The organism is Halomonas sp. MES3-P3E (assembly GCF_002836035.1).
GTDB lineage: Bacteria > Pseudomonadota > Gammaproteobacteria > Pseudomonadales > Halomonadaceae > Vreelandella > Vreelandella arctica.
In genome coordinates this window covers 1-55,107 of the sequence record NZ_PJBT01000006.1, presented here as the reverse complement: position 1 = coordinate 55,107, position 55,107 = coordinate 1, and the positions used below count along the sequence as shown (strand labels likewise).

The window sequence follows — 55,107 nt, the reverse complement described above, 5'->3', positions numbered from 1 at the left end:
TCTCCACACGAAGACTACACATACAGTATTTTATACAGTATATTTAAAGCACATCAACAGAAGATGACAACATAGCCTAATTTATCCAGTATGACAAAGCGTGCCTACAAAGAACGACTTTATCCCACCGCCGAGCAGGCTGTGCTGTTGGCACAGTCGTTCGGCTGTGCCCGTTTTGTCTGGAATAACACATTGGCGTTTCGCACTGAGGCGTATCAGCAGCATGGGGAAAGTGTTTCTCACTCCGCAGCGGAAAAGCGCCTGGTTGACTTGAAGGTAGAATATCCATGGTTAAAAGAGGTATCGAGCGTCATCCTGCAACAAACCCTCCGCGATCAAAAAGCCGCGTTCGACAACTTCTTTAATCCCAAGCTCAGGGCACGCTACCCACGTTTTAAGAAAAAAGAGGGTCGACAATCGATCCGGTTAACCAAAGCCGCCTTTCGCTATCGCGATGGAGAGATCACGATCGCCAAGTCGACGGTGGCGTTACCGATCCGATGGAGCCGCCCGCTACCGAGTGCGCCGTCGAGCATCACGATTTCCCGCGATCGTGCAGGCCGATATTTCATTAGCTGCTTGTGTGAGGTCACGCCAGAGGCTTTGTCAATCACGCCCAACATGGTGGGTATTGATCTTGGGTTGACCGATCTCTTTATCACCAGCGAAGGCGAAAAGTCGGGGAACCCACGACATTTTAAACGCTACGAGGCCAAGCTGGCGTTCTTGCAACGCCGGTTAGCCAAGAAACGGAAAGGCTCGAATAACCGTCAAAAATACCGCCAGAAAGTGGCGCGGCTGCATGCCAAGATCGCGGACTGCCGCCGTGATGCAATCCACAAAGCGACCCGAACACTGATTAACGACAACCAAGTGCTGTGTGTCGAGTCGTTGAACATCACCGGCATGGTCAAAAACCGTCATCTAGCCAAGGCCATCAGCGATGCGGGGTGGGGCGAATTTGTCCGCCAACTTGAGTACAAAGCCGCCTGGGCGGGACGCCAGGTAGTGAAGGTCAGCCAGTGGCTCCCCAGCAGCAAGGTGTGCCACGGCTGCGGCCATCAGGTCGAAAAGCTACCGTTGTCACAGCGTCACTGGCATTGCGAAGGCTGTGGCCAACCGATAGATCGCGATATTAACGCCGCGAAGAATATTCAAACTGCCGGACTGGCAGGGTTAGCCTGTGGAGCGACCGGAGCGGGGATAGCGGCCTAGCCGCTATCTAGTGAAGGCGTGTTGAAGCAGGAAGGTTCTGGGGCGACCCAAGAACCCTCGCCGATAGCGCGGAGCGCGGCAGGCGGGGAGTGTCAGATTTGTTCACTTTGTTATAACCCAACAATAGCCATAATGGCGCATAATAGCGGCTGATTTAGTAAAATTAAGAACATCTAATTTTCGGAGCATTAATGCGCAACAACCAGCCTGTGTCCCACCGTGAATACGTCCTGAGCGAAGAAACGGTGCTCATTTCCCGTTCGGATTTAAAAGGGAATGTCACCTACGCGAACCCTACGTTTGTTGAGGTCAGTGGCTATAGCCGTGAAGAGTTAATCGGCGCTCCGCATAATCTCCTTCGTCACCCTGATATGCCAGAAGCGGCTTATGCGGATTTCTGGAAAACGATTCAAGCCGGAGAAACCTGGCAAGGCGTGGTCAAAAACCGCCGTAAAAATGGCGATCACTATTGGGTGCATGCCACCGTTGCACCACTACGGGACGGTGAACGCATCGCAGGCTATACCTCCGTTCGCCGCAAAGCCTCTGCCAGTGCAGTGGCCAGGGCGGAAAAGGTTTACGCTGAAATTCGTGAAAAGGGCAAGTCCCGCCACTATAAGCTCACCCAGGGCGCGCTACGTCGCAAAGGCTTAACCGGCATACTGACCCAGTTCCAGCTCACCAGCCTGAAAGCCAAGCTCACCAGTATGGTAGTAGCTTCGCTACTGCTAATAAGTCTTGCAGGAGGCATGGGGGTTTACGCCCTGGTGGTGTCCGGTGAGCGTCTTGAAACACTCAATCGCTCTGGGCTGGGTGAAGTGGCCACCCTACAGCACATCGAACGCTATATTGGGCAAACGGTCGAGACGCTGGAGCCGGTCGTACGTAATCCACGCCAAGCGGATCTTGACGCCATTAACGCTGAAATTGGCGAATATACCCGCTCATTGAATACGCTATGGCTTGATTACAATATCGATGAGGTGGCTGAGATTGAAGCAAACCAAGCATTCGATAGTGCGCTGACCACATGGGACGCCAGTGTGGAAAACACCCTGGTAGCTATTCAAGAAGGCAATGGGTTTGCGGCCTTTGAATCTTTTAACGACATCGTGGTGCCGACGACGGAATCGCTGCGTGAGCTAAACAGCACCTTGGTCGAGCTAGTGCGCGCCGATGCTGAAGCGTTAGTCTCTCAGGCGCAAAGCGGACGCCAACAGATGCTGGTAGTCCAGCTAACATTACTGGCCATTGGTTTTCTGGTCATGATTGGCCTGAGCGCGATGATACTGAAATCCGTGTTGCGCAGTTTATCGGGCGCGCGCTATATCACTTTTCAAATCGCCGCCGGCAATCTGGCTGCTCAAGGACATCATCAAACCAACGACGAGTTGGGCGAGTTACTTTATTCGTTGGATACCATGCGCTTTAGCTTATCCAGTATTGTGGGAGATGTGGAAAGTCGCGTCTCGGTCGTCACCCCGGCAATCCAACAGATCGCCGCTGAAAATGAAGAACTCTCGTCGCGTACGGAGCAACAGGCATCGTCACTGCAGCAAACCGCTTCGAGTATGGAAGAGATGACCTCGACGGTTCAGCAGAATACCGAGAATGCCCGCCAAGCAACCGAACTGGCGGTACAGAACGCTGCTAGCACCAAAGATACCGGCCAGCAAATGCAGCAACTGGTGGAGCGCATGCAGCGTATTGCCCAGAGCGCTGAAAAAATGACCGAAATGATTAGCGTCATCGATGGCATTGCCTTCCAAACCAATATTCTGGCACTCAATGCCTCGGTTGAGGCCGCTCGTGCCGGTGAGCATGGCCGCGGCTTTGCCGTAGTCGCCAGCGAAGTACGCAACCTGGCTGGGCGGAGCGCGGATGCTGCCCAGGAAATCCGCAAGATGATTGATAGCACGACGCAAGAAGTGAGCGGAGGCCGCAGTGCCGTCGAGCAGGCGGAGCGGGCGATTGAAGAGGTGTCTCAGCAGGTGAGTCGGGTCAGTGAACTGATGGCTGCGATCAGTACCGCCTCCACTGAACAGAGCAGTGGGATTGGCCAAATTAACACGGCGATTGCTGAAATGGACCACGTCACTCAGCAGAATGCCTCAAAAGTTCAGACGATTGCGGCATCAGCCGACAATCTCTCCCTTGAGGCTCATGAGCTTGCCAACGTGGTGGACGCATTCCGTTTGGAAGGTGCCCAGGATGAGAACATCAACGAGGCGCGGGCGAAGTTGCAGCGTGCAACCCATGCCTTAAATAAAGCAACCCGCGGTTTGCCGGCCCCTTCTCAGCGACGTCCCCAGTCCCTCTCAACACAACCCCATGCCGATCAGTGGGAAGCTTTTTAGTAGGCGGTATAAAGAATGTTAGGTAGCTGATTTTCATCATTTCGTTTAATGCCATGCCACCCTAAGCGGTGGCATGGTGTCTAAATGAAAAGCTTTAGCGCTAGGGAGCTACTCAGGCTAAAGATGGCGCTTTTCTCTCTACTTCGAGCCTCTACATTTGGCCTCTGTATCTAATCGCTGCATCTAGTCTCTGCGTGGCGCTCATGCCACAATCGAAGGCCGTTGATTATTCAGACATCCTTGCCCGCGGCCTTTCATGCTGTGGGCGAATAAAAATAGAGCATTGTCTTTAAGCTTTTATCCAAGAAAGCTTTTGAGATAGTTATTAAAAGATAGATATTAAGAGAGTAGAGGACGCCATGCCAGAGTATCGCTCACGTACCACCACCGCTGGTCGTAATATGGCCGGTGCACGCGCCCTGTGGCGCGCCACCGGTATGCAGGACGGTGATTTTCAAAAGCCGATTATTGCCGTCGCCAACTCCTTCACCCAGTTTGTGCCGGGCCATGTTCACCTAAAGGACATGGGCCAGCTAGTGGCGAGGGAGATTGAGAAAGCGGGTGGCGTAGCGAAAGAGTTCAATACCATTGCGGTGGATGACGGCATCGCCATGGGACACGACGGCATGCTCTACTCGTTGCCCAGCCGTGACCTGATTGCCGACAGCGTTGAGTACATGTGCAACGCTCACTGTGCTGATGCGCTGGTATGTATCTCCAACTGCGACAAAATTACCCCCGGGATGCTGATGGCCGCGCTGCGCCTGAATATTCCGGTGATATTCGTCTCTGGTGGCCCCATGGAGGCGGGCAAAACCAAGCTGCTGAATCATGGCCTTGATCTGGTCGACGCTATGGTAATGGCCGCCGATGACAGCGTAGACGATGAAACCCTCGCCGAAGTCGAGCGTAGCGCTTGCCCCACCTGCGGCAGCTGTTCAGGCATGTTCACCGCCAACTCGATGAACTGTTTAATGGAGGCGCTGGGCTTGGCGCTGCCGGGTAACGGCACCGTGCTGGCAACCCACTCAGATCGTCGTCGCCTGTTTGAAACTGCCGGTCATCGTATTGTCGAGCTGGCCAAACGCTATTACGAAGGCGATGAAGCGCACCTACTACCCCGTGCCATTGCTTCCAAGGCGGCGTTTAAAAATGCCATGACCCTGGATATCGCCATGGGCGGCTCCACCAATACCATCCTGCACTTCCTGGCTGCTGCCCAGGAAGCCGAGGTGGACTTCACCATGGCGGATATCGACCGCCTTTCTCGTGAAGTGCCCCAGCTCTGCAAAGTAGCGCCCAACACCCAGAAATATCACATCGAAGATGTCCACCGTGCGGGCGGCATCATGGCGATCCTCGGCGAGCTGGATCGTGCACACGTACTGGATACCTCGGTGCCTACCGTGTATGGCGACAGCCTCAAGGCCGCGCTGGATGAGTGGGACATCATGCGTTCGCCCAGCGCCGAGGTGGTTGAGTTCTTTAAAGCGGGGCCGGGCGGTATTCCTACCCAGACCGCCTTTTCCCAAAGTGCCCGCTGGCCGAGCCTGGACGGCGACCGCGCTACCGGCTGTATCCGCGACCTGGAGCACGCCTTCTCCGAGCAGGGTGGCTTGGCCGTGCTGTATGGCAATATCGCGCTGGATGGCTGCGTGGTGAAAACCGCCGGGGTCGACGAATCGATTCTGGTATTCGAAGGCCCCGCCCATGTGGTCGAGTCTCAGGATCAGGCGGTTGCCGATGTATTGGCGGATAAGGTGAAAGCGGGCGATGTCGTCGTAATCCGCTACGAGGGACCTAAAGGTGGCCCAGGCATGCAGGAGATGCTTTATCCCACTTCGTATCTTAAGTCTAAAGGGTTAGGCAAAGCCTGCGCACTGCTCACCGATGGTCGCTTCTCAGGCGGCACCTCTGGGCTTTCGATTGGTCATGTGTCGCCGGAAGCCGCAGCTGGGGGCGCCATTGGCTTAATCGAGCAGGGCGATATCATCCGTATTGATATTCCTAACCGGACGATCAACGTCAACCTGAGCGATGCGGAGCTGGCGGCTCGCCGCGAGGCGATGGAGGCAAAAGGCACTACGGCCTGGAAACCTGCCGAACAACGTCCCCGTAAGATAACGCCGGCGTTGAAAGCCTATGCACTGCTGGCGACCTCTGCCGATAAAGGGGCCGTTCGAGATCTCAGCAAACTTGACTGATACACCTAGCTGAAACGCGAAGTTGAAACACACAATCAGCCCGAATAAGGAATCAAATGAAGGCGATTATAAACGTTGGATTAGTCGGCTATGGATTCGCTAGCCAAACCTTCCATGCACCGCTTATTCAGGCCACGGAGGGCCTGGATTTGGTGGCGGTCTCCTCAAGCGATGCTGCTAAGGTGCAGGCGTCACTTTCTAACGTAGAGGTGGAGTTCCAGGCGTTGGCGCTTTGCAAGCGCAGCGATATTGATCTGATTGTTATTCCGACACCCAACGACACACATTTTTCCCTTGCCAAGGCGGCGCTGTCGGCGGGCAAGCACGTGGTGGTCGATAAGCCGTTCACGGTCACGCTGTCTGAAGGAAAGTTGCTCAAAAAGTTGGCGGATGAAAAAGAGTGTCTATTGTCGGTATTTCACAACCGCCGTTGGGATAGCGATTTCTTAACCGTTAAAGCGTTGCTTGAAGCGGGAAAGCTAGGGCGTTTGGTGAATTTTGAATCACATTTTGACCGCTTCCGCCCGGAAGTGCGTGATCGCTGGCGCGAGAAAGCGACGCCAGGTGGCGGCATTTGGTACGACCTGGGGCCGCATTTGCTGGATCAAGCCTGCGAGCTGTTTGGCATGCCTCAGGCCATTCTGCTTGAGTTGGGCACCTTGCGTGATGGCGCCAAGGCCGACGATGACTTCCTGGCCTTGCTCGATTATGAGGATTTCCGCGTTACGCTAGCCGCGGGCACGCTGGTCGCCGACCCCACTCCGCGCTTTCGGGCTCATGGTACCCAAGGCAGTTTCGTTAAATATGGCCTGGATCCTCAGGAAGACCGCTTAAAAGCAGGTGAAGTGCCTACCCCGCAGTGGGGCATCGATAGTCAGCCTGGCATCCTAACGTTGCGTGAAGGGGAAGGGGAAAACGCACCGCTCACTCGGAGCGAGTACCCAACGCTGCCGGGCGACTACCTAGCTTATTACCAGGGCATCGCCGCCGCTATCCGCGATAAAGCGCCGCTACCGGTAAGTGTCGACGACGCCCTGCGTTCGATGGCTCTGCTGGAAGCGGGGTTGGACAGCCATCGCCAGCGGCGCTGGATTACTTTGAAAAATCATCTTTAAATAAGTAAGAGATAACGATCGCGAGCTAAAGCTGCCACCATTAGTGCTACTGAGTCGTCTGGTAGCTTGTTATGGGATGTTGGCCGCTTCCGCAGTAGTTCAGGAATTCGGTGAAATGTGTACTTTTTGCTTTGACAGGCTGATGCTGAGAGCACTGCGAGAGTTGGTTTTGGGCTTATTGAGGAAGGGGATGACGTGCCGATAGAACCTGGTGAATATCCAATAATCGAGCCCAAAACAGCGTTAGGACGTGCACTCGTTGAGTTTTTCGATGTGCTTGAGTCTGTGTATGCAAGTGGCGAAAAAGGCATTTTTCAAGTGATTGTATTTGGAGGCTGCGCGGTTCACATTCATTCTCGAGCACGGGGTAGCGCGGATATAGACGCCGAAGTCGCATCTCATGGCTTGGCCAGAAAATCCGATATTGTTGCGCTTCTGGACGAAGACACCTATGTGTTCACTGATGAAGATGGCGTAGTACAAATACTAGAGCTAGATGCTAGTTTCAATGCGACGCTGGCCCCTTTACACGAAGATTACGAAGATCGCATCATTCGGTTAGTGACACAAAGCAATATCCCCAACGTAGAAGTCTACGTTGCGAGTGCGCTTGATGTAGCAATTACCAAGCTTGGTCGCTTTGGTGACCGTGATCAAAGCGATATCCAAACGTTGCTACAGCTTCCTTATATAGACATCGAAGAATTTGAACGGTTAGCCCGAGAAGCAATCAGCTACTATGTGGGGGACGAAACTCGCATTTTGGGAAACCTAAAAGTGATGCTAGATGATTATTATCGTAACGAGGACTAGTTATGGAAGCTTCTGTTAAACGCAAGCTGCTATATCGAGTGGGGGCTCATTCTCTTGAAATCGCAGTCGATGACGTCAAGCAACTTGCAGATTCCATCTGGTATAAAGGTTATCGGCCAACGTGGGCTGAGCTCGAAATACTTCGTTTAGAAATGCCTTGTGAGGCATTTCAGCGTTCGCTTTGTGTGCTTGAATTGCTAAGCCAGTACCCTGTCTGCCGTCGAGATACCGCACAGCATCTACAACGATTGACCCGTCAATATCATCATCAGTTGATTGGGCACGACAATGTCCTTCCCCAAGGCAGATATTCTCCTAGCAAGCGATGGGGGCTGACTGATACCACCATTTCACTTCGCAAGGCACTGTTACCTCTACAAACACGGATCTACGCTGATTCTAAAAAGCATCGGCATGGTCTAAGCGCTTGACGGGGGTAGAGCCAATGAGTGCCTCAAAGCAAATCCGTCGCATTATTGCGCTTCTCTTCGCGCAGCCTGTCTCGCGCAATGTAAAGCGCGGCAATCGCACGGGCTTCGTGAAAATCCTCGCGCAATAGCAGTGAAGGGAGCTCCTCAATGGCGTGGGTTTCCACAATCAATGGCTCGGGCTCATCCCCTGGCAATCGCTTGGGATACAGTTCCGTGGCAAGCAGCACCTGCATGCGGTGGCGCATATAGTTCGGCGCCAGGGAAAGCTCAACCAACGGCTCGATGCGGTGCGCACCCACGCCACACTCCTCCATCAGCTCGCGATTGGCCGCGGTGATGATATCTTCACCGGGGTCGACCAGCCCTTTTGGCAAGGTGAGCACATAATCTTCAAACCCGGCGGCGTATTCGCGAATCAGCAGCACGTGCTCCGGATCAGGCATTGCCACCATCATCACCGCGCCCCGGTCGGCGCCGGTTAAACGTTCAAATTGGCGCTCTTCGCCATTGGAAAAACGCAGATCCAGTGACTCAATCTGGAATAAACGGCTTTGGGTAATCTGCTTACGAGCAAGAATCTGTGGCTTTTGCTGGTGACCCGAGCGGTTAACGCTGCCATCTTCAGGGTGATTAAAGGTTGGGCGAGTAGGGGGGGACGTAGACATAAACATGTGCCTCCATGGCTGGTAAAAGGCGGTTAAGCTACAATAGCACGCTTACTCCTAACGTGACTGGAGCGGCAATGATTGATTGGCGCGAGATAGACACTGTCCTCCTTGATATGGATGGCACGCTGCTGGATTTACACTTCGACAGCCATTTTTGGCTTGAGCATTTACCGCGGCGCTACCGCGAATTGCACCAACTGGATGAAGCCTCCCAGGAAGCGCTGCGCGCGCGTATTATCGGCGAGCAGGGCACTTTAAACTGGTACAGCCTAGCGTACTGGAGCCGCGAGCTGGGCGTGGATATTGTTGCCCTGAAACGAGAAATCCAACACCTGATAGGCCTGCGCAGTGACGCACTGGATTTTCTCAAATGGCTTAAGCTAGCACATCCACGGGTGGTGCTTGCCACCAACGCTGATCGCGCCAGCCTTGCCCTGAAACTGCCCCTCACCGGCCTGGAAAGCTACTTGGACGCCATCGTCTCTTCCGAAGACGTGGGCGCCGCCAAAGAGGAGCAGGCGTTCTGGTTTGCGTTGCAGGAAATCGAGCCTTTCGACCCGGCGCGCACGCTGTTTATCGATGACAATACCCGCGTGCTTGAAAGCGCTCGTGAGTTTGGTATCAAGTATTTGCTGGGCATTAAGCAACCTGACAGCCAGCGGCCCGAAAAAGAGCTACAGGAATTTATAGCCCTTGATCGGTTCGCTCATCTGTTACCCGAACAACTGCCGGAACAGCAGTCTGAAACGCAAGGAGTGCCTAAATGAGCGAGAGCGTACGCTTAGATAAATGGCTCTGGGCAGCACGTTTCTTTAAGACCCGCGCACTGGCTAAAAAAGCCATTGAAGGTGGCAAGGTTCACTACGATGGTGGCCGCGCTAAAACCAGCAAACAGGTGGAAATCGGTGCGCTTATTCGTGTACCACAGGGCTGGGAGATATTAGAGGTAGAGGTGGTATCGCTTTCGGATCAACGACGCGGTGCACCAGAAGCGCGCACACTCTATGCAGAAACCGACGCAAGTGTGCAGCGTCGTGCCAAGGAAGCTGAAGCAAGGCGCCTCACTAACGAGGCGATGCAGCATCCGCTCAAACGCCCTGATAAAAAGCAGCGCCGCGATATTCAGCGTTTCCAACGTAATCAGGGTGAGTAGCCCTCGCGGCTATTTACTTAGTGCAGCAGCATCAATAGCCCAGTTAACGATTAGTCGCAGCTAAACACCCGCCGTCCTTTATAGTAGGTTGCCAAATTATGTCCGATCAAATTCAACGCTTTATGTTCGATCACACCAATGTCCGCGGCGAGATCGTCACCCTGGCGGCCGCCTATCACGAAGTGTTGGATCGCCACGCTTACCCTCCCGCGGTCAATGAGCTATTGGGTGAGCTGTTAGCTGCCGTGGCGCTACTCACCGATACCGTTAAGCTGGATGGCACGCTAAGCATCGAAGTGCGCGGCCGCGGCGTTCTGTCATTACTGATGGCCGAATCCAATCCCGGTGGTGAATTGCGGGCGATTGCCCGCATCGCGGAAGACGCCGACCTGCCTAGCGAGCATGCCTCTTTCCGTGAGCTGGTCGGCGAGGGCCAAATCGTCATCACCCTCGACCCCCGTGAAGGCCATCGCTATCAAGGCATTGTCGCGCTGGATCAGGAGACGCTAGGTGGCTGTCTGGAAGCCTACTTTACGCAATCCGAGCAATTGCCAACCCGCCTATGGTTAGCGGCTGATGAGAAGCGCGCAGGTGGGTTGCTGCTCCAACGCCTTCCTGAAGAGTCACAAAACCAGGATGTCGATGCCTGGGACCGTAGCGTGCAGTTAGCCGATACGATTAAAACAGAAGAGCTGCTCGGCCTTGAACAGCGCGAAGTGCTGCACCGCCTTTACCATGAAGAAACCGTGCGCGTTTTTGAGCCTAAAACCCTGCGCTTTGGCTGTACCTGCTCCCGCGAACGAATGAGCCATGCACTGCACACGCTAGGCAAGGAAGAACTGCGAGATATTCTTCACGAACAGGGCGCTATCGACACCCAATGCCACTTTTGCCATACGAAATATCACTACACGGCGGCGGATATTGAAACTTTGTTAGACGACCCTGAAGCCCCATCGCCCACAATTCACTAGGTATGTAGTCGCGGCTAGGCAGGCGGACGTTTTTTAGTGTCGCTAGGCGGACCAGTGGAACCAATGATTTTGGCCATTGTTGCAAACGACCGTTTTAATTTTTACTGCGCTGCAACACAAAATGTAGTGTCTTTGTAGTAGTTTAACTACAAGATATTTGATCTTCGCCCCCGTTTCCTGGGGGCTTTCTTTTTGCCATAATGCGCCGGACTTCAGCGTGCCCAGCCGATTTAGCAGGCTGGGATGACATTTAAGGCGTCGGTGACGCCCGGTAACGAGATATAACGGCCTCAAGGCCCAGGAATCGACATGACCACGACTCAAGCTCCCCAAGCCCACGTCAATCTCAGCAGCGCCGAACTTATCGAGCGCGCCGTGGCACGTGGCGAAGGCCGTCTCTCGGCTAACGGTGCCCTGGTAGTTAATACCGGCCTGCGTACCGGCCGTTCACCGAAAGACCGCTTTATTGTTGATGAGCCCTCTACGCGTAGCCAAATTGATTGGGGCAGCGTCAACCGTCCCTTTGATGCTGAGAAATTCAACGCCTTGTGGGATCGGGTCGATGAATACCTGAACAGCCAAGATCACTTTGTCTCTGAGCTTCATGTGGGTAGTGATTCTACCCATTATCTGCCGGTTCGTGTTACCACCGAAACCGCTTGGCAAAACCTGTTTGGCCGTACCATGTTTGTGCGCCCTTTGGCCTACAATCAAGCTGCTAAAGACGAGTGGGCCATTCTTAACGTGGCGGGCTTTGAGTGTGATCCCTCTCGCGATGGCACTAACTCTGATGGTTGCGTGATCATCAACTTCGCCGAGAAAAAAGTGCTTATCGCGGGCATGCGCTATGCCGGTGAAATGAAAAAAGCCATGTTCTCCGTGCAGAACTTCCTGCTACCCGCCGCCGACGTGCTGCCGATGCACTGCTCCGCGAACGTGGGTGAAGATGGCGAAACCTGCCTCTTCTTCGGTCTTTCGGGCACCGGTAAAACTACGCTTTCCGCTGACCAGGCCCGCTTCCTGATTGGTGATGACGAGCACGCTTGGGGGGACGGCATCGTCTTCAACATGGAAGGCGGCTGCTACGCTAAGTGCATCGATCTTTCCGAGAAGAACGAGCCGGTCATCTGGAACGCTATTAAGTTTGGTACCGTGCTGGAAAACGTGGTGTTGGATGACCGTCGTGAGCCCGACTACGCCGACGATAGCCTAACCCAGAACTCCCGCGCCGCTTACCCGCTGGAGCACGTTGAAAAGCGCGTAGCGGAAAATCTGGCGGGCGAGCCGAATGCGATTGTATTTCTGACTTGCGATATGTCCGGCGTACTGCCCCCGGTGTCGATTCTTTCCAAAGAAGCCGCGGCGTATCACTTCCTGTCTGGCTATACTGCTAAAGTGGGCTCCACTGAAATGGGTTCTTCTGAAGGTCTGGCCGCCACGTTCTCTACCTGCTTTGGTGCACCGTTCTTCCCGCGTCCTGCACGTGAGTACGCTGACCTGCTGATCAAGCGCGTCGATAAGCAGGATGCTCAGGTTTACTTGGTCAACACCGGCTGGACCGGCGGAGCTTACGGCGAAGGTGGTTCGCGCTTCTCTATCCCGACCACCCGTGCCATCATTAGCGCGATTCAGTCGGGTGTACTGCGCGATATCGACACCAAACATATCGATGGGCTCAACCTGCAAGTGCCTGTCGCCGTGCCGGGCGTTGATTCCAGCCTGCTCGACCCGCGTGAAACTTGGCAGGACCGCGATGCCTACGACCGTCACCTTAAAGAGCTGGCGACCAAATTCGTTGATAACTTCAAGAAGTTCGAAGGCGTTAACGAAGCGATCATCCAAGCGGGCCCCCAGTTAACCTAATGGTTAGCGGCTGGTAGATGATTGAACCGGTGCGTTTGCTCGGTAAAGAGGCAAGTAGAAAAGCAATCGGCGGGTGTAATTAATCGACGGTTAGAACGGCTAAGTGCTTAGAAGTGATCGCCATTAGAAACGATTGACGCCAAAATGGGACAGCGCTTCGGCACTGTCCCATTTTTATTGGCTACTTTCTTCCCAGAACAACACGGGAGCGATACCCATGAAAAGACGTCAATTCTTAGGCTTAGCGGGACTCACCGGCATAGTAGGTGCCATACCAAGCCTGTCGTTTGGTTTTCCACGGCTAGATCTTGAACCTGCGCCAGACTTGGAAACGCTAGAGCTTAGCGAAGCCGAGTGGCGTGAGCGACTCTCCGATGAAGCTTACAATGTGCTTCGCGATCATGGCACTGAACCCGCCTTTTCGAGCCCTTTAGATAAAGAGTGGAGAGAGGGCGAGTATCGCTGTGCAGGGTGCGATCTTTTACTGTTTACCAGTGAAATGAAATATGATTCCGGTACCGGCTGGCCAAGCTTTTTTGAACATGTAGAAGGACATATGCTCACCGAGCTTGATTTCAAACTGATTTGGCCCCGCACTGAATACCACTGTGCCCGCTGCGGTGGCCATCAGGGCCATGTCTTTGAAGACGGCCCCGACCCTACCGGCCTGCGCTGGTGCAACAATGGAGTGGCGCTGCGTTTTGTGCCAGCGTGAGCAAGTGGATAGATGGGCGAGTAATCTAAAACAATCAGTAGGAGGGTGGTGTGAAAGGTTGGCTCCAACAACGATGGACTCGAAAAAAACTTGCCCGTATCCATAACTTGCACGACGTAGAACGGCTCGCCAAAAGAGCGCTACCACGACCTATTTTTGGCTATATCGATCATGTCGCAGAGGATGGGCGAACCCAGCGCGCTAACCTCACTGCTTTTGATGATTATCGCTTTATGCCCAAGGCGTTTGTCAATGTGTCGCAAATTGATCTGCACACAGAGCTTTATGGCAAACGCTACGCCGTGCCTTTCGGTATTGCCCCTATGGGCATCAGTGCGCTTTCTACTTACCAGGGCGACCTAGTGCTAGCGCGAGCAGCAGCGAATCGCAACTTACCCATGATCATGAGTGGTTCATCGCTGGTGCCTATGGAAGAGGTGGCGAAGGTGGAGGGTGCCGACTGGTTCCAGGCATACTTACCCGGCACGCCAGAAGGCATCGAAGCTCTGCTCAATCGGATCAAGCGAGCCGGTTTCAAGAAGCTGGTGGTCACGCTGGATTACCCTGTGCCGCCCAATCCGGATAATTTCCGGCGTTCAGGTTTTTCATCCCCTTTGGAGCCAACGCTTCGCTTGGCAATCGATGGGTTGATGCGGCCAGGCTGGTTGTGTAATACCTTTCTTCGTACGCTCTGTAAACAGGGAATGCCGCATTTCGAAAACAACCATGCGGAACGGGGAGCACCCGTGATCTCTCGTCAAGCAGCGCGGGACTTCTCAGGGCGTCGCCATTTTGACTGGGGCTATCTCGATCTGGTGCGGCGGTTATGGCCCGACACGCTGATCGTCAAAGGGGTGCTAAACCCCGAGGATGCGGTACGTGCCCGCCAAGCCGGGGTAGATGGGATTATCCTCTCCAACCACGGCGCCCGTCAGTTGGATAGCACTATCTCTCCGCTCCAGGTGTTGCCAGAGATCAAGCGTCGCATTAGCGATATCCCCATTATGATCGACAGCGGGTTTCGCCGTGGCACCGATATCATCAAGGCCTTGGCGCTGGGCGCTGATTTTGTATTCGTGGGGCGCCCCTTTAATTACGCTGCTGCTTGCGCAGGACAGGAAGGCGTAGAGCATGTTGCCACTCTTTTAGAGCGTGAAATCGAGCGCAATATGGCGCTATTAGGGCTGACCACGCTTTCCCAGTTGGACCGTTCATGCCTCTATCAACCCTCATCCGGTAAAGTAACATCAGCCATCACAACCTAAACCCTTCAACAATATGCTCTGCTAGGCTGGCGATAATTGGTGATTGGGTAGAAGAGGTGCGCTGTAAAACGATGGACGCTTCTGGTAATTCGGGGAAGCCCTCCTTTACACCCAATATCTGCATATCGGCAGTGACCAGGCTTCGCATCCAGGCAGACACGGCCAAACCCGCGCCAACAACGGCTTGCAGGGTAGCCAAACTGGGGCTGCTGTAAGCAATTCGATAGGTTCGTCCTGCGCGGTCTAGCGCATTACAAGCGTGGCGACGGCAAAAGCAGGGTGCCTCGAACATGGCAAGCGGTACCGGTGTCTGTAAATGGGTACAGTGACTCTCGGCGGAGACCCATACCATCGGTTCCTGCCTTAAAATCGTGCCTATTTCATCGCCTATTTCTCGGGTCATTATGATTAGATCCAAGCTCTCTTGCGGCTGTTGGGAGAGCACTGAAGAGGGGGCGCAGTGCACATCGACATCCACCAACGGCCAGGCCTGAGAAAAGGTCTTCAGAATACCGGGTAGAAAGCGCATGACATAGTCATCCGGCACGCCCAGGCGTACACGTCCCACCATATCTGGCTGGCGCAACAGCGTTAGTGCCTCACCCTGCAGCGATAAAATCTTACGTGCATAGCCAAGCAGCGTGTGGCCCTCGCTGGTTAACAGCAATTGGCGATTCTGGCGCACGAAAAGTGGGCGCTCGATAACGTCCTCTTCCAGGCGTTTCATCTGCATGCTGACGGCGGATTGAGTGCGGTTTACCGTCTGAGCGGCGCGGGTAAACCCGCCCTGGTCGACTATCGCCACAAAGGTACGCAGCAGCTCATGATCGATGGTGGGTAGTGTCGCCATGGTTATCAATCTTTTTGATGTTGGGTATAAGAAGTATTCGTTGGATTGATTTTAGGCACTGTTCGATACTTCCTTCAACACTTATTCACTACGCCGTTGTTGGCGGCGAAGGGAGGTTGAAATGGAGCGCTCGTTAGCCTGTTTACAGCACAGCCAGTGTCCTTTACAGAACGAACACTACCAGTCAATCAAACAGGAACAACCAAGAATTACCTGGGCAGAAAAGTTCTATCGCTGGCGCCAATTGCGTCGCGAGCGGGATACCTTGCGCCATTTGAGCGACGATATGTTGAAAGATATTGGCCTCAGCCGCGAAGCCGTTCAGCGTGAAGCACGACGCCCCTTTTGGGATGATCATGGCTGGCGGCGCTGATGCCGCAAGTCATGCCAGCCATGGCACGTTTGTGATACCTTGTTGGCACTTAAAAATGCTGCATGAGTTAGTTGCAATTTATGGATGTCAATCAGCGTATTATTTCCCGCCTAGCCACCGAGCTAAGCGTAAGACCCGAACAAGTCGCCGCCACGGTGGAGCTGCTGGATGGCGGCGCCACCGTGCCGTTTATTGCCCGTTACCGTAAAGAAGTCACCGGTGCGCTGGACGATATTCAACTGCGCCAACTGGATGAGCGCCTGCGCTACCTGCGCGAGCTGGAAGAGCGCCGCGCCGCGGTGATCGCCGCCATTGATGAGCAGGGCAAGCTGGATGGCCCGCTGAAAGCAAGTATCGAGGGTGCAGAGACCAAGCAGCGGCTGGAAGATTTATATCTACCCTTCAAGAAGAAGCGCCGTACCAAAGCGCAGATTGCCCGCGAGGCGGGGCTCGAACCACTGGCCGATGCGCTGTTGGCCGACCCGACACTCAACCCCGAAAGCGAAGCTGGCAACTACCTGCGACCGGCAGAGGGTGATATCCCCGCCATCGAGGATGCCAAGGCCGCCCTGGATGGCGCCAAGCAGATATTGATGGAGCGCTTCGCGGAAGACCCCGAACTGATCGGCCAGCTGCGTGAACGACTTTGGCAAGAGGGCGAACTCAGCGCCCGCGTGCTGGAGGGTAAGCAGCAGGAGGGCGCCAAATTCTCAGACTACTTCGAGCACGACGAAAAACTCGCCAAAGCGCCGTCACACCGTGCCCTGGCGATGTTTCGGGCGCGTAATGAAGGCGTGTTGAGCCTGTCGATTCGCCTGCCCGGTGAAGAGGAAGCCCCAGTGCATCCCGCCCAGGTCACGATTGCCAGGCACTTCGGTATCAGTGACCAGGGGCGCGCGGCGGATAAATGGCTAGCCGAAGTGGGGCGCTGGACTTGGCGCGTTAAGCTTTACACTGCGCTTGAGACCGAGCTGCTGGGCCGCTTACGCGAACAGGCCGAGCTCACAGCGATCGAGGTTTTTGCAGCCAACCTGAAAGATCTGCTTCTGGCGGCACCGGCGGGGCAGAAAGTGACGCTTGCCATCGACCCCGGTCAGCGCACCGGCTGTAAGGTCGCAGTGATCGATGCCACCGGGCAGTTTGTCGACCACACCACCATCTACCCGCACGCGCCACAAAACCGCTGGGACGAGTCCCTCAGCGTGCTCGCTAAATTAGCGAAACAGCATGGCGTGCAATTAATTGCCGTGGGTAATGGCACCGCCAGCCGCGAAACCGATAAGCTGGCGGGCGAGTTGCTTAAAGCCCTGGCGCCTGAGTATCGCTTAAGTAAAGTGATGGTCTCGGAGGCGGGGGCGTCGGTCTACTCAGCTTCTGAGTATGCTTCACGGGAAATGCCCGATCTCGACGTTACTGTTCGTGGTGCTGTCTCCATCGGCCGTCGTCTCCAAGACCCGCTGGCCGAGCTGGTTAAAATCGAACCCAAATCGATTGGGGTGGGCCAGTATCAGCACGATGTCTCCCAGGTGCAGCTATCGCGTAGCCTGGAAGTCGTGATTGAAGACTGTGTTAACGCTGTGGGCGTCGATCTCAACACCGCCTCCAGTGCACTGCTTTCGCGAGTGGCGGGGTTAAGTGCTGCGTTGGCCGAAAATATCGTTGCTCAGCGCAACGTCAAGGGCGCCTTCAAGAGCCGTAAAGAGCTGCTAGAAGTTAGCCGACTGGGCGCGAAAACCTTTGAACAGTGCGCTGGTTTCCTGCGCATTCACAATGCCGACAACCCCCTGGATGCCAGCGCCGTTCACCCTGAGGCCTACCCCTTGGTAGAGCGAATCGCCAAGCAGAGCGGTCGGGAAGTTCGCGGTTTGATCGGCGATAGCGCTGCGCTAAAAGCGTTAAAGCCTGCCGACTTTGCCGATGAGCGCTTTGGTGTGCCCACGGTGAGCGATATCTTGAAAGAGCTGGATAAGCCTGGCCGCGATCCGCGCCCAGAATTTAAAGCCGCCGAGTTCCGCGAAGGGGTCGAAACACTTAACGATCTTAAACCTTCAATGGTGCTCGAAGGCACGGTCACTAACGTGACACACTTTGGTGCTTTTGTGGATATCGGTGTCCATCAGGATGGCTTGGTGCATATCTCAGCACTGTCGGACCGCTTTATCGACGACCCACGCAGTGTGGTCAAGGCGGGGGATATTGTGACGGTTAAAGTCATGAGCATTGATATTCCCCGCAAGCGGGTTGGGCTATCCATGCGTCTGGATGATCAGCCGGAGGCTGAAAACGATACTAGGGGCGGTGCTAACAAAAACAATGGCTCGCCTACGGATCAGCATAATGCAAACCGTAAATCGTCTCGCGGCCAGCGTCATAGCGCTAAGCCTGCTGAAGCGGAAGCGCCCATGGGCGCGCTCGGTGCTGCGTTGCTAAAAGCACGCGGCGGCAAATAGTCGCGCGCCTTAAAATAGCTGTACCTTGAAAAAAGCCATATCTTGAAAAAAACACGGTTGCCGCCATATCCTGTTTTCTATTTTGAGACAGCGATGATGGCGATGCCACCTGACTACACCAAGGTCCGCTCACAGCGGGCTTTACTGACAAGGAGTGTTCACCTTGCCTGAACCACTCACTGTGCCATCCGCGCTGACCGCGCAAGTTGAACGCCTAATCCCCAGCGCGCGCCTTGGTCGGTTGGGCCGCCTGCGTCGTGGGCTTGAAAAAGAGGGGCTGCGGGTTGATGCCAATGGACACATTGCCCAAACGCCGCACCCGCATGCCTTAGGCTCTAAATTAACGCATCCGCATATCACTACCGACTACTCAGAGTCGTTGCTTGAGTACATCACGCCGGTTTACTCCGACCCGAGTGAAGCGCTGTCGTTTCTGTCTGACCTGCATACCTTTACTTATCACCACCTGCAGGATGAATGGATCTGGCCTGGCAGTATGCCATCACGGCTCTCAGGTAATGACAGCGTGCCGATTGCCGATTACGGCTGCTCCAATGTGGGCACCATGAAGCATGTTTACCGCAAAGGGCTAGACATGCGCTACGGCCGCATCATGCAGGCGATTGCCGGCGTTCACTACAACGTATCGTTGCCCGATGACATGTGGCACGCCCTGCGTGAGCTGGAAAAAGCCACCAACATCCCATTTAACGATTACCGCTCCACTCGCTATTTCGGCATGATCCGCCACTTCCGCCGCCATAGTTGGCTGTTGCTGTATCTTTTCGGCGCTTCACCCGCCATCGATAAAAGTTTTTTGCCTGACGACAAAAAAGTGCCTGAAAAGCTGCAGTCACTCAGCGACGACACCTATTTTGCGCCCTACGCGACGACGCTACGTATGTCCGATCTGGGCTATCAAAACAAGGTTCAGTCGCAGCTCAAAATTTGTTTTAACTCGCTATCGAATTACGTCAATACCCTGCGTCATGCCATCTCGTCGCCATGGCCGGACTACGAGAAAATGGGCGTTAATGTTGATGGCGAATGGCGCCAGCTAAACGCCAATATTCTGCAGATCGAAAACGAGTACTACAGTGATATTCGCCCCAAGCGTGTCGCCAAGCACAACGAAACCCCCAGCCAGGCCCTCGAAGCCCGCGGTGTGGAGTACATCGAAGTGCGCTGTCTCGATCTCAATCCTTTCGACCCTCTCGGCGTAACCGAAACCCAGATGCGCTTTGTGGACACCTTCTTGATGTGGTGCCTACTCAGCGACAGCCCCTGGATCTCCGATGAAGAGTGTGACCGCTTGGACGACAACCGTCGCTGGGTAGTCGAGCGTGGCCGCGACCCTGCGCTTAAGCTGTTTAATCATGGTGAAGCGACGTCGGTGCGTGAATGGGGCGAACAAATATTTGCCGAGATGGGTGAAGTCGCCCGCCTATTAGATGCCGTCGAAGAGGGAAGCCCTCATGCTGACGCACTGGCAGAACTCGCTCCACGCCTAGCAGACCCTTCGCTAACGCCATCAGCACAGGTGCTCGAACGGCTCAAAGCGAACGGCGGCTCGCTAAGTGATTTAATGCTTAGCCTGGCCCAGGAGCAGGCGGAGCAGCTGAAAGCAGAACCTATGCAGCGCAGCCGTGAAGCGCTACTTGCTCAACTGATTGAAACCTCGCACCAGCAGCAGCGCGATATTGAAGCCGCTGATAATGAAACCTTTGAAGCGTTTCTAGAGGCTTATTTCGCCAAGGCGCGCGAGTCCCGGGCCTTGTCCGCGTTGCCATCTGAGGCTCATCAATGATCCTGCCTACATATCGTTCGGTTGCCCTGGCCGGTTTGGCCTTCTGCGTTTTAATGATGGCGGTGGCGCTTGGCCTGGAGCATATCGGTGGGTTTGAGCCTTGCCCGCTATGCATCTTCCAGCGTGTCGCGGTGATCGCGGCGGGCATTGTGTTTGCCATTGCCGCCATTCATAGCCCGGCCGGGCGGGTCGGTAAAGTAATTTACGGAGTGCTGGCGCTGGCTGCCGTAGGCACCGGTGCCTTTATCGCCGGGCGTCATGTGTGGCTGCAAGGCTTGCCTGCCGATGAGGTGCCTTCCTGCGGCCCTGGGCTTGATTACATGATGGACATCCTGCCCATGCAGGAGGTGGTGGCCATGGTGCTGACCGGCTCGGGGGAGTGCGCTAATATCGATTTCTCGCTGTTAGGCCTCTCGCTACCCGCCTGGACGCTGATCGGTTTTGCCATTCTGGCCATCGCCCCGTTACGGATGCTGTTTTTTAAAAGCCGGGGTTAGCCGTAAGGCAGCTATAAGGAGATCGGCATGCTTTATCGACATTTCACGACTCAGGAAGAGATCGACCGCGCCTACGACCCGATGATGGGGCGAGACCCGTTGGTGTTGGTAAAGGCGTGGCGTGAGCGCAGCGCAGCATCAAGAGCCAACCATCGCACAACGCTCGATCTGCCTTATGGTCCAACGCTTGCTGAGCGCATGGATATCTTTCATGCCGATGCACCTCATGCTGATGCATCTCATGACGAGCATCCAAAAGCCCCGGTGCATGTGTTCTTCCACGGCGGCTATTGGCGCTCGCTGAGCCATCGTGAATTCAGCTTTATTGTCGATGATCTGGTAAAAGCCGGTATCACTGTCGCGGTGGTTAACTACGCGCTCTGCCCGCAGGTACGCTTTAGCGAGCTGGTACGGCAGAGTCAGGCCGCGATTGCCTACCTCTACAAGCATGCCCCTGAAGTGGGTGTCGATCCGGAACAGCTAAGTATTTCGGGACATTCGGCGGGCGGGCATCTCTGCGCCATGCTGATGTCGACGGATTGGGAAGGTGCCTTTGGGTTGCCAAATCAACTGATTCGCGGCGCGCTCTGTATCAGCGGATTATACGACCTACGGCCATTTCCATGGTCGTGGCTACAGCCCAAGCTTCAGCTTAGCGGTCGCGATGTGCAGGAGTTCAGCCCGTTATGGTTGCCGTGCCGGGTGCCTGCGCCTATTAAGCTGGTGGCTGGAGCAGGGGAGTCTGAAGAGTTTGAGTGGCAAATGAGCAGCTACGCTGAGCATTTGAGCAAGCAAGGCCAAACAGTGACTCAGCAGCTACTTCCTGACGTAGACCACTTCTCGATTCTTGAGCACTATCTAAACGATGACTGCTTCGTTGAGTGGATTAAAGCGTTTCACGCCTAAACACCCAGGTATCGGTCGCGAATAGCGCTGTCCAGCGCGGCGGGCTTGCCGTCCCACACCGTGCAGCCTTTTTCCAGGATGGTGCAGCGGTCAGCGATGGGCAGGATTTCGCTTAACGACTTATCGACCAGCAGGGTAGCCTGCCCCTGCTCCTTGAGCAGACGAATCGCCCGCCAGATTTCCTGGCGAATCACCGGTGCCAGACCCTCGGTGGCCTCATCCAGCACCAGCAGGCGCGGGTTGGTCATTAGCGCACGGCCAATGGCCAGCATCTGCTGTTCGCCGCCAGAGAGCGTTTTGGCCATTTGTGCGCGGCGCTCTTCCAGGCGCGGAAATAATGTTTCCACTTTCTCCAGCGTCCACTCGCCCGGGCGGGCCGTGACCAGCAGGTTTTCGCGTACCGATAGGTTAGGAAAGCAGCGACGACCCTCCGGCACCAAGCCAAGCCCCGCCTTGGCGATGCGGTAAGCGGGCAGACGACGTATGTTCTGCGACTCGAACACAATTGTGCCGCGGCTAGCTGGGGTCAGCCCAAAGATCGAGCGGATAGTGGTGGTCTTGCCCATGCCATTGCGGCCCATCAAGGCAACCATTTCACCGGCCGCGACCTCGAACGTCACGCCGAATAGCGCCTGGGAAGGGCCATAAAACGTCTCAATATCAGCAACTTTAAGCATCAGAATCTCCCAGGTAAGCTTCCCGAACGCGCGGGTCCTGCTTAATTGTCTGGCTGTCGCCATGGGCGATGACGCTGCCAGAGACCAGCACCGAAATACGGTCAGCCAAACGAAAGACCGCTTCCATATCGTGTTCGATCAGAAGAATGGGCACTTCCAGCTTCAGTGCCTCGAGCAGCTCGGTTAGCTTTGCTGAACCCTCTGGGCCCAGGCCCGCCATGGGCTCATCCAGCAGCAGGGCGCGAGGCTTAAGTGCCAGAGCGCAGGCGACTTCCACCTGGCGACGCTCGCCGTGGGAAAGCTCGAATACCGGTGTCCAGGCGCGGTGGCTGAGCTGCATCCGTTCCAGCGCCTCATAAGCTGGCTTTAGCAGCTGTTGATCCCTGGCGACGGGTTTCCAGAACCGAAAACTGTGACTCTGAAGCGCTTGAACGCCCATCATCACATTGCGCATCACCGAAAGCGGCTCAGCCAGCGATGACACCTGAAAGCTCCGTCCCAGCCCAAGACGTGCGCGCTCGGCTATGCTCATAGTGGTGATATCGGTGTCAGCTAGATAGACGCGGCCCTCGTCGGGGCGCAGGCTACCGGCAATCTGCCCGATCAGCGTCGATTTACCCGCGCCGTTGGGGCCAATCAGGGCATGGATTTCACCTGGCCTAAGATCCAGCGAGACATCGTTGGTCGCCTGTAACGCGCCAAAACGCTTATGCAAATTTTGCAGTGAAAGGATAGCGTCACTCATTGCGCTCACTCCCTGCCAGCCAACCCATGACACCGTGCTTGGCAAAAAGCACGACGCCAAGCAGCACCAGCCCCAAAAAGAGCTGCCAGTACTCGGTGATTCCACCTAGCAAAGTTTCCATCATCACAAACAGCACCGCCCCGGCCAGCGGGCCATAAAGGCGCCCCACACCCCCCAGGATGACGATCACCATTAGCTCGCCGGAGAAGTGCCAACTGAGCATCGACGGGCTGACGAACCCGTTCAGGTCCGCGTAAAGCGCTCCAGCAAGCCCGGTAATCGCCGCAGAGATAACAAAAGCTACCAGACGAATGGGATACGGGCTGACCCCCGCCGTTGCCAGTCGTACGTCATTCAGCCGAGCCATGGTCAGCGCGGCGCCAAAGCGCGATTTCATCAGCCGCGAAGTCAGCGCCATCGCAAACACCAGCCCGGTGAAACAGATGAGGAAATAGGTCAACGCATCCGTGCTATCAACCAGAGGCAGGGTGTTGCGTATGTAAATAGGCAATCCATCCTGACCGCCGTAGGTGGGCCAGGAGTTGGCAAAGTAGTAGATCATCTGAGCAAAGGCGAGGGTGATCATAATGAAGTAGACCCCGGTGGTGCGCAGCGAAATGGCGCCGATCGCCAGAGCCAGCAGGGCGCACAGAACCACAGCGGCCAGCCATACTACCAACAGGCTATCGCTGCCCGGCACGCTGAAGGGCCAGCTCATGAAGGGCGTCAAGTCGAAGGCATGGTAGGCGCTGATGCCTGCCACATAGCCACCCAGACCAAAATAGGCTGCATGACCGAAGCTCACCATGCCGCCATAGCCAATTGCCAGGTTGAGCCCGACGGCCGCCATGGCAATGATGGTGACTCGCGAGGCCAGATTGACGTAATAGGTGTGACCCAAAAAATAGGCCGCCACAGGCAGTAACAGCAGCAGGCCGAGCAGAATCATCTGGACCAGGCCTTTGCGGTCGAAGTGGCTATCCGCGTCGGTGACTGGCGCAGCGTTCTTGGAAAGGGAAGTGGTATTAGTCATTGGCAGCAAACAGTCCCTTGGGCTTGAACGCGAGGATGACGGCCATGAGGATATAGATCAGCATCGCAGCCAGTGAAGAACCGACCCCAGTGGCTTCGGAAGGCGGCATGAATGTTTGGAAAAACAGCGGCAGGTAGACGCGCCCCAAGGTATCGACAACCCCCACCAGCAGCGCCCCGAACAGCGCGCCCTTGATCGAGCCGATACCGCCGATCACGATGACCACGAAGGCCAGAATCAGCACCGGCTCGCCCATGCCTACTTGAACCGACTGCAGCGCACCAACCAATGCACCGGCTAAGCCTGCCAAGCCCGCGCCCAAGGCAAACACGACGGTATACAACTTTGAAATATTCACCCCCAGCGCACCAATCATTTCGCGGTCACTTTCTCCGGCCCGAATGCGCATGCCTAAGCGCGTTTTCGAGATCAAAACGTAAAGGGCAATCGAAATAACAATGCCCACGCCAATCAGCATTAGTCGGTAGATGGGATAGCGAGTATCGCCGGGCAGGGTAACAAACCCGGTTAGCCAGGAAGGCGGGCTGAGCCGCATCGGCGACGAACCGAAAATCCAGCGCGTGCCTTCGGAAAAAATCAGTATCAGTGCAAAGGTCGCCAATACCTGGTCAAGGTGAGGGCGGTGATAAAGTCGACGTATCACCAGCAACTCTACCAACGCGCCGACCATCGCGGCGGCAGCCATGCCAGCCCCAAGGCCAATTAAAAATGAGCCCGTTGAAGCAGTGACCGCCGCCGTGGCGTAGGCCCCCACCATATAAAAAGAGCCGTGGGCAAGATTGATTAGCCCCATCACCCCGAACACCAGGGTGAGGCCGCTGGCCATCAAAAACAGCATCGTGCCTAGCTGAACGCCGTTAAGTAGTTGCTCGATTAGCAGGGTAACGGACACGTTGGTTAACCTTGACGAAGGTGAAGAGAAATGGCTGGGTGCACGCACCCAGCCGAGGCCAGCTTACATTTCGCACTGCTCGTAGTAGACATCCTGGATATCTTCAATCGCCACACCGATCAGGCGATTGGTGGGCTCGCCATCATCACCTTCCACCACTTCACGTACATAAATATCCTGGATGGGATGCTGGTTGGGGCCAAAGCGGAACTCACCGCGCACGCTATCAAAGTCAGCGGCCCGCAGTGCTTCGCGGAAGGCATCTTTGTCATCGGGGTGGGCAGTTTCCAACGCGCTGAGAATCAGGTTGGCGGTGTCGTAACCTTGTGCCGCGTAGAGCGTCGGCATGCGGTCATAGGCGGCTTGGAAGCCCTCTACAAAGCGGTCGTTGGCTTCATTCTCCAGGTCGTAGGCCCATAGCGAAGTGTTGCGTGCACCAATCGCTGCACTGCCTACCGCTTTGATAAGAATTTCATCAAACGAGAACGCCGCGCCAAAGATCGGCATGTCAACGCCCGAGCTTTCCCACTGCTTCATGAACGAGATACCCATGCCGCCAGGTAAGAAGAAGAACAGGCTGTCGGCATCGCTATCGCGAATCTGGGCGATTTCAGCCGCATAGTCGGTCTGACCCATTTGGGTGTAAAGCTCGCCAACGACCTCACCTTCATAAAGGTGCTTGAAGCCCGCGAGCGCATCGGTACCCGCCGGATAGTTGGGGGCCATAATGATCGGGCGCTCATAGCCCTGTTCGCGCATATAGGCGCCCATGGCGCCATGCAGGTTGTCGTTCTGATAGGCCACGTTGAAGTAGTTCTCGTGGCACATACGACCAGCCAGGTCGGAAGGGCCCGCATTGGGGGAGAGGTAGAAGGTGCCTTGGCGGGTAACGGAAGGCACCACCGCCATCGCCAGGTTGGACCAGATGATGCCGGTGAGAATATCAACGTCATCACGCTGTATAAATTCATTGGACAAACTGCGCGCCAAGTCAGGGCGTCTAGCATCATCCTGAATCAACACTTCCACATCGTCGCGGCCAGACTGCTCCAGCGCCAGCATGAAGCCGTCGCGAACGTCCACGCCCAGATGCGAGCCGCCGCCTGAAAGGGTGGTGATCATGCCAATTTTGACGTCTTCAGCTTGCGCGGTCAGCACGCTTGAAGAGAGCAGTAAGCCAAGGCCAAAGCGGGATATCATTTTCATAGTGAGTTCCTTGTTTTAATTAACCCTTGCCGCATTTTTAACGAACATTATCTTGCTGAAAACTATCGTTTAGAACAACAAAAGCTGCGACTATTTGGTCGCTGCTCGATTAGAACAAGCCATGTTATAGCCTATCGAGAAAGTGGTGTCGTCATAAGGGACGGCCCGGTGAGTTATTTGCCCGGCATACTTACATACGGCTTTGCTCGCAATGCTGGTGCTAAAGTGAGAGCATCATTTCAGTCAGGGTTAAGTCATGACGATTAGCATGAAAACGCTAGTTAGTAGGCATAGAAGAAAGGGTTATTATTAATGAACCTTTCGTACCAAGGAAACCGCACCCGCTGGGATTGACAGAGGTAGGTGGAGGCGCGACTCTAAGCCTATTCGTTATTTAGACCGGCTAATGGTCGTTAAATCGGTGAGTTTAAGGAGAAACCCCATGCTCGAAGATTGCAAAAATGCCCTGGAGCGCTGGGGAGGCGTACATACCCTGATCGACCGCTGGCTGGATCAGCGTCGTCAGCTGTTAGTCAGCTTCATTGAGCTGAAAGAGGCATGTGACGCTGAACTGGAAGCGGTGAGCAAATCACCTATTGATGCCTTCAGCGAGCTATTGATGGATTACATCAGCGCTGGGCACTTCGAAATCTATCCTCAGCTGTCGGAAGAGGCGCAGGCCTTTGGCGATGATGCTGCGCTGGTTATCGCAGAGAAGCTGCTTGAGCGTCTGGAAATGTCAACCGAGATGGTTCTGGAGTTTGATACCGATTTCGGCTCTACCCTTAGCTGCGAGCAAAATATTGCCCGTTTGCCTGCCTGGATCGACCGTCTGGCGCGTGGCCTTACCGAACGCTTCGCGCTGGAAGACCAGCTGATCGCGCGCTTGCACGCCGCCCATAGCCCCGAGCACGCCAAAGCCCCCGCTTAACGAATCACTATCGTCCGGTAGGAGCGCAATTCATTGCGCGATCAGCAAGGATCGGAGCGCCGAGTGTGAGTGCTACACGATGGCCTGATCGCCCGACAAGTCGGGCTCCAGGGGCTGGGTGTCATCGCCGTTTACCCCCGATCACCAGCATGCAGGGGGTAAGCAGCAGCGTTAGTGCGGTGCCGAAGGTGAGGCCGCCAGCGATGGCGCTCGACATTTGCGTCCACCACTGGGCGGAGGGCGCATTAAAGCCAAGGGCAGGGGTAAACAGATCGACATTGATCCCCAGCACCATCGGCATCAGACCTAACACCGTGGTAATCGCCGTTAACAGCACCGGGCGAAGGCGTAAGCAACCCGCTTCCAGGGCGGCCTCGCCGGGCGTCATGCCTTGGCCGCGCAGCTCGTTGTAGGTGTCGATCAACACGATATTGTTATTCACCACGATACCCGCCAGGGCAATCACGCCCATCCCCACCATGACAATGCCGAAAGCTTGGCCGGTAATCAGCAGGCCCATCAGCACACCCGCGGTGGAGAACACAATCGCCGAAAGCACCAATCCCGCCTGATAGAAACTGTTGAACTGAGTGACCAGAATCAGCGCCATCAGGCCAATAGCAATCATGAACGCGCTGGCCAGGAACTGCATCGACTCCTGCTGATCCTCCTGCTCGCCAGCCACATTGACCATTAAGCCGTCAGGCAGGCTATCGCGACCTGCCTCTAGCAGCGCACGCAGGCGCTCATCGGCAAGAAAGCCGGGAGCGAGATCCGCATCGATGGTAATCGCCCGGCGGCCGTCGATACGGTTAAGGGTGCCCACCTTGGGTGCCGGTTCAAGGGTCACAAAGTGCGAGATAGGCACCTGACCCCGCTGGGTGTTGATGGTCAAGCGCTCTAACTGATCCAGGGAGCGCCAGTTTTGCGGCAGGCGAACGCGGATATCCACTTCGTCACTGACTTCGGGCGGGCGATAGCTCGCCACCTGCAGGCCCGTGGTCAGCAGTTGCACCGCGCTACCGATGGTCGTGACATCGGTGCCCATGCGCGCCGCGGCTTCGCGGTCCACATTCACCTGCCACTCCACGCCGGGTAGGCTGCGGTTATCCTGAATGTCGGTAAAACCACCCAGTTCACGCATTAATTGGGCTAACTGGTTAACGCCTGCATCAGCGACGTCAGGATTCGTAGCGCTCACCTCCAGTACGATGGGTTTTCCGCCGCCAGGGCCCATTTCCTGCTCCTGGAACTCCAGGGTAATGCCGGGAATATCCCGAGCGCGCTCGGCCATATCATCCAGAATAGCCTGGGCAGGGCGCCGCTCATGCCAGTCGATAAACTGGAACTGCAGCATGCCAATCACATCACTACCCATCTGCTCGTTAGGCACTGCAAACGAGCGCGCATAAAGCGCTCTCACTTCGCTCATGCCGGATAGCTTCGCCTCTACCCGCTGGACGATGGCATCGGTCTCCACGGCGGAGAAGTCGCCGCGGGCGCGTACCAATACCTGGGCACTATCAGGCTCTACGTTGGGGAAAAAGTCGACACCGTGGTTGAAACGCGCATAGCCGGTATACAGCAACACCATCAATAACACGGTGACCAGCAGCACCCAGGCAGGGTGCTTAAGCAGTCTGGTCAGCAGGTGGCGATAGCCGCGCCCGAAGGAGGTTGTGGCCTCTTCATTGTTAGCCGTTGATTGTTTCGTGTCGGTGCGGGTAAACAAGCACCCTAAGGTAGGCAAGAACACCAGCGCCATGGCCAGCGATGCCAGCAGGCATAGAATCACCGTAGCGGGCAGGTACTTCATAAACTGACCGACCACGCCGGGCCAGAACAGCAGGGGAATAAAAACCGCTAGCGTAGTGGCCGTCGAGGCAATCACCGGCCAACTCATTCGCGAGGCAGCATTGAGCCATGCTTGATGGGGCGTTTGACCATCGTGGAGATAGCGGTCGGCAAGTTCACTCACCACAATCGCACCGTCGACCAACATACCAGCCACTAAAATCAGCGCAAACAGCACCACGATATTGAGCGTAAACCCAAATGCCCACACCAGCAGGATGCCGGTCAAGAAGGCGCCGGGGATGGTCAGGCCTACCAACAGTGCCATGCGCCAGCCCATCACCGCGACCACCACAATCAGTACCAGTACCACGGCGGTGAGTACGTTGTTGAGCAGCTCGGAGAGCATATTTTCAACGGTGGTCGACTCATCGAGAATAGTGGTGAAGCGAAGCTGCTCGGGCAATAAATCATCGGCTTCTGCCAGGCGCTCACGTACCGCGCCAATGGTGGCGATGATATTGGCCCCGGCACGTTTGGAAACTTCCAGTACCACCGCAAGCTGATCATCAATACGGGCAAAGCCTTCGGGGTCTTTGTAGGTAGGGTTGATCCACGCCACATCACCAAAGGTGACGACGCGATCCTCATCCACCTTGACCGGCATATTCATGACATCGTCAAGGGACTCAATAATGCCGGGGACTTTTAAGGCCAAGCGCCCCGCGCCAGTATCCAAACTGCCTGCTGCCACCAAGCGGTTATTGCGCGACACCTGGTTGAACAGCGTGTCGAAATCGACCCCATAGCTCTCGAGCACCAGCGGATCTACGACGATTTCCAGCAGGTCTTCCCGCTCACCGGCTATGTCCACTTCCAGCACATCGGCGATGCCTTCGATCTCCTCCTGCAGTCGCCGGGCAATCGTCATGCGTTCGCGGGTATCCAGTTGCCCGGAGAGGCCGATAGTCAATACCGGAAATTCCGAGACGTTGACTTCCATGACTCGTGGCTCATCGGCCTCGTCAGGCAGCTCGCTACGGGCGATATCCACGCGATCACGCACGTCGGTCAGCGCGGTATCGGGGTCAAAGCCAGGGTCGAACTCCAGCGTAATCGAGCCATGGCCTTCGCTGGACTGGGCGGTAAACTTGCGCAGTCCTTCAATGCCGCGCAGTTCCTGCTCCATGGGGCGGATCAGCAGCCGCTCGCCATCCTCGGGGCTCACACCCTCCAACGACAGCGAAACGTAAATCATTGGAATGGTGACGTCGGGGTTGGCTTCTTTAGGGATCATCTGCCAGGCAGCGATGCCCGCCAGCAGCAGGCTCACCAACAGAAGAAGTGTCGTGCGGGTGTGGTCTAGCGCCGCATTAATCAACTGGCGCATGAACGCTTTCCTGTCCGGCTTGCGGTTGCGAAATAATGGCGTCTTCAGCAGGTACCGGTGTCACCGTTTCGCCGATATCCACCATGCCCGCGCCTAGCGTAATGAGGCGCAGCGGGTCGGGTAGGCCGGTTACATAGGCGCGCTGTATATCGGCGCTCACCAGTTCGATGGCGGTCTGCTGTACCTGATCGTCCTCATCCAGATGTTTGACGGCCAGTTGGCCCTCACTGTTCAAACTGAGCAGGGCGGGTGACAGGGTGTGCACCTGGCGGGGCGGCAGCGTAATTGTCAGTTCCGCGCTACCACCGGCAAGACGTTTACCCGCCGGGTTATCCAGCGTGGCTTCGATATAAAAGGTACGCGTGGCCTCTTCTGCGCGGTGGCTGATAAAAGTCAGCTCGCCTTCAAGGTGGTCGCCATTGAGTAATCGTGCGGTGACAGGCAATCCCTCGCTCAAATCGCCTACCTGCTGCTGAGACACCCAGGCGGCGCCCTTCAAGCGGCGGTCGTCCACCAACTGGGCCCACTCTTCTCCGGGCTGTAACAGGTCGCCTACCTCTACCTGCACGCGATCGATCACACCATCAAAAGGCGCATTGGGGCGGCTGTCATCCAGTTGCTTCTGCAGTTGGGCCACCGAGGCGGCGCTGGCGCTGAGAGAACTCTGCAGGCGCAAAAGCTCGGGCTGCGAAATCAGCTCCCGCTGGCGCAGGTTGCGTGCCCCGGCATACTCCGCTTCAGCCACCGCTAGCTCGTCCCGGGCCTGCTGCAGTTGTTCAGGCAGGGCGTCGTTATCCAGTACCAGCAGCGTATCGCCCGCCTTAACGCGGCTACCTTGGGCAACCGGCTTTTCGGCCACAAAGCCTGCGACGTTGGCACGCAGGGTGGTTTCGCGTTCAGCGGTCAACTGGCCTTGAATGATCTGTTGGGGAATAAACGGCGTACTCTGCTGTTCTACCACTTCGACCCGTGGCCCCGATTCGTTACGGGGGGCAGCTTCCGGTGCCGTGGTCTGAAAACGCTGAAAATTACCAAAAGCGAGCCATATCACCAACGCCAGCACCAGTAGGCTAGCCAAGGCATAAGAGAAGGGAATTCGTCGCATGGGGGCGTCCATGTCCTTAGCATTACAAGAAAGGAGGGCATTAAGCCGAAGATACCATAGCGCAACTCGGCCTTTGCAGCGAGTGGCAGGCCGCGACGAGAATGGTAGGTACGGTAAATGGGTAGTCGTCTCTTGTCTGATTGAGTTTTTGCCCAACTGGGCATACCATCTTTGCGTCTTGAGTTCTGTTGAGCCACCCCTCAGGCGAGAACCATCCCTAGGCGAACCTATCAAGGAGCAATGATGAAAGATCCAGTACGTATTGCGATTACCGGCGGCGCCGGTCAGATCAGCTACTCTCTTATTTTCCGCATCGCCGCTGGCGACATGTTGGGGCCGGATCAGCCTGTCATTCTCCAGCTGCTGGAAATTCCCCAGGCAATGGACGCCCTGAACGGCGTGGTAATGGAAGTTAATGACTGTGCTTTCCCGCTGGTTCAAGACATCGTCGCGACTGATGACCCGAACGTCGCGTTCAAAGACGCTGACTTCGCCCTGTTGGTAGGTGCGCGTCCGCGTGGCCCAGGCATGGAGCGTAAAGATCTGCTGGAAGCCAACGCCGCGATCTTCTCCGTTCAAGGTAAAGCGCTGAACGACCACGCTAGTCGTGATGTGAAAGTGCTGGTCGTGGGTAACCCGGCTAACACCAACGCGCTGATTGCTTCCTGCAACGCGCCGGACCTGGACGCAGGCCAGTTCACCGCGATGACGCGTCTGGACCACAACCGCGCCCTGACCCAGCTGGCACAGAAAACCGGCAAGCACGTCACTGACGTCGAAAACATGATCATCTGGGGCAACCACAGTGCCACTCAGTATCCGGATCTGGCCCAGTGCAAAGTCGACGGCAAAGCAGCATTCGATCTGGTTGAGCGCGACTGGTACGAAAACGACTTCATCCCCACCGTGCAACAGCGCGGCGCGGCCATCATCAAAGCACGTGGCGCTTCTTCTGCCGCCTCTGCTGCCTCTTCCGCCATCGACCACATGCACGACTGGGCGCTGGGCTCCAAAGGCATCGTCAGCATGGCGATTCCGTCTGACGGCAGCTATGGCATTGAAGAAGGCATCATCTACTCCTACCCGGTTCGCTGTCAGGGTGGCAAGTATGAAATCGTTCAAGGCTTCGAAATCGATGCCTTCAGCGAAGAGAAGATGAAAGCCACCGAGAAAGAACTGCGCGAAGAGCGTGCTGCGGTCGAGCACCTGCTCGGTTAAACGCGCCTGCTGACGCTTTTAGATGAGCGGCAGTCAACGTAAAAAACCCCTGTAAGCATGGCTTTCAGGGGTTTTTTTACGCTTCAATACTCACTTCAATCCCGCAAGCTCATAATCCGCCATTGGCGCTCTTCGGCGACTTTGCGCAGGGTGTCGTCTGGGTCTACCGCAACGGGGTGCTCGACTTTTTCTAATAGCGGTAAGTCATTGTGCGAGTCGCTGTAGAACCAGGCGCCTTCCATGCTCAGGTCTTGGTCTTTCAGCCAATGCTCCAGGCGAGTGACTTTGCCTTCGCGGTAGCTCAGCGTGCCAGAAACACGCCCCGTGTAACGGCCCTGTTCCACTTCCGGATTCACCGCGATCAAGTGATCGACACCCAAGCGCTCTGCAATCGGCGCGGTAATAAAGCGGTTAGTGGCGGTAATAATCAGCAGCGTGTCGCCTTTAGTGCGGTGACGGGCCAGCAGCTCTTCCGCTTTGGGTAGAATGCTGGGCTCGATTTTGCTGACCATAAACTGCTGATGCCAGGCAGCAAGCTGCTCAGGAGTGTTATCGGCTAGAGGCTTAAGCGCCATTTCTAAAAAGGCGGCCATATCCAGCGTACCCGCGTTGTAATCGGCCATAAAACGCTCATTGGCTTCCCGGTAAGCGACCGGGTCGACAGCCCCTTGTTCGAGTAAAAACTCGCCCCAGGCATGATCGCTGTCGATGGATAGCAGCGTATTATCCAAATCGAATATGGCCAGACTCACGGCGCTCCCCTTTTTTAGTCAGTGATAGTAGGCGAATAGTAGTGGTGAAATAAGCGCTAATTAGGCAAATAGCGGAGGCGGATTATCGCAGAGTCGCCACCTCATTCCCACCAACGCGCCGCAGCCATTCATCACTTAGCGTTATATTGTATTGATACGTTTGTCTCCCTTGTGGAAAAATGGGGACAACTGAAAATTTATGAAGGTGATGTCCGTGATCGACGCTGACGGCTTTCGCCCCAATGTTGGCATTATCATTGCCAATAGCCAGGGGCAGCTGCTTTGGGCGCGTCGGGTAGGACAAAATGCGTGGCAATTTCCCCAGGGGGGCATCAATGCAAGCGAGACGCCACAACAAGCACTTTTTCGTGAGCTTTACGAAGAGATCGGCTTAACCGCCGGTGATGTTGATATTGTTGCCTGCACCCGGGGCTGGCTACGCTACCGTCTGCCACGACGCATGATTCGCACACATTCGCGTCCGGTCTGCATAGGCCAGAAGCAAAAGTGGTTTTTACTTAAAATTCGTTGCCAGGAAAGCCAAATCTGTATGACGGCAACCCCAACACCTGAATTTGATGGGTGGCGGTGGGTGAGCTACTGGTACCCGCTAGGGCAGGTAGTACCTTTTAAAAGAGAGGTGTATCGGCGCGCGTTGCGAGAATTGTCTCCCCGCGTTCAGCGCCTGGCACAGGATGACGATTAGGGCGACACGCCGCTGCCCAAGGTAGGGCGGCGGCAGTTTGCCAAGAAATTCCTCAGCGAGGCAAATAACAGTGAAAAGTAAAACGTCCATGCTTGAGGTGTTGCGCCGGGTGATTCAGGAAGTGAACGGCGCGCGCAACCTCAATGCCGCGCTGTCCACAATGGTACGTCGAATTCGTAAGGCGATGCAGACCGATGTGTGCTCTTTCTACCTCTACGACAAAGAGCTTGAGTCGCTGGTATTGATGGAGACCATTGGCCTGCGCACCCAGGCTGTTGGGCGCGTCGTACTGCCATTAGGTGAAGGCCTAGTGGGCTTAGTGGCTAAGCGCAGTGAGCCGCTTAACCTCGAAGACGCCCAGACCCACCCGCAATTCCGCTACTTTGAAGCCACCGGCGAGGAGCGCTACTCCAGCTTTTTGGGTGTGCCGATTATTCATCAGCGCCATATGCTGGGCGTGCTGGTGGTTCAGCAAGCCGAAAAGCGCCGCTACGACGATGAAGACGAAGCCTTTTTGGTCACCATGGCCGCTCAGTTGGCAGGTGTATTGGCCCATGCGTTGGCGACCGGCAACCTAATGCGCCCGGCGCTTGCGGGCGGCCAGGCAATGTTTAAAGGCGTTGCCGCCTCGCCAGGCATGGCGATGGGTGAGGCGGTGGTGATTACCCCGCCTGCTGACTTAAACAGCGTGCCTGATTTGGTACCCAGCGACCTGGATTATGAGGTGGCACGCTTAAAGGAAGCAATTGGCAAAACCCGCAGCGAAATTCGTGCGGCGGCCGAACGGTTGGCCAGCCGTATCTCCGCTCAGGAGCTGGCGCTGTTTGATGTGTATCAGCAGATGCTCGGTGAAGCGGCGCTGGCCGATGAAGTCGAAAAGCGTATTCGTGAAGGGCAGTGGGCGCCAGGCGCGCTCGCCGATGTGGTTCGACGCCACGTGCAGTATTTAGAGCGGGTTGACGATAACTACCTGCGTGAGCGGGCGGCTGATATTCGTGATCTAGGCCGCCGAGTACTGGCGCACCTACAGGAAGACATCCCCTCTACGCCGGAAACCTACCCCGATAACGCCATTCTGGTCGGCGATGAAATTAGCGTGGCCATGCTGGGTGAAGTCCCCCGCGACAAGCTTAAAGGACTCGTCTCGGTGCGTGGCTCCAGCACGTCCCACGTGGCGATTGTCGCCCGCGCAATGGGTATTCCTACGGTGCTCGGCATGGTGGATTTGCCGCTGCCGCGCCTGGGCGGTGCGCCGGTGGTGTTGGATGGTCACCGTGGTCGACTGTTCGTGCGCCCAGCGCCTGAACTTAAAGCCCGCTACGCCAGTCTGATCGCCGAAGAAGAGGCGCTCAGCGAACTACTTGAGCACGAACAGGATTTGCCCAGCGCCACGCCCGATGGTCATATCATGCCACTCCTGGTGAACACTGGGTTGGCAGTTGATGCCACTGCGCTGCTGAAAAGCCGCATCGGAGGGGTGGGGCTTTACCGTACCGAAGTGCCGTTTATGATCACCGAGCGTTTCCCCGGCGAAAAAGAGCAAACCCGGCTCTATCGCGATCAGTTAGAAGGCTTTGCGCCACTGCCGGTCGTGATGCGTACGCTGGATATTGGTGGCGACAAAGATCTGCCCTATTTCCCCATCGAAGAGGCCAATCCATTCCTTGGCTGGCGCGGCATGCGGGTAACGCTGGATCACCCCGAAGTGCTAATGGTGCAACTGCGCGCCATGCTTAAAGCCTCCATTGATCTCGATAATCTCTACGTGCTATTCCCGATGATCACCAACGTAGAAGAGGTCGATGAGGCACTGCGTCTGTTGGATCGCGCCATTTTAGAGCTAGGGGAAGAGGGCATTCCCGTCATTCGGCCTAAGGTTGGCGTGATGATTGAAGTGCCCGCTACTATTTATCAAATGGATGCGCTGGCTAAGCGAGTCGACTTTTTCTCCGTAGGCAGCAACGATCTTACCCAGTACTTGCTGGCGGTAGACCGCAATAACCCACGGGTATCGAGTCTGTACGATGCCCTGCACCCAGCGCTGCTCGGTGCGCTTCTGGAACTTGCCAACGACGCTACGCGGCTTCATAAACCCATTTCTTTATGCGGTGAATTAGCCGGTGACCCAGCTGGGGCGCTGCTGCTGATGGCAATGGGCTTTACCAGCCTCTCCATGAACGCGCCCAGCCTACCCAAAGTACGCGCGGCAATCCGCCGAGTACCGTTTACCGATGCCCAGCAGCTGCTCAAAGAAGTGATGGAGTTGGATACACCTGCCCAAGTACATGCGCATTTAGATCAGCGTTTAGATGAGTGGCAGTTGGCGCATTTGATGCCACCCCGCGACTAAGGGATGTTTGTCTTCAGCTGCTGGGAAGCGCCAGGGTGGTTTCACCCTCAAACCGCCCCAGCGGCCCGAAGCGCTGCTCGCTAATGTCGATGTTCCCTTGGGCGTCTAACGTCAGCCACGAAGTGGCACGGGTGCCATAGCGCTCGCCAACAATAAACGCCGCCGATAACTGGCGCTCCAATTCGAGCCCCACACCGGTATCCGGTAACTCCTCCACCGCAGCCTCCTGAGGATTTTGCATCGCGCACTGCACGATGTGAGGCCAGGCTTGAACTGGGCCTTCTTGGAAAAGCGTATGTTCGAGTGCGCTACGCACATGTAAAAGCTTTGGCCAGGGGGAGTTAAGGTCGGCATTGGAGAGGCCATGCACGCCGGGGGCTACCTCGCTTAAGGCTAGGCGGTCACGACCACGGTGCAAATGCCACATTCGCTGTGGCGTGGCAACTAACAAGTTAAAGCCTGCATAGCGTAATGCCCCGCCTTGACCAAGCTCGGTGAGCCACGCGTTAATATCGTCACACTTCAGAGCGTTTGCGACCAGTTCGCCACGGCTAGGCGCGCCGGGGGGCACGCTCAGTTGTAAATCGCGTACATTGGTCAAGGCTGCTACGACACCGCCACGCTTGGCAGCCAGCCACGAACCACCAGCCTCCAAATCACGACCACCGATAATGGCAGGGTTATCTTTCCACTGCGCAAGTGGCGCGGTAGGGCGTACATGGAACTCATCGCGGTTGCCCATCAGCCGCAAAGGTGTCGGCGTACCGGGTTGCCAAGCAAACGATATCAAGCACATAACAAACTCATAGGCGAAAAGGGTGAAATACGTTCAACGCAAGAGCAGCATGACAGTAACGAAGCGTAGACGTACACTGCTATCAGTATCAGGTTTGTAGTATAAATCATCACCCAAGGGGTGTGAGTGCCGTCATAGTGGCAGGTGTCTCAGCGGTTAAACAGCGGTCACGTTATCAGCGGCCATTCGGCCAAGAGGAAGGCGAGATCATGCAGCGCTATCAAAGGGAGCACTTTTGGAACGCCATTGTGTGGCCGCTGTTGTGGCCGCTGCTGCTTTTGCAAGCGGCACTGATTGTGCTCTGCCTGGTAGTTGGTGCAATGGTCTGGTGGGTGTCGCCAAGTTACGCCTCCTGGAGCACTCTGCTATGGTTAATGGCCGCCCTGCTCATCGGTAGCAGTTTGAATGTCGGCGCCTTCCTAATGCTGCTCAAAGCGCGTGGTCGACGTAACGATATTCGTTTCATACAAGAACTCGCCGAGCTTGAGCGGCACAGTCAGGTATTATGCGCCACCGCTGAACGTGCGCAGCTCGAGCAACAATGCTCCCCGTCGGATGCGTCCGACGAAACTCATCTTCCCCTGCAGCGCCTGGCCAATGTTAACGAAATGCTAGCCGGGCTTAAACGCCGCATCCACTACTCGCAAGTAGCTAATGCCGCCACTAAAAACACACAGCATGAGCATGAACAAACGCTACTGGACGACCTTCAACATCAGCAGCGGCAGCTCAAACACTTAATGGCGGGGCGTGACAGGGCGCGGGAAGAGTCACGTTTAAAGTCAGGTTATCTAATACTGCTCCAGCGTGAAACTGACAGTCTGTTTGAACACTTAAATGCAATGGCCGAAAACGATATTACCGATAGTTGTCGGCAAAATATTATGGATGTGCGCGAGCGGCTGTCAGATATTCGCGCGCTATTAGCTAACCTTGTTCAGCACACTGCTGAAGAAGGCATGGCGAAGGGAAGTGATAATTTACGTGTGCTGGTGGTTGATGATGGGCCGGTGAATTTGATGCTGGCACGGCAAATGCTGGAAACCCAGGGTCTTCAAGTAGAAGGTGTGAGTAGCGGTGAACAGGCGCTTGAACGCCAGCAAGGCGCCTTTTTCGACCTGGTGTTTATGGACATTTTTATGCCCACCTTGGATGGGCTTGAGACCACCCGGCGCTGGCGTGAATATGAGCGCACCCATAGCGGTAGCCAAAGCGTGCTGGTTGCGCTGACAGCCAACGTTGACAACGCTGGGCGTGATGCCTGCCTAACCGCCGGTATGGATGACCTGCTTGCCAAACCGTACCAACCTGAAACTCTTCTCAGCATGATTAGCCATTGGTTTCCTGGCACGCTTAAACCGACACCTCCTGCATGATCATCGTCCTGAATGACCTTCGTCGTCGCGTTCGATCAATGAACACTAGCAGCGGTCGCTCGGAGTAAGGAGCTGGCGTTGAGATGTGGTTTGCGTTTTTCAGTATTGTTGGCACCAACGTTCCATTTGCCCGCTTAGGCGTTAAACTTGCTCGCTAACTAATGGTGTGGGCGCTTTAGTAATTCGTGAGTGAAAATTCCCTTTGGTCAGAGTAGAGAGTGTAAATGATTAATTACCCGACGATTGACCCAGTGGCAATCTCCTTAGGGCCGCTGCAAGTCCATTGGTATGGCTTGATGTACGTAGTGGGTTTTGTCGCAGCATGGTGGCTTGGTTGTCGGCGGGCATCGCGCATCGGCCTCAATAATGATGATATCGGCGATTTGCTTTTCTACTGTGCGATAGGGGTGGTGGCAGGTGGGCGCTTAGGTTACGCGCTGTTCTACGGGCTAGGACAGTGGACAGCCGACCCGCTGTGGATCTTCCGCGTATGGGATGGCGGCATGAGCTTTCACGGTGGCCTACTCGGCGTACTGTTGGCGGCCTGGATATTCGCTCGGCGCAAACAGCTAGCCTTCTTGACCCTGACTGACTTTATTGCCCCCTTGGTACCCATCGGTTTGGGGGCTGGGCGCATCGGCAACTTTATCAACCACGAGCTACCGGGGCGCGTGACCTCGCTACCCTGGGGCATGCCGTTTCCCGGTATGGAGCCTGAACCGCGCCACCCATCCGCACTCTATGAAGCTTTGCTGGAAGGCGTCGTGCTGTTCGCTATTCTATGGTGGGTCTCCGCCAAGCCCACATCTCGCGGCTTCTTATCCGGGCTGTTTTTAGTCTGCTACGGCGTTTTCCGCTTTATGGTCGAGTTTGTCCGCATGCCCGACGCCCATATTGGCTATCTTGCGTTTGGCTGGTTCACCATGGGTATGCTGCTCAGCCTCCCCATGATTGCCCTGGGCCTGTTCGTTATTGCCTGGTCACGCTCCCAGCCAGTGGACGTGAAAATCCCATAAGTCTAGAAAAAGGAGCGCTTAGCCAGTTGGTTTCGACCGACTGGCTAAAAAGAGGGGCAATCTTCGCATTGCCCCTTATGACCCCACCACCTAGAATAAACGGCTACACCGCCTGTTAATTTGGAAATTCTGTGACTGTATCAACGCCCGCGCTTGAGCAACCCTATTTAGACTTGATGCAAACCGTTTTGGAGCATGGCGTTGACCGCCACGACCGCACAGGCGTGGGTACGCGTTCCGTGTTTGGTCATCAAATGCGTTTCGATTTATCGCGTGGTTTTCCGCTCATCACCACCAAAAAACTGCACCTACGCTCTATTATTCACGAACTTCTATGGTTCCTGAAGGGCGACACTAACATCGCCTACTTGAAAGAGAACGGCGTGCGGATATGGGACGAATGGGCAGATGAAAACGGCGACCTAGGCCCCGTTTACGGCTACCAGTGGCGTAGCTGGCCTGACCCTAAAGGTGGCAGCGTTGACCAGATTGCCAGGGTATTGGAGCAAATTCGTACCTCGCCACAGTCGCGCCGGCTGATTGTTTCCGCCTGGAACCCAGCCCAGGTCGATGAAATGCAGCTACCGCCGTGTCACTGCCTGTTCCAGTTTTACGTTGCCAATGGAAAACTGTCGTGCCAGCTCTATCAGCGCAGCGCCGATATTTTCCTCGGTGTACCGTTTAACATCGCCAGCTACGCCTTGCTACTGACCATGGTGGCACAGGTGACAGGCCTTCAGCCGGGTGAATTTATTCACACCCTTGGCGATGCGCACTTATACAGTAATCACCTGGAACAGGCCAAAGAACAGCTCGCGCGCACCCCGAAGGCCGCGCCAAAGCTAGTGCTTAACCCAGCAATAAACGACCTGTTCGCGTTCCGTTTCGAAGATATCGAGATTGAGGCTTACGAACCGCACCCTCACATCAAAGCCGAGGTGGCGGTATGAGCCAGCTGAACGATATGGCAGAACAAAAGGATAGCTTCGATTCCCTGGTGCCGGTGGCAATGATTGTCGCCATGGCAAAGAACCGAGTGATCGGCGTCGACGGCAAGCTGCCCTGGTACTTGCCCGAAGATTTGAAGTTCTTTAAGCGTATTACCCAGGCAAAACCACTGGTGATGGGACGTAAAACTTACGCCTCCATTGGCAAGCCGCTGCCGAACCGGCTTAATGTAGTGGTTACCCGCAACGCCGAGTTTTCTCACGAAGGCATACGTGTGTGCCACGACTTGCCCGCAGCGCTGGAACTGGCCGACCAGCATGCCACTATAGAGGCGGCAGAAGAGATCATGGTGATGGGGGGCGGAGAGATTTACCGCCAAGCGCTACCCTTTGCTCAGCGGCTTTACATCACGGAAGTGGATATCGACGTAGAAGGCGACGCCACGTTTCCTGACTTCGCACTCAGCGAATGGCAAGAAGTACAGCGCGTAGCGGGGCAGCCAGCAGAAGGGCAGCCAAACTACGATTTTGTGGTCTACGAGCGTATCGCCGACTGAAAAGGTCAAAGGAGAAGGTTATGGCCGCCAGCTTAATGAATATTTTAGATGACTTAGAAGCGCGTCTTGAACGCACACAAGCTGAGCTGCAAGCCCTGCGCGAAGAAAACCAGCGGCTAATGCAGCAGTTGGCGCTGCAAAATGCTCCAGAGCCAAGCGAGCCAGGCCAGGAGAGGGCGGCCACCGCTGAATCCCACCGCGAAGGTGCTCCTGAACCAATGGTCACTAAGAGCGAAGCGTCTGACCAAGCAATCTCTGAACCAGCAGCGTCCGCTCCACAAGCTGTACCAGAGCATAACGAACAAGAGGGGCCTGCCGAAATAGCACAAACAGTTCAAACAGCTGAATCTGCCCAAGCACCTTCGCCGCATGCACTGCTTAATCAATGGTATGAACGCTATCCAAAAGCGTTCTTTAAAGGCCATACCAAACCGCTCAAAGTAGGTATTCACCAAGACTTGGCGGAGCGCGAAGAGTGGCCCAATAAGCTGATTCGTCGCGCACTGGCCAACTACGTAAACCTTCCCCGCTATATAAAAGCCGTGCGTGTAGGCGCTGAGCGGGTAGATTTAGACGGCCAGCCTGCCGGTAAGGTTGATAAAGAGGCAGCGCAGCATGCATCAGAAAAACGCGGCGAAAAAAAAGAGAACGAACAACCTAAGAAAAGCCCATCCAAATCAAAACCTGTTGCCCCAAAGCCCCGGCAAGTGGCGGTAGAGCAGGCTGAAAGTGAAAAAAGTGAATCGCATAAGCCGCTTAGCTTAGAAGACAAATTGCTAGGCTTGCAGCAAAAATTCAAAGGGCGCTGAGACCAGGCCTGAGCGCAGGGGTTCCATAAAAAAATGCAAATAGTAAAGAAACACTGTTTTTTTCTATTGCGTTCTCTGGGATCCCAGTATAGAGTTTGCCTTGCGAGCATTGGACTATAACAAGGCTTAGTTGAGGACATGCCGCATACCACCGGGAAAAACCGGGGATGGAAAAAGAGCATGGCCCGCAAAAGCCACCTGCCGACTTATTAAGAGTCGAGCAGTAACGATCGAAACAGTATACGAGCTAAGGAATTAAAATCATGAAAAAGACACTTCTAGCGACTGCTATCATCGGTGCCATGGGCGCCTCCGCAGCAGCCCAAGCCGCGACTATCTACAACGAAGATGGCACCAAGGTTGATCTGTACGGCACATCCAGTTGGCCTACTCGGCTGTAGAAGCTGGTGATGGCAGCACCGAAGATGAACTGGGCGATAACGGTTCTACCGTTGGTATCAACGCTTCTCACATGATCTCGCGTGACCTGACAGCCTACATGAAGGCTGAGTGGGAACACGACGCTGATGAAGCTAAAGTTGAAGATGGCATCGAGAATGGCGACCAAGCCTACGTTGGCGCAAAAGGTAATTTTGGTGACTTGCGTGTAGGTTCTTGGGACCCGCTGATTGATGACTGGGCACAAGACAAAATCACCAACTACGAGTTCGCTGATGTTTCTGACTCCTCTACTGACGTTGCTAATGGGGTCAAAACTTTAACCGGTAATCCCGATGCAAAAATTGACCGTGAAGGCGATAAAGTACAGTACATGTCACCGAGCTTTGGCGGCTTTGACTTTGGCTTAGGTTTTCAATACAAAGGTGACGCTGAAGGTGAGTCGGGTAATGATCTAAACGGTAACGGTACTTATGCCACTCAAGAAGATGAAGCTGCATTCTTCGCCGGTGTACGTTACACCATTGATAGCCTCCAGCTAGCCGCTATTTACGACTCTTTGGATAACTACACACTAGAAAATACTACGACTGGTGAAGAATTCGAAGCGGATGCTTACGCACTCAGCGCTGTATATGGCTTAGGTGCTACGACTTTAGGTGCTAAGTACGAGCGCACTAATTTCGAAGAAGGTAGTGATGACGGTGAAGTAGACCGTTATGCTCTGAGTGCAAGTCATGGCTTCAACTTCGGTGATGTTTACGCGGGTTACCAGTTTGTAGATGCTCAAGACGCTGCTGGGATTGTTGATGAGAACTACGCGGGTACTACCGGTGACGAAGAGTACAATGAGTTCCTGATCGGCGCTAACTACAACATCAGCGACAGCATGTACATTTGGGCGGAAACCGGCGTTTATGACCGTGAAGAAGACGCAGGTGACTTCGTTGCTACAGGTGTTGTTTACAGCTTCTAATTCTTGTTCCTCGCGAACAAAGCTGTAATGATCGAAGCCGGCCCTTTGGGCCGGCTTTCTTGTATGCGGATTTTATTGGGTATCAAAGGAGAATAGTCATGGTCAATCGGTATGTGATCGGCCTCGGCGTAGTGCTGGTAACCGCCAGTTTACCGCTATGGGCGCAAAGCCCTGCCGAGCAGCGTAGTCTTGAGGCTGCTAATCAGGTGGACATTTCCAAGTTCTTTTCTTCACAAACCGACGCGCGCAGCCGTACTTTTCCTTTTCGTGGCGAGCAAACCCATACCTTTACGGTGACTGATGCCGGGCAGTATCAGTTAGTCAGCAATCCCGTGGGGGGGGATAGCGATTATCGTATTGTTGCATCGCTAACCGATGAACAGGGTAATGTGATTCGAGAGGGAGATGCCTTCGGTCGTAGTGGTGGGCTGGAAATGACCGTGGAGTTGGAGCCCGGTGAATACACGCTTGCTACCGAGGCGCGTAAAATGGGATCAACCAACTCTGGTGCGAACGGCTATTTGATTCAAGTGGTAGGGCTGGATGCGTCAGGCAATCGCGTAGCGCAAGGCGAAAGCGGTATTGATGATGGCGATGATGCCATTTTTGGTCAGGCAGGCGACACGGGTTCAGTGTTTGTTAGGCCGGGAGCTGCATCGGTGGCTCTTGGCAGCGACAATCGCGGCAGTGAACAGCAGGCCGCACCGGAAACGCTTGCTCAGCAAACAGATGACGCAGGCGGCAGTGATAATACGCTCGATACCATTCTGGCCGACGTGCGGATTGCCTTTGAAGGTGAGGTTGCCACCTTTACGCTCGATGAGCCAAGCAACGTTCAGATTGACAGCTCTACCTTTCCAGGCAACGAAGGTAGTTACCGCTTAGAAGCGCGTTTACTGGATGCTCAAGGTAACGTGGTCGCACAAGACCAGGGAACGGCTGTCGCGGGCGATTTTGCTATCAGCCAACAGTTAGCGCCCGGTGAGTACAGCGTATGGGTAGAGGGGCGTCGGATCGGGTCGATCCAAGGGCGCGATTCGACCTACCAATTGCGTGTCGAAGTGATTGACTGAGCATGTAGATAGCCAGCAGAAGGGGGGAGGCAGGCCAGAAGACCCCAGTACACATAGCTTGATAAATTCTTTTAAAAACGATCTATTAGCGGCGACCTCGGTCGCCGCTTGCGTTTGTGCTTTTGATTGAGCTTTGGGGTGGTATCGCCCTACGCAGTATCCATGATGCGCGACATTGTCAGCTTTCTCTGCGCCTGCCGGGTGTCGGTCTCATGGCGTTTGCGCCGTTTTGTTTGAAGCAAATAAGTGAACAAGGTTGAATGCTCATTAATGGATGATCACCTCAGTTCACTCCAGAACCGCTGACTGATAGGGCTGGTGGTGACCCCGCTCCTACCCGAAGTTCTGCATCAGGCATAGTGCGCGCCGACTGATGGGTGAATCTAATCAGCAGGCGTTCTAGCGCTATTTAAAACGGAAACGTCAGTGGTGTAATCACCAATACCGCTGCCGAATAGGTCACACTAACCGGTAAGCCAATCTTTAAAAAGTCGGTGATACGGTAGCGGCCGGGTGAATACACCATTAAATGAGTTTGGTAGCCAAAGGGGATTAAAAAGCAGGCGCTGGCGCCGTAGGCCACGGCCATTACAAAGGGGAGCGGGTCGGCCCCAAAGGCTTGGGCGGTGCTCCAGGCGATAGGAAGGGTCAGCGCGGCGGCAGCGCGGTGAAGCCTAGTGATGGCGCTTCAGCTGCTGTTCTACCACGTGGCCTTGGTAAAAGGCACCGATGTGGATAAGCCCCGCAATCTGGCTAAGAGCGTGACGGTAGAGTAATGGCAAGGCCAGGGCACAGCTGCGGGAAGTCAACGCCGAGGTGTTCAAAAAAACCGTCGCGGGTTCGAGCACCCTTCAATTGTGTTGTGCTTGGATATTGAGACCGTCGTTTTAAGCAGTACGTTATGTCTTTGTGACACACTCAAAATTGTGGTGTGTAAACTAGTGGTTCTTAACCTAGTTGCCCTTAAACTAGCTATGTTTGAGCTAGCTATCTTGGGAAAACGTACCCATAAATATGTTGCTAATTAAATCAAGGGAGACACAAATGGATGTTGTCACGAAAGCATTTTTTGATGAAACACCGAGTGCTAACGAGGCCAAGGAGTGCGTAACGTTTGGCACCTCCGGCCACCGTGGCCGCTCCATTGAGCGGACGTTCAATGCCGCACATATTTATGCAATTACTCAGGCGGTGGTCGATTACCGTATCGAAGCGGGTTATCAGGGACCGCTGTTCCTGGGTTTCGATACCCACGCGCTTTCTCGCCCCGCTTGGGAGTGTGCACTGCAGGTGCTGGCCGCCAACCGGGTGTCGGTGTTTGTTGAAAAAGGCCACGGATACACCGCTACACCGCTGATTAGCCAGGCAATTTTGCATCATAATCGCCCACAGGATCAGACGGTGCCAGCGCTTGCGGATGGCCTGATTATCACGCCTTCGCATAACCCGCCGGAAGATGGCGGCATCAAGTACAACCCGCACCACGGCGGCCCAGCGGATACTGACGCCACCGGCTGGATTGAGCTGCGTGCGAATGCTTACCTGCTGCGTCAGCTTGAAGATGTACCTACCGTGCCGGTTGATGAGGCGATCGCCCATGCCCAAGAGTACGATTTCACCGCTCATTATGTTGCTCAATTAGGCACGGTGGTGGATATGGCTGCGATTCAGAAGGCAAATCCAACGCTTGGTGTCGACCCGATGGGGGGCACGGCGTTGCCTGTTTGGGAGGCAATCGCGGCGCACTACCATCTCAATCTTGAGGTTGTGAATACTACGATTGATGCTGAGTTTGCGTTTATGCCGTCGGATCACGACGGCAAAATTCGTATGGATTGCTCAAGCTCTGCAGCAATGGCCAATCTGCTCAAGATTAAAGATCGCTTCGATATAGCGTTTGGTAACGACCCGGATGCAGACCGACATGGAATTGTTGACGCTAACGGCTTGATGAATCCTAACCACTTTTTAGCCGTGTGTATCGATTACCTGATTACTCATCGCCCAGAGTGGGCCACTAGCTTGAAGATTGGCAAGACGCTGGTGTCGTCTTCGATGATCGATCGTGTAGGGGCTTCCCACCAGCGTGAGCTGTATGAAGTCCCAGTAGGTTTTAAGTGGTTTGTAGATGGTTTGCACGAAGGCTGGCTGGCCTTTGGCGGCGAAGAGAGCGCAGGCGCCAGCTTGCTGACCCGTGAAGGCAAAGCGTGGTCTACCGATAAAGACGGCATTGTGCTCTGTTTGCTGGCAGCAGAAATCATGTCGGTCACTGGCAAAACGCCCAGCGAGTATTACCGCACGCTCACCGAGCGTTTTGGCGAGCCTTTCTATAAACGCGTGGATACTCCCTGTTCACCGGAAGAGAAGGCTGCGTTTAAAAACCTGACTGCAGAAAGCGTAACGGAGAAGCTGCTTGCTGGCGATCCGATTACTGCGGTGTTAGTCAACGCACCCGGCAATGGCGCTGCTATTGGCGGTATTAAAGTCACTACCGAAAACGGTTGGTTTGCCGCTCGTCCTAGCGGCACGGAATCACTTTACAAGGTATATGCCGAAAGCTTCAAAGGCGAACAGCACTTGGACGAGCTGATCGAAAATGCCACCGCACTACTAGCAGGTGTGTTGCAGTAGCTGATGTAAAGTCAGTTTTATTACCCATGAAATAGAAGGCTCCACAGTTAAATTAATTTTAAAAGTGGCTTATAGTTGATACGTATCAACGTTTGCGCGGGTCGGAATTTTGTTATGTTGGTGGTTGAATTGGATTGAGCGATACTGCTCCGCCTACCACAGAAAATGGGTATAAATGCTGCCGTTATTTTATAAATCAAGGTTAGCCAGTGTCTCTGGCTAACCCACTGAAACTAACACTCACCTCTCGCTCATTAAAAAGCCGGCTTCTGCTGGGGCTCGCGCTTACTTGGTTTTTGGTGGTGTCACTGGTGCTCGGCATGTCGTGGCAACTGGGTAAAACCATGGTGCATGAGGCCAATATGTCTCATCTGCGTTATGAAGCTACTCTGCTTGCCGACGAAGTGACCCAGCAGGTTGAACAGCGCTTTCAGGCATTAGAACGCTTAAGCGGCATAATTAGTGCTACTGATGATGCGAGCTGGATCCGCTACCAGCTGCGTCAGAATGATGGTCTGCTGGCTTGGTTTGAGGGAGTTGTGGTTGCTAATCGCGAAGGGGAGATCGTAGCTGACTGGCCTGCTATTGTAGGCCGAGTAGGGCTTCACACGGCCGAGCTTGAATACTTCCGTATGCTGCGCGGTACTCTTCGGCCTTACGTCAGCGAGCCATTTCAAGGGCGAGCTAGTGGTATGCCTATGGTGTTAGTCAGCGTTCCACGCCTTACTGAACAAGGTGAGTTCGATGGTTTCGTGGGCGGCATTCTTAGCCTGGATTCAGGCGGAATGTTTGGTCGCTTGGCCAAGGTTCGCTTGGGTGAGAGTGGCTATGCGGCTGTTGCTACTGCATCCGGAAAAATTTTGTATCACCCTAACAGCCGCTTGATTAATGCCAGCGTACCTGACAAGGAATTTAATCCTGGATTGGATCTTGCTTTGGATGGCTGGGAAGGTGATGTTGTTGACGAATTATTAAATGGCCAAACAGCGCTACAGTCTTATGCTCAAGTGTGGCCTGCCGGTTGGGTCGTTGGCTTCTATTTGCCGATTGAGCAAGCGCAATTGCCGCTGGCTAATTTCATCCAGAAACTTTGGTGGCTATGGGTGTCGCTGGCAGTATTGATGTTGCCCCTGTTGTGGTGGCTGTTAGGTCGTGAGCTTTCGCCCCTTAAGCATCTGGAAAAACAGATTGGTGAGGTGGGGCTGGGCCACAGAGAGCACGTCAGCCTGGCCACCAATATGCAGGAACTGCAGCAAGTCGCATCCACCTTTAACCGGGTAGAAGAGGAGCGGCAGCTACTGCTCAGTAATCTTCAGGAGCGCGAGGCGTTTCTTGACTCAGTGCTCAATGCCGCACCGCAGGGCATGTTTGTCGCCAATATTAAAGGTGACATCACTTACATGAATCCAGCATTGCTTGAGATGCTGAATATTTCTCCTGATCTGGCTATGGAGTCATGGCTCACTCAAATTCACGTTGACGATATCACCGGTACCAAGGATATGTGGGTCCATAGCCTACGTACCGGCAGTGACTTTGTGCGTCAGTTACGCTTTTTACGCAGCGATCAAGAGCTGCTGTGGCTGGATATTCATGCTCGCGTGGTTATGCTTTCCCAAGATGGCCATACCCTTGGTTTGGTGGGAGTTGTGAAAGATATAACTGAGCGACGGGAACAGGAAGCTATTCAGCGTTGGGAGGCGGAGCATGACCCGCTAACGGGTTTGCTGAATCGTCGAGGTTTTGAGCGCCGCCTTGAAGAAGCTTTTGCCGATTTTCAAAAAACCAGCACGCCTTCGGCCCTGTTGCTGTTCGATTTAGATCACTTTAAGCCTATCAACGATGAAGGCGGGCATGCTTTGGGCGATGAAATGCTGCGTCGTATTGCTCAAGTGGTCGCCTGGGAGGTGCGTCGTAGCGACCATGTAGCGCGTCAGGGCGGTGACGAGTTTGGTGTACTGCTGCCTAGTTGTACCCTTTCTCGGGCGAAGGCAGTGGCGGAATCTTTGCGGCAAGCAGTGGGGGAGATATCCGTGACTCACCAAGGGAAAGAGTACATGGTGACGCTCAGTATTGGCGTCACCACCTTTGATGAAGTTGACGCCAGTGTAAGCAGCGTTTTAGAGAGAGCCGATGCCGGGAGTTACAAGGCTAAAGATCAGGGCCGAGATGGGGTGGTCGTCAATATGCCCCAAAGTCATGATGATGATGTCATGGAACTCTTCGATCAATTTAAATAGTTACCACATGCCCCAAAAGCCGTCTTGTGTGCCTGTGGCGTGCTTACTAGTCGACAAAACTTGCCCAACAGTAGAATATAAGCAGGTGCTGAACTTACTGCTAGAAGCCAGTTTTTTAAAATCAAGGCAGATCGAGATACTGTTGTGAACCTAATCGAACTCTTTGCTCGCACGCTGGATATCACGCTGCCTGTGTTTGCGATGGTGTTTATCGGCCTGAGCCTTAGGCGCTTGAAATTGATCGACAGCGCTTTCGTCTCAACTGCCTCAGCCTTAGTCTTTAAAGCGACGCTGCCCACTCTGATTTTTCTTAGTTTGATAAAAGCCGACCTAAGCGTTGCGCTAGATGTTTCACTGATGGTGTTTTTTGCTGCGGCGACGCTGGGGCAATTTCTGCTGAGCTGGGTATGGGCGCATTACCGTGTCGCGCGTGAAGATCGCGGTATATACGTGCAAGGTGCGTTCCGTGGCAATTGCGGTGTAGTGGGGCTAGCACTTGCAGCGGGTATGTACGGTAACTACGGCCTTTCAGCGGGTAGCTTGCTGTTAGGCGTGGTTATTGTGTTGTACAACGCGCTTTCGGTGGTGGTGCTGGCGTTCTATCAGCCTGGGCAGTCCACTGACTGGCGCAGCTTGCTAAAGCATGTTGCCACCAACCCGCTGATTATCTCGGTCTTTGCCGCATTGCCATTTACAGCTCTCTCTATCCCTCTGCCCAGTTGGTTGATTACTTCAGGGGATTACTTTGCTTCCTTAACCCTGCCGTTGGCGCTGATTTGTATCGGCGCTACGCTCTCTGTATCAAGCATGCGTGACAGTAGTCAGGTGGCGCTAAGCGCTAGCTGGATGAAAATGGTGATATTGCCCATTGTCTCAACGGCAGCCGCTTGGCTAGTGGGCTTTTCTGGAGCACAGCTGGGTTTGCTGTTCCTGTTTTTTGCCAGCCCTTCGGCCGCGGCAAGCTTTGTGATGGTAAAAGCGATCGGTGGCAATGTAGCGTTAGCGGCCAATATCATCGCCATTACCACACTGATGGCGAGCATTACCGTCACGCTGGGCGTGTTTGCCCTGCGTTTGCTTGGTTGGATTTAGCAATTAGGTTGAAGCGGGCCAACTCGGTTGGCCCTGCCTAACCGGACGCGTTATACTACGCGCCCTCAAGTTTGTACTCCGCTTAAGTCCCTGTAGCTCAGTAGGATAGAGCAGCCGCCTCCTAAGCGGCAGGTCGCAGGTTCGAATCCTGCCAGGGACGCCAACGGGCTATCTTGAGAAGTCCTGACAAAGCCAAAAATGATGTGTAACACTCTGAAAGACATTATTTTTTAGCCCTCATTGTTCCCCAGCATTCCTTTCAAAACCGGCTGCAAAGTGGTATACAGAATGGTATATGCCCCCATTCGAAGATGCTCGGTATACCGCCATGGCACTAACCGTTCGACAGATAAACTCAACCAAACCTAGCACGAAAATTTTAGCCCTCAACGATGGCCAAGGATTAGAACTTAGGATCTGGCCCGATGGTCGTCGTGGGTGGCGTTTGCGCTACACACGCCCTAATGGCAAGCGCAACATGATTAGCCTTGGGAAATATCCAGAAGTGAGCCTTGCCGAAGCGAGGGAGAAGCGGGCGGACATAAGGCGTTTAATATCTCAAGGCACCGATCCAGTTGAGCAAAAGCAAAACGATAAGCGGCAGCAACAGTACGCTGCACAAAACACATTTGAGGTGCTGGCCATGGAGTGGCACGCGAGCATGGTGCCGCGTTGGAAAGAGACCTCTAAGCGAGCCAACGATAGTAAGCGTGTGCTGGAAATGTACGTTTTCCCAAAGGTGGGTAATCGCGCCATTGAGAGCATTCTGCCCTTAGAGTGGCTTGAGATACTACGCGCGCTAGAAGACTTGGGAAAATTTGAGCAGAGACGCCGGCTACACGCCTTCTGCAGGGATATCTATCGCTACGCCATCATAACGGGCCGGGCTAGCTTTAACCCCCTCACCGACCTCAATACAGCGCTTAAACCCTATAAGCGTGGAAGCTTTCACCATATTTCTCAGGAAGAACTGCCCGAACTTGTACGTGATATTGAGGGCTACGATAAGAGCCCTATGGTGCGTATTGGCTTGAAGCTATTGCTGCTGACGGCTGTGCGCCCTGGTGAGCTGCGCATGGCTGAGTGGAAAGAATTCGACCTACAAGACGGAATCTGGAAGATCCCCGCTGAGCGTATGAAGATGGGCAGGGCGCATCAAGTCCCTTTGCCCACACAAGCCGTTCATGAGTTGCGCTACCTGCACAAGCTAACAGGAACTTTCAAACTGCTGTTCCCAGGTCGAAACAACCCCCGTAAGCCGATATCCGATGCCGCCTTTAACATGGCCTTAAAGCGCCTTGGCTATGAGGGTCGGCACGTTCCCCATGGCTGCCGCCATGTGGTGGCCACCGGTTTGAAAGAATTGGGTTACCCAAGAGAATGGATAGAGCTACAGCTATCGCACAAGCTGCCAGGGATCGAGGGCGTTTACACCCACGCCCAGCACATGGCCCCGGATCAAAGGCCCGCCATGATGCAATTTTGGGCGGATTATCTATTTGGGACAGATAGGCAAGGGGGCAGGCTGTTTTCAGGAGAGAGTTAGGGGAGAAGTATATGAAAGTCGAGCTACATACAGGCCTGTAAGTTTCTTTGATTGAAAACTAGCGTTGTAGGATTGCCCAAATGCACGTCAAGATAGCTTTATTCTCATAAGTTTCCAAAAATGAGAAGCTAGTATCGTAGGTTTGCACAGATGCACGTCAAAACAGCTTCGTTCTCATAAGTTTCTAGAAGTGAGAAGCTAGCATCGTAGGTATGCATAGATGCACGTCAAGTTGGTTACGTTCTCATAAGTTTCTAGAAGTGAGAAGCTAGCATCGTAGGTTTGCATAGATGCACGTCAAGTTGGTTACGTTCTCATAAGTTCTTGGAAGTGAGAAGCTAGCTCTGTAGGTTTGCATAGATGCACGTCAAAATAGGTACAGTCTCATATAGTTCTAAAAATGAGATTCTAACCTCTGCTAAGCATGCATCTCATGATCAGGCATCCATAGAGGTATTGAAAATAATGTTGACTCTCAAAAATTGATAAATATGATGTACTATATTTGGCGTTCAAGAAATTGAAAATTTGAGAGGCAATTGAAATGGAGTTAAATTTAGACGAAGCTGTAAATTATCACTACGATAAATTTCCACCTCAAAAAATAGATTATGGCAAGTTTGTAGACAAACTTATAAAAGCTACAGATGCAATTGCACGCTATGATCAAATGCTAAAAAACATGCACAATAGCGAAATACTGCTTGCCCCTTTAAGGAATCAAGAAGCAGTTATCTCTTCTAGAATGGAGGGAACTGTTAGTACTATGGATGAAATCTTGCAATATGAGGCTGATCATGAAAATGAGGCGGCTAGTACACCTAGTGTAAGGTCTGAAGTTATTGAAACAATACTTTACCAAAGGGCGTTGAAGGCCGCTCAAAAAGCTCTAAATGATGGCTATCCAGTTTCTCAGTCGCTGCTTAAAGGAGTACACCAACGACTTTTATCATTTGGTAGAGGGGCATCAAAGTCACCGGGGGAGTTTAAGCTTGAGCAAAATTATTTGGCTGATAGGAATAAAAAGAAAATACTTTTCATTCCCGTTAGCCCAGAGCGGCTACAGGATGGATTAGATGTATTGTTCAAGTATATCAATGAAGATCCTAGCCCAACGCTCGTTAAAGCAGCATTGGCGCATATAGAGTTTGAGGCCTTACATCCGTTTAAAGATGGTAATGGAAGGATTGGGAGGATGTTGATAACTTTGATGTTATGGAAGTACGGAACTATTTCAGCACCTCATTTTTATATTAGTGGATATTTTGAAGAAAATAAGGATGAGTACATTGATACGATGAGGCGAGTATCGGAGACAGGGGATTGGGAAGAATGGTGTTCTTTTTTTCTAGAAGCCGTAGAGCAACAGGCAATACGGAATTTAACTGTTGCTGAAAATATAAGGTCGTTATATGAAGAAATGAAAATTTTATTTGCTGAGTTGTTGTCTTCAAAATGGAGCGTGACTGCACTAGATTTTGTTTTCACTAACCCTGTATTTCGTAATAACAAATTTACTTCGCAAAGTGGGATTCCGGCAGCTACTGCTGCAAGATTTACTAGAATTATGTTAGATAATGACATAATACGTACAGTCGAGGAGGCATCAGGGCGACGGCCAGCCATGTATTCCTTTGAACCTTTGCTGAAACTAGTCCGTGTTTAAGCGATATATTGTTTATTAATAGCTAATTAAGATTGAGTCGTAGTTTATGTTTAGTTTAAAGCCGCTGCCCCCGCAGCGGCTTTTTTGCTTATACAAGAGAAAATTTTTTACCTCGGTGTAAGTGGCACCACTTACACCCGGCCCTGCTGGCAAGGTTTTGGCGAGGGCGTCAAGCTTACTCGGGCTACTGGAGCATTTGCTGGGAACGAGACCGCGAGGACATAAACCCATGACCGACAACACACACCAACCCACCTTCAAAACGGTGAACCAGATCCCGCTAGGCAATCGCTTGTTGCGCCGTAAAGACGTGGAACAGAAAACCGGAAAGAGCCGTAAGGCTGACCACGGCCACAGCGCACCACTTCGGCATGATCGGCCCCGCATTCGTGGAGCAGATACTCAAGGAAACCGACCCCGACTACTTTTATCGGCGGTTTGCTGAGGTACGGGAAGGATTCAACTCTGAAGGCCCCCAGGCGGGCAGGGTAGCGGATCGCTTCGCCATCATTGGGCTAGCCGGGGAGCTGGCGACCACTTACGGAATTTTGCCGTGGGAAGAAGGCACCGCCGCCAACGCAAGCCGCCAGCTATTCCGCGAGTGGATCGCCAGGGTAGGCGACGGTAACGCAGAAGATCGTCAAATACTTAGCGCGCTATCGGATTTTATCGCCATGCACGGTGATAGCCGCTTTTCCAATATTGCTGCTGAGCTACCCAACTCCAACATTAAGCACCGAGCAGGTTACTTCGAGATCGAGGACGGCAAGCGTCTTTACCTGTTCAACCGTGCCTCACTGACTGAGGCGGCAGCGGGGTATGGCCGTGACCGCGTGATACGCACCCTGGAAACCTACAACGTGCTAGCCAAAACCGACAGTGGCCGCCGCCAGAAAAACTACCGCCTCCCAGGAGGAGGGAGCACGCGCTTTTTCGTCATTGATCCCGACAAGCTGGATGCAGAGCGAGGGGGCGAATGATGGATAGGCTTTTTACGCGTGAACCTAGTTTCTGTGGCAACACTGGCTACAACGGCAACACCCAGCAACCACGGGGCTTGCAGCCGTTGCCTATTAATAAGAGAGGTGGCAACAAAGGCAACACATATCTTTATATCTATAGAGCACCTGATTTTGTCTGTTGCCGTTTTAAAAAAGCGGCTACAGGTTGCCAAAAAATACCAATTAAATCAATGGTGTTACCGGTGTTGCCTCGTTGCCCGCGTTTTTGAAATCAGTCAGGGGAATTATAGGGGAGTGGTTTCGTTCGTTATGCGAACACTTCCTGATTGTCTCCTTGCCGTGCCCCATCCCCCTTTCTGGCAGGCGCTTTTTGCCTTGCTCACGTTTTCCCAACCGTGGGGCCTTGGCTCCACATCCTCACCCTGCACCCCAACCGCCCAATGGAGGGCCTGATGAACCAACCAGCAACCACCACTCAACAGACCGACCGTAACAGCAACGAGGGCCAAACCATGGAAACCGCAAAACCGGAAGCACAAGCACCC

General features: G+C 54.3%; 47 protein-coding genes and 1 tRNA gene. 36 read left to right on the top strand and 12 right to left on the bottom strand.

Annotation, left to right across the window (positions count from 1 at the left end; genetic code table 11):
* Nucleotides 1-90: 90 nt before the first annotated feature.
* The 6 genes from CXF87_RS02345 to CXF87_RS02320 all read left to right on the top strand — a co-directional run bounded on the left by CXF87_RS02345 (nt 91) and on the right by CXF87_RS02320 (nt 8,135).
* A complete protein-coding gene (locus CXF87_RS02345; protein WP_101145334.1) occupies nt 91-1,215 on the top strand; it encodes an RNA-guided endonuclease InsQ/TnpB family protein in 1,125 nt (374 codons plus the stop codon).
* Nucleotides 1,216-1,406: 191 nt separating this feature from the next.
* Complete coding sequence (locus CXF87_RS02340; protein ID WP_101145333.1) at nt 1,407-3,572, top strand: methyl-accepting chemotaxis protein; 2,166 nt, start codon at nt 1,407-1,409, stop codon at nt 3,570-3,572.
* A 359-nt stretch (nt 3,573-3,931) separates the two neighbouring features.
* Nucleotides 3,932-5,776, top strand: a complete 1,845-nt coding sequence (gene ilvD / locus CXF87_RS02335; RefSeq protein ID WP_101145332.1) for a dihydroxy-acid dehydratase — start codon at nt 3,932-3,934, stop codon at nt 5,774-5,776.
* Between the two features lie 56 nt (nt 5,777-5,832).
* Nucleotides 5,833-6,891: an oxidoreductase gene (locus CXF87_RS02330; RefSeq protein WP_101145331.1), complete on the top strand. Its 1,059-nt coding sequence runs from the start codon at nt 5,833-5,835 to the stop codon at nt 6,889-6,891.
* A gap of 195 nt (nt 6,892-7,086) precedes the next feature.
* A complete protein-coding gene (locus CXF87_RS02325) occupies nt 7,087-7,704 on the top strand; it encodes a DUF6036 family nucleotidyltransferase (protein WP_101145330.1) in 618 nt (205 codons plus the stop codon).
* 2 nt (nt 7,705-7,706) lie between these two features.
* Nucleotides 7,707-8,135: a hypothetical protein gene (locus tag CXF87_RS02320; RefSeq protein ID WP_101145329.1), complete on the top strand. Its 429-nt coding sequence runs from the start codon at nt 7,707-7,709 to the stop codon at nt 8,133-8,135.
* Between the two features lie 23 nt (nt 8,136-8,158).
* On the opposite strand, the gene nudE is transcribed toward CXF87_RS02320, so the two are convergent.
* Nucleotides 8,159-8,800 (bottom strand): ADP compounds hydrolase NudE, encoded by a 642-nt coding sequence (gene nudE / locus CXF87_RS02315; RefSeq protein ID WP_101145338.1) that lies wholly within the window; start codon nt 8,798-8,800, stop codon nt 8,159-8,161.
* Nucleotides 8,801-8,877: 77 nt separating this feature from the next.
* Between nudE and yrfG the strand changes: the two genes are divergently transcribed.
* From yrfG to CXF87_RS02285, 6 genes are all read left to right on the top strand, one after another.
* Nucleotides 8,878-9,570, top strand: coding sequence for a GMP/IMP nucleotidase (gene yrfG / locus CXF87_RS02310; RefSeq protein ID WP_101145328.1), 693 nt, complete (start codon nt 8,878-8,880; stop codon nt 9,568-9,570).
* A complete protein-coding gene (hslR, locus tag CXF87_RS02305; RefSeq protein WP_101145327.1) occupies nt 9,567-9,956 on the top strand; it encodes a ribosome-associated heat shock protein Hsp15 in 390 nt (129 codons plus the stop codon). The genes yrfG and hslR overlap by 4 nt, the downstream gene beginning before the upstream one ends.
* A gap of 98 nt (nt 9,957-10,054) precedes the next feature.
* Nucleotides 10,055-10,930, top strand: coding sequence for an Hsp33 family molecular chaperone HslO (hslO, locus tag CXF87_RS02300; RefSeq protein WP_101145326.1), 876 nt, complete (start codon nt 10,055-10,057; stop codon nt 10,928-10,930).
* Between the two features lie 309 nt (nt 10,931-11,239).
* A complete protein-coding gene (locus CXF87_RS02295) occupies nt 11,240-12,793 on the top strand; it encodes a phosphoenolpyruvate carboxykinase (protein ID WP_101145325.1) in 1,554 nt (517 codons plus the stop codon).
* Between the two features lie 217 nt (nt 12,794-13,010).
* A complete protein-coding gene (msrB, locus tag CXF87_RS02290) occupies nt 13,011-13,508 on the top strand; it encodes a peptide-methionine (R)-S-oxide reductase MsrB (RefSeq protein WP_101145324.1) in 498 nt (165 codons plus the stop codon).
* Between the two features lie 50 nt (nt 13,509-13,558).
* Nucleotides 13,559-14,773, top strand: coding sequence for an alpha-hydroxy acid oxidase (locus CXF87_RS02285; RefSeq protein WP_101145323.1), 1,215 nt, complete (start codon nt 13,559-13,561; stop codon nt 14,771-14,773).
* Here the strand turns inward: CXF87_RS02285 and CXF87_RS02280 are convergent.
* Nucleotides 14,763-15,623 carry a LysR substrate-binding domain-containing protein gene (locus CXF87_RS02280; protein ID WP_101145322.1) on the bottom strand — a complete coding sequence of 287 codons (861 nt, stop codon included), beginning with the start codon at nt 15,621-15,623 and terminating at the stop codon, nt 14,763-14,765. The genes CXF87_RS02285 and CXF87_RS02280 overlap by 11 nt on opposite strands.
* A 121-nt stretch (nt 15,624-15,744) precedes the next feature.
* On the opposite strand from CXF87_RS02280, the gene CXF87_RS02275 reads away from it, so the two are divergent.
* The 5 genes from CXF87_RS02275 to CXF87_RS02255 all read left to right on the top strand — a co-directional run bounded on the left by CXF87_RS02275 (nt 15,745) and on the right by CXF87_RS02255 (nt 21,656).
* Nucleotides 15,745-15,996 carry a DUF1127 domain-containing protein gene (locus CXF87_RS02275; RefSeq protein WP_101145321.1) on the top strand — a complete coding sequence of 84 codons (252 nt, stop codon included), beginning with the start codon at nt 15,745-15,747 and terminating at the stop codon, nt 15,994-15,996.
* A gap of 80 nt (nt 15,997-16,076) precedes the next feature.
* Nucleotides 16,077-18,446: a Tex family protein gene (locus CXF87_RS02270; protein ID WP_101145320.1), complete on the top strand. Its 2,370-nt coding sequence runs from the start codon at nt 16,077-16,079 to the stop codon at nt 18,444-18,446.
* 163 nt (nt 18,447-18,609) lie between these two features.
* Nucleotides 18,610-20,253, top strand: a complete 1,644-nt coding sequence (gene gshA / locus CXF87_RS02265) for a glutamate--cysteine ligase (protein ID WP_101145319.1) — start codon at nt 18,610-18,612, stop codon at nt 20,251-20,253.
* On the top strand, nt 20,250-20,750 hold the full coding sequence (locus tag CXF87_RS02260) for a disulfide bond formation protein B (RefSeq protein WP_101145318.1): 501 nt from the start codon (nt 20,250-20,252) through the stop codon (nt 20,748-20,750). Before gshA ends, CXF87_RS02260 begins: the two co-directional genes overlap by 4 nt.
* 27 nt (nt 20,751-20,777) lie before the next feature.
* The gene (locus CXF87_RS02255) at nt 20,778-21,656 is read left to right on the top strand and encodes an alpha/beta hydrolase (protein WP_101145317.1); all 879 of its coding nucleotides are present in this window, start codon (nt 20,778-20,780) and stop codon (nt 21,654-21,656) included.
* Here the strand turns inward: CXF87_RS02255 and CXF87_RS02250 are convergent.
* From CXF87_RS02250 to CXF87_RS02230, 5 genes are all read right to left on the bottom strand, one after another.
* Nucleotides 21,653-22,333 carry an ABC transporter ATP-binding protein gene (locus tag CXF87_RS02250; RefSeq protein WP_101145316.1) on the bottom strand — a complete coding sequence of 227 codons (681 nt, stop codon included), beginning with the start codon at nt 22,331-22,333 and terminating at the stop codon, nt 21,653-21,655. The two genes, CXF87_RS02255 and CXF87_RS02250, sit on opposite strands and share 4 nt — an antisense overlap.
* Complete coding sequence (locus tag CXF87_RS02245) at nt 22,326-23,078, bottom strand: ABC transporter ATP-binding protein (protein WP_101145315.1); 753 nt, start codon at nt 23,076-23,078, stop codon at nt 22,326-22,328. The genes CXF87_RS02250 and CXF87_RS02245 overlap by 8 nt, the downstream gene beginning before the upstream one ends.
* Complete coding sequence (locus CXF87_RS02240) at nt 23,071-24,111, bottom strand: branched-chain amino acid ABC transporter permease (RefSeq protein ID WP_198555984.1); 1,041 nt, start codon at nt 24,109-24,111, stop codon at nt 23,071-23,073. Before CXF87_RS02240 ends, CXF87_RS02245 begins: the two co-directional genes overlap by 8 nt.
* Nucleotides 24,104-25,024, bottom strand: coding sequence for a branched-chain amino acid ABC transporter permease (locus CXF87_RS02235; RefSeq protein WP_101145314.1), 921 nt, complete (start codon nt 25,022-25,024; stop codon nt 24,104-24,106). The genes CXF87_RS02240 and CXF87_RS02235 overlap by 8 nt, the downstream gene beginning before the upstream one ends.
* Before the next feature lie 63 nt (nt 25,025-25,087).
* Nucleotides 25,088-26,230, bottom strand: a complete 1,143-nt coding sequence (locus CXF87_RS02230) for an ABC transporter substrate-binding protein (protein ID WP_101145313.1) — start codon at nt 26,228-26,230, stop codon at nt 25,088-25,090.
* Between the two features lie 442 nt (nt 26,231-26,672).
* On the opposite strand from CXF87_RS02230, the gene rsd reads away from it, so the two are divergent.
* Nucleotides 26,673-27,161 (top strand): sigma D regulator, encoded by a 489-nt coding sequence (rsd, locus tag CXF87_RS02225; protein ID WP_101145312.1) that lies wholly within the window; start codon nt 26,673-26,675, stop codon nt 27,159-27,161.
* Nucleotides 27,162-27,282: 121 nt separating this feature from the next.
* Here the strand turns inward: rsd and CXF87_RS02220 are convergent, their stop codons facing one another.
* Complete coding sequence (locus CXF87_RS02220) at nt 27,283-30,345, bottom strand: efflux RND transporter permease subunit (RefSeq protein ID WP_101145311.1); 3,063 nt, start codon at nt 30,343-30,345, stop codon at nt 27,283-27,285.
* The gene (locus CXF87_RS02215; RefSeq protein WP_101145310.1) at nt 30,329-31,450 is read right to left on the bottom strand and encodes an efflux RND transporter periplasmic adaptor subunit; all 1,122 of its coding nucleotides are present in this window, start codon (nt 31,448-31,450) and stop codon (nt 30,329-30,331) included. The genes CXF87_RS02220 and CXF87_RS02215 overlap by 17 nt, the downstream gene beginning before the upstream one ends.
* Before the next feature lie 243 nt (nt 31,451-31,693).
* Here CXF87_RS02215 and CXF87_RS02210 point away from each other — a divergent pair, with 243 nt between their 5' ends.
* Nucleotides 31,694-32,668, top strand: coding sequence for a malate dehydrogenase (locus CXF87_RS02210; protein ID WP_101145309.1), 975 nt, complete (start codon nt 31,694-31,696; stop codon nt 32,666-32,668).
* Nucleotides 32,669-32,763: 95 nt separating this feature from the next.
* Here CXF87_RS02210 and CXF87_RS02205 read toward each other — a convergent pair whose 3' ends face one another.
* Complete coding sequence (locus CXF87_RS02205; protein WP_101145308.1) at nt 32,764-33,420, bottom strand: HAD family hydrolase; 657 nt, start codon at nt 33,418-33,420, stop codon at nt 32,764-32,766.
* 214 nt (nt 33,421-33,634) lie between these two features.
* Between CXF87_RS02205 and rppH the strand changes: the two genes are divergently transcribed.
* Nucleotides 33,635-34,126: an RNA pyrophosphohydrolase gene (gene rppH, locus CXF87_RS02200; protein ID WP_101145336.1), complete on the top strand. Its 492-nt coding sequence runs from the start codon at nt 33,635-33,637 to the stop codon at nt 34,124-34,126.
* Nucleotides 34,127-34,214: 88 nt separating this feature from the next.
* Nucleotides 34,215-36,476: a phosphoenolpyruvate--protein phosphotransferase gene (gene ptsP / locus CXF87_RS02195; RefSeq protein ID WP_101145307.1), complete on the top strand. Its 2,262-nt coding sequence runs from the start codon at nt 34,215-34,217 to the stop codon at nt 36,474-36,476.
* A gap of 13 nt (nt 36,477-36,489) precedes the next feature.
* Here ptsP and CXF87_RS02190 read toward each other — a convergent pair whose 3' ends face one another.
* The gene (locus tag CXF87_RS02190) at nt 36,490-37,272 is read right to left on the bottom strand and encodes an NRDE family protein (protein WP_101145306.1); all 783 of its coding nucleotides are present in this window, start codon (nt 37,270-37,272) and stop codon (nt 36,490-36,492) included.
* Between the two features lie 209 nt (nt 37,273-37,481).
* Here CXF87_RS02190 and CXF87_RS02185 point away from each other — a divergent pair, with 209 nt between their 5' ends.
* The 8 genes from CXF87_RS02185 (at nt 37,482) to CXF87_RS02155 (ending at nt 44,425) form a co-directional block, all read left to right on the top strand.
* Nucleotides 37,482-38,648, top strand: a complete 1,167-nt coding sequence (locus CXF87_RS02185; RefSeq protein WP_101145305.1) for a response regulator — start codon at nt 37,482-37,484, stop codon at nt 38,646-38,648.
* Nucleotides 38,649-38,872: 224 nt separating this feature from the next.
* Nucleotides 38,873-39,664 carry a prolipoprotein diacylglyceryl transferase gene (lgt, locus tag CXF87_RS02180; protein WP_101145304.1) on the top strand — a complete coding sequence of 264 codons (792 nt, stop codon included), beginning with the start codon at nt 38,873-38,875 and terminating at the stop codon, nt 39,662-39,664.
* A 176-nt stretch (nt 39,665-39,840) separates the two neighbouring features.
* The gene (locus tag CXF87_RS02175; RefSeq protein ID WP_232774535.1) at nt 39,841-40,614 is read left to right on the top strand and encodes a thymidylate synthase; all 774 of its coding nucleotides are present in this window, start codon (nt 39,841-39,843) and stop codon (nt 40,612-40,614) included.
* Nucleotides 40,611-41,168 (top strand): dihydrofolate reductase, encoded by a 558-nt coding sequence (locus tag CXF87_RS02170; RefSeq protein ID WP_101145302.1) that lies wholly within the window; start codon nt 40,611-40,613, stop codon nt 41,166-41,168. The genes CXF87_RS02175 and CXF87_RS02170 overlap by 4 nt, the downstream gene beginning before the upstream one ends.
* Before the next feature lie 20 nt (nt 41,169-41,188).
* Nucleotides 41,189-41,977 carry a ProQ/FINO family protein gene (locus CXF87_RS02165; protein WP_101145301.1) on the top strand — a complete coding sequence of 263 codons (789 nt, stop codon included), beginning with the start codon at nt 41,189-41,191 and terminating at the stop codon, nt 41,975-41,977.
* Between the two features lie 263 nt (nt 41,978-42,240).
* Nucleotides 42,241-42,378, top strand: a complete 138-nt coding sequence (locus CXF87_RS21860) for a hypothetical protein (protein ID WP_232774522.1) — start codon at nt 42,241-42,243, stop codon at nt 42,376-42,378.
* Nucleotides 42,360-43,352 (top strand): porin, encoded by a 993-nt coding sequence (locus tag CXF87_RS02160; RefSeq protein WP_232774520.1) that lies wholly within the window; start codon nt 42,360-42,362, stop codon nt 43,350-43,352. Before CXF87_RS21860 ends, CXF87_RS02160 begins: the two co-directional genes overlap by 19 nt.
* A gap of 98 nt (nt 43,353-43,450) precedes the next feature.
* On the top strand, nt 43,451-44,425 hold the full coding sequence (locus tag CXF87_RS02155; RefSeq protein WP_101145300.1) for a hypothetical protein: 975 nt from the start codon (nt 43,451-43,453) through the stop codon (nt 44,423-44,425).
* A gap of 409 nt (nt 44,426-44,834) precedes the next feature.
* Here CXF87_RS02155 and CXF87_RS02150 read toward each other — a convergent pair whose 3' ends face one another.
* Complete coding sequence (locus tag CXF87_RS02150) at nt 44,835-45,014, bottom strand: hypothetical protein (RefSeq protein WP_232774518.1); 180 nt, start codon at nt 45,012-45,014, stop codon at nt 44,835-44,837.
* A 455-nt stretch (nt 45,015-45,469) separates the two neighbouring features.
* On the opposite strand from CXF87_RS02150, the gene pgm reads away from it, so the two are divergent.
* From pgm to CXF87_RS02115, 7 genes are all read left to right on the top strand, one after another.
* Entirely contained in the window at nt 45,470-47,056 is a 1,587-nt protein-coding gene (gene pgm, locus CXF87_RS02145) for a phosphoglucomutase (alpha-D-glucose-1,6-bisphosphate-dependent) (RefSeq protein ID WP_101145299.1), read from the top strand.
* Nucleotides 47,057-47,376: 320 nt separating this feature from the next.
* Entirely contained in the window at nt 47,377-49,296 is a 1,920-nt protein-coding gene (locus CXF87_RS02140) for a sensor domain-containing diguanylate cyclase (RefSeq protein ID WP_232774525.1), read from the top strand.
* A 144-nt stretch (nt 49,297-49,440) separates the two neighbouring features.
* Nucleotides 49,441-50,388, top strand: a complete 948-nt coding sequence (locus CXF87_RS02135; protein WP_101145298.1) for an AEC family transporter — start codon at nt 49,441-49,443, stop codon at nt 50,386-50,388.
* Between the two features lie 86 nt (nt 50,389-50,474).
* Nucleotides 50,475-50,551, top strand: a tRNA-Arg gene (locus CXF87_RS02130).
* A 132-nt stretch (nt 50,552-50,683) separates the two neighbouring features.
* Nucleotides 50,684-51,934 carry a tyrosine-type recombinase/integrase gene (locus CXF87_RS02125; protein WP_101145297.1) on the top strand — a complete coding sequence of 417 codons (1,251 nt, stop codon included), beginning with the start codon at nt 50,684-50,686 and terminating at the stop codon, nt 51,932-51,934.
* A 544-nt stretch (nt 51,935-52,478) separates the two neighbouring features.
* The gene (locus CXF87_RS02120; RefSeq protein WP_101145296.1) at nt 52,479-53,600 is read left to right on the top strand and encodes a Fic family protein; all 1,122 of its coding nucleotides are present in this window, start codon (nt 52,479-52,481) and stop codon (nt 53,598-53,600) included.
* A gap of 371 nt (nt 53,601-53,971) precedes the next feature.
* Complete coding sequence (locus CXF87_RS02115; protein ID WP_101145295.1) at nt 53,972-54,580, top strand: hypothetical protein; 609 nt, start codon at nt 53,972-53,974, stop codon at nt 54,578-54,580.
* Nucleotides 54,581-55,107 lie beyond the last annotated feature (527 nt).

Coding starts and splice junctions, on each gene's coding strand:
- CXF87_RS02175 (WP_232774535.1), top strand. CDS start 39,841: ATGCAAACCGTTTTGGAGCATGGCGTTGACCGCCACGACCGCACAGGC.
- CXF87_RS02115 (WP_101145295.1), top strand. CDS start 53,972: ATGATCGGCCCCGCATTCGTGGAGCAGATACTCAAGGAAACCGACCCC.
- CXF87_RS02190 (WP_101145306.1), bottom strand. CDS start 37,272: ATGTGCTTGATATCGTTTGCTTGGCAACCCGGTACGCCGACACCTTTG.
- CXF87_RS02220 (WP_101145311.1), bottom strand. CDS start 30,345: ATGCGCCAGTTGATTAATGCGGCGCTAGACCACACCCGCACGACACTT.
- CXF87_RS02240 (WP_198555984.1), bottom strand. CDS start 24,111: ATGACTAATACCACTTCCCTTTCCAAGAACGCTGCGCCAGTCACCGAC.
- CXF87_RS02120 (WP_101145296.1), top strand. CDS start 52,479: ATGGAGTTAAATTTAGACGAAGCTGTAAATTATCACTACGATAAATTT.
- CXF87_RS21860 (WP_232774522.1), top strand. CDS start 42,241: ATGAAAAAGACACTTCTAGCGACTGCTATCATCGGTGCCATGGGCGCC.
- CXF87_RS02155 (WP_101145300.1), top strand. CDS start 43,451: ATGGTCAATCGGTATGTGATCGGCCTCGGCGTAGTGCTGGTAACCGCC.
- CXF87_RS02295 (WP_101145325.1), top strand. CDS start 11,240: ATGACCACGACTCAAGCTCCCCAAGCCCACGTCAATCTCAGCAGCGCC.
- CXF87_RS02345 (WP_101145334.1), top strand. CDS start 91: ATGACAAAGCGTGCCTACAAAGAACGACTTTATCCCACCGCCGAGCAG.
- CXF87_RS02215 (WP_101145310.1), bottom strand. CDS start 31,450: ATGCGACGAATTCCCTTCTCTTATGCCTTGGCTAGCCTACTGGTGCTG.
- CXF87_RS02165 (WP_101145301.1), top strand. CDS start 41,189: ATGGCCGCCAGCTTAATGAATATTTTAGATGACTTAGAAGCGCGTCTT.
- CXF87_RS02320 (WP_101145329.1), top strand. CDS start 7,707: ATGGAAGCTTCTGTTAAACGCAAGCTGCTATATCGAGTGGGGGCTCAT.
- CXF87_RS02260 (WP_101145318.1), top strand. CDS start 20,250: ATGATCCTGCCTACATATCGTTCGGTTGCCCTGGCCGGTTTGGCCTTC.
- lgt (WP_101145304.1), top strand. CDS start 38,873: ATGATTAATTACCCGACGATTGACCCAGTGGCAATCTCCTTAGGGCCG.
- msrB (WP_101145324.1), top strand. CDS start 13,011: ATGAAAAGACGTCAATTCTTAGGCTTAGCGGGACTCACCGGCATAGTA.
- CXF87_RS02245 (WP_101145315.1), bottom strand. CDS start 23,078: ATGAGTGACGCTATCCTTTCACTGCAAAATTTGCATAAGCGTTTTGGC.
- nudE (WP_101145338.1), bottom strand. CDS start 8,800: ATGTCTACGTCCCCCCCTACTCGCCCAACCTTTAATCACCCTGAAGAT.
- CXF87_RS02210 (WP_101145309.1), top strand. CDS start 31,694: ATGAAAGATCCAGTACGTATTGCGATTACCGGCGGCGCCGGTCAGATC.
- CXF87_RS02125 (WP_101145297.1), top strand. CDS start 50,684: ATGCCCCCATTCGAAGATGCTCGGTATACCGCCATGGCACTAACCGTT.
- pgm (WP_101145299.1), top strand. CDS start 45,470: ATGGATGTTGTCACGAAAGCATTTTTTGATGAAACACCGAGTGCTAAC.
- CXF87_RS02230 (WP_101145313.1), bottom strand. CDS start 26,230: ATGAAAATGATATCCCGCTTTGGCCTTGGCTTACTGCTCTCTTCAAGC.
- CXF87_RS02140 (WP_232774525.1), top strand. CDS start 47,377: ATGTCGTGGCAACTGGGTAAAACCATGGTGCATGAGGCCAATATGTCT.
- CXF87_RS02185 (WP_101145305.1), top strand. CDS start 37,482: ATGCAGCGCTATCAAAGGGAGCACTTTTGGAACGCCATTGTGTGGCCG.
- ilvD (WP_101145332.1), top strand. CDS start 3,932: ATGCCAGAGTATCGCTCACGTACCACCACCGCTGGTCGTAATATGGCC.
- CXF87_RS02340 (WP_101145333.1), top strand. CDS start 1,407: ATGCGCAACAACCAGCCTGTGTCCCACCGTGAATACGTCCTGAGCGAA.
- hslR (WP_101145327.1), top strand. CDS start 9,567: ATGAGCGAGAGCGTACGCTTAGATAAATGGCTCTGGGCAGCACGTTTC.
- CXF87_RS02275 (WP_101145321.1), top strand. CDS start 15,745: ATGGAGCGCTCGTTAGCCTGTTTACAGCACAGCCAGTGTCCTTTACAG.
- CXF87_RS02330 (WP_101145331.1), top strand. CDS start 5,833: ATGAAGGCGATTATAAACGTTGGATTAGTCGGCTATGGATTCGCTAGC.
- yrfG (WP_101145328.1), top strand. CDS start 8,878: ATGATTGATTGGCGCGAGATAGACACTGTCCTCCTTGATATGGATGGC.
- hslO (WP_101145326.1), top strand. CDS start 10,055: ATGTCCGATCAAATTCAACGCTTTATGTTCGATCACACCAATGTCCGC.
- CXF87_RS02280 (WP_101145322.1), bottom strand. CDS start 15,623: ATGGCGACACTACCCACCATCGATCATGAGCTGCTGCGTACCTTTGTG.
- CXF87_RS02170 (WP_101145302.1), top strand. CDS start 40,611: ATGAGCCAGCTGAACGATATGGCAGAACAAAAGGATAGCTTCGATTCC.
- CXF87_RS02150 (WP_232774518.1), bottom strand. CDS start 45,014: ATGGCCGTGGCCTACGGCGCCAGCGCCTGCTTTTTAATCCCCTTTGGC.
- ptsP (WP_101145307.1), top strand. CDS start 34,215: ATGCTTGAGGTGTTGCGCCGGGTGATTCAGGAAGTGAACGGCGCGCGC.
- CXF87_RS02250 (WP_101145316.1), bottom strand. CDS start 22,333: ATGCTTAAAGTTGCTGATATTGAGACGTTTTATGGCCCTTCCCAGGCG.
- rsd (WP_101145312.1), top strand. CDS start 26,673: ATGCTCGAAGATTGCAAAAATGCCCTGGAGCGCTGGGGAGGCGTACAT.
- CXF87_RS02270 (WP_101145320.1), top strand. CDS start 16,077: ATGGATGTCAATCAGCGTATTATTTCCCGCCTAGCCACCGAGCTAAGC.
- CXF87_RS02255 (WP_101145317.1), top strand. CDS start 20,778: ATGCTTTATCGACATTTCACGACTCAGGAAGAGATCGACCGCGCCTAC.